The 55,523-nt window shown below is 47.5% G+C and carries 46 protein-coding genes, 2 tRNA genes and 1 rRNA gene; 19 read left to right on the top strand and 30 right to left on the bottom strand.

Annotated features, from left to right (window positions below):
• Positions 1-588: 588 nt before the first annotated feature.
• Positions 589-1,884: a tyrosine--tRNA ligase gene (gene tyrS, locus BM099_RS19070; RefSeq protein ID WP_090730680.1), complete on the bottom strand. Its 1,296-nt coding sequence runs from the start codon at positions 1,882-1,884 to the stop codon at positions 589-591.
• A 196-nt stretch (positions 1,885-2,080) separates the two neighbouring features.
• Between tyrS and BM099_RS19065 the strand changes: the two genes are divergently transcribed.
• Both BM099_RS19065 and BM099_RS19060 read left to right on the top strand, forming a co-directional pair.
• A complete protein-coding gene (locus tag BM099_RS19065) occupies positions 2,081-3,481 on the top strand; it encodes an OapA family protein (protein ID WP_090730678.1) in 1,401 nt (466 codons plus the stop codon).
• Positions 3,482-3,487: 6 nt separating this feature from the next.
• On the top strand, positions 3,488-4,594 hold the full coding sequence (locus BM099_RS19060; RefSeq protein ID WP_090730675.1) for an anhydro-N-acetylmuramic acid kinase: 1,107 nt from the start codon (positions 3,488-3,490) through the stop codon (positions 4,592-4,594).
• 60 nt (positions 4,595-4,654) lie between these two features.
• On the opposite strand, the gene erpA is transcribed toward BM099_RS19060, so the two are convergent.
• Positions 4,655-5,005: an iron-sulfur cluster insertion protein ErpA gene (gene erpA, locus BM099_RS19055; RefSeq protein WP_090730673.1), complete on the bottom strand. Its 351-nt coding sequence runs from the start codon at positions 5,003-5,005 to the stop codon at positions 4,655-4,657.
• 65 nt (positions 5,006-5,070) lie between these two features.
• Positions 5,071-6,102, bottom strand: coding sequence for an N-acetyl-gamma-glutamyl-phosphate reductase (gene argC / locus BM099_RS19050; protein WP_090730671.1), 1,032 nt, complete (start codon positions 6,100-6,102; stop codon positions 5,071-5,073).
• Positions 6,103-6,191: 89 nt separating this feature from the next.
• Between argC and BM099_RS19045 the strand changes: the two genes are divergently transcribed.
• From BM099_RS19045 to BM099_RS19030, 4 genes are read left to right on the top strand one after another with little or no spacing between them, the layout of a single operon-like run.
• A complete protein-coding gene (locus BM099_RS19045) occupies positions 6,192-7,913 on the top strand; it encodes a chloride channel protein (protein ID WP_090730670.1) in 1,722 nt (573 codons plus the stop codon).
• Positions 7,910-8,542 (top strand): thiamine phosphate synthase, encoded by a 633-nt coding sequence (gene thiE, locus BM099_RS19040; protein ID WP_090730668.1) that lies wholly within the window; start codon positions 7,910-7,912, stop codon positions 8,540-8,542. The genes BM099_RS19045 and thiE overlap by 4 nt, the downstream gene beginning before the upstream one ends.
• A gap of 15 nt (positions 8,543-8,557) precedes the next feature.
• Entirely contained in the window at positions 8,558-9,853 is a 1,296-nt protein-coding gene (gene hemL / locus BM099_RS19035) for a glutamate-1-semialdehyde 2,1-aminomutase (RefSeq protein ID WP_090730665.1), read from the top strand.
• 3 nt (positions 9,854-9,856) lie between these two features.
• Positions 9,857-10,480: a hypothetical protein gene (locus BM099_RS19030; RefSeq protein ID WP_090730663.1), complete on the top strand. Its 624-nt coding sequence runs from the start codon at positions 9,857-9,859 to the stop codon at positions 10,478-10,480.
• Positions 10,481-10,597: 117 nt separating this feature from the next.
• Here BM099_RS19030 and BM099_RS19025 read toward each other — a convergent pair whose 3' ends face one another.
• Together BM099_RS19025 and mrcB are read right to left on the bottom strand one after the other, a co-directional pair.
• Positions 10,598-11,197, bottom strand: coding sequence for a tetratricopeptide repeat protein (locus BM099_RS19025; protein WP_090730661.1), 600 nt, complete (start codon positions 11,195-11,197; stop codon positions 10,598-10,600).
• A 2-nt stretch (positions 11,198-11,199) separates the two neighbouring features.
• Positions 11,200-13,557 carry a penicillin-binding protein 1B gene (mrcB, locus tag BM099_RS19020; protein ID WP_090730659.1) on the bottom strand — a complete coding sequence of 786 codons (2,358 nt, stop codon included), beginning with the start codon at positions 13,555-13,557 and terminating at the stop codon, positions 11,200-11,202.
• 46 nt (positions 13,558-13,603) lie between these two features.
• On the opposite strand from mrcB, the gene BM099_RS19015 reads away from it, so the two are divergent.
• Positions 13,604-15,163: a bifunctional aminoglycoside phosphotransferase/ATP-binding protein gene (locus tag BM099_RS19015; RefSeq protein WP_090730657.1), complete on the top strand. Its 1,560-nt coding sequence runs from the start codon at positions 13,604-13,606 to the stop codon at positions 15,161-15,163.
• Between the two features lie 47 nt (positions 15,164-15,210).
• Here BM099_RS19015 and BM099_RS19010 read toward each other — a convergent pair whose 3' ends face one another.
• Genes BM099_RS19010 through BM099_RS20505 form a run of 3 tightly spaced genes read right to left on the bottom strand, consistent with a single transcriptional unit; the run spans position 15,211 to position 17,683 of the window.
• Positions 15,211-15,972, bottom strand: a complete 762-nt coding sequence (locus BM099_RS19010) for a heme ABC transporter ATP-binding protein (protein ID WP_090730655.1) — start codon at positions 15,970-15,972, stop codon at positions 15,211-15,213.
• On the bottom strand, positions 15,966-16,976 hold the full coding sequence (locus tag BM099_RS19005; protein WP_090730653.1) for a FecCD family ABC transporter permease: 1,011 nt from the start codon (positions 16,974-16,976) through the stop codon (positions 15,966-15,968). The genes BM099_RS19010 and BM099_RS19005 overlap by 7 nt, the downstream gene beginning before the upstream one ends.
• Positions 16,976-17,683, bottom strand: coding sequence for an energy transducer TonB (locus BM099_RS20505; RefSeq protein ID WP_177201235.1), 708 nt, complete (start codon positions 17,681-17,683; stop codon positions 16,976-16,978). Before BM099_RS20505 ends, BM099_RS19005 begins: the two co-directional genes overlap by 1 nt.
• Before the next feature lie 129 nt (positions 17,684-17,812).
• Between BM099_RS20505 and BM099_RS18995 the strand changes: the two genes are divergently transcribed.
• Positions 17,813-18,133 (top strand): Rieske (2Fe-2S) protein, encoded by a 321-nt coding sequence (locus BM099_RS18995; RefSeq protein WP_090730649.1) that lies wholly within the window; start codon positions 17,813-17,815, stop codon positions 18,131-18,133.
• 40 nt (positions 18,134-18,173) lie between these two features.
• Here BM099_RS18995 and BM099_RS18990 read toward each other — a convergent pair whose 3' ends face one another.
• The gene (locus BM099_RS18990) at positions 18,174-19,337 is read right to left on the bottom strand and encodes a pyridoxal phosphate-dependent aminotransferase (RefSeq protein WP_090730647.1); all 1,164 of its coding nucleotides are present in this window, start codon (positions 19,335-19,337) and stop codon (positions 18,174-18,176) included.
• A gap of 265 nt (positions 19,338-19,602) precedes the next feature.
• Here BM099_RS18990 and dksA point away from each other — a divergent pair, with 265 nt between their 5' ends.
• From dksA to BM099_RS18945, 8 genes are all read left to right on the top strand, one after another.
• Complete coding sequence (dksA, locus tag BM099_RS18985; protein WP_090730645.1) at positions 19,603-20,034, top strand: RNA polymerase-binding protein DksA; 432 nt, start codon at positions 19,603-19,605, stop codon at positions 20,032-20,034.
• A gap of 405 nt (positions 20,035-20,439) precedes the next feature.
• Positions 20,440-23,388, top strand: coding sequence for an ATP-binding protein (locus tag BM099_RS18975; protein ID WP_090730640.1), 2,949 nt, complete (start codon positions 20,440-20,442; stop codon positions 23,386-23,388).
• Between the two features lie 10 nt (positions 23,389-23,398).
• Positions 23,399-24,790, top strand: coding sequence for a sigma-54-dependent transcriptional regulator (locus BM099_RS18970; RefSeq protein WP_090730638.1), 1,392 nt, complete (start codon positions 23,399-23,401; stop codon positions 24,788-24,790).
• 465 nt (positions 24,791-25,255) lie between these two features.
• Entirely contained in the window at positions 25,256-26,689 is a 1,434-nt protein-coding gene (gene pcnB / locus BM099_RS18965; protein ID WP_090730636.1) for a polynucleotide adenylyltransferase PcnB, read from the top strand.
• Positions 26,670-27,167 carry a 2-amino-4-hydroxy-6-hydroxymethyldihydropteridine diphosphokinase gene (gene folK / locus BM099_RS18960; protein WP_090730634.1) on the top strand — a complete coding sequence of 166 codons (498 nt, stop codon included), beginning with the start codon at positions 26,670-26,672 and terminating at the stop codon, positions 27,165-27,167. Before pcnB ends, folK begins: the two co-directional genes overlap by 20 nt.
• 45 nt (positions 27,168-27,212) lie before the next feature.
• On the top strand, positions 27,213-28,007 hold the full coding sequence (gene panB, locus BM099_RS18955; protein WP_090730632.1) for a 3-methyl-2-oxobutanoate hydroxymethyltransferase: 795 nt from the start codon (positions 27,213-27,215) through the stop codon (positions 28,005-28,007).
• 3 nt (positions 28,008-28,010) lie between these two features.
• Positions 28,011-28,859: a pantoate--beta-alanine ligase gene (panC, locus tag BM099_RS18950; protein WP_090730631.1), complete on the top strand. Its 849-nt coding sequence runs from the start codon at positions 28,011-28,013 to the stop codon at positions 28,857-28,859.
• A 283-nt stretch (positions 28,860-29,142) separates the two neighbouring features.
• Entirely contained in the window at positions 29,143-30,324 is a 1,182-nt protein-coding gene (locus BM099_RS18945; RefSeq protein WP_090730628.1) for an acetyl-CoA C-acetyltransferase, read from the top strand.
• A gap of 86 nt (positions 30,325-30,410) precedes the next feature.
• On the opposite strand, the gene BM099_RS18940 is transcribed toward BM099_RS18945, so the two are convergent.
• A complete protein-coding gene (locus BM099_RS18940) occupies positions 30,411-31,247 on the bottom strand; it encodes a 6-carboxytetrahydropterin synthase (RefSeq protein WP_090730626.1) in 837 nt (278 codons plus the stop codon).
• Between the two features lie 166 nt (positions 31,248-31,413).
• Here BM099_RS18940 and rsuA point away from each other — a divergent pair, with 166 nt between their 5' ends.
• Together rsuA and BM099_RS18930 are read left to right on the top strand one after the other, a co-directional pair.
• On the top strand, positions 31,414-32,109 hold the full coding sequence (gene rsuA / locus BM099_RS18935; RefSeq protein ID WP_090730625.1) for a 16S rRNA pseudouridine(516) synthase RsuA: 696 nt from the start codon (positions 31,414-31,416) through the stop codon (positions 32,107-32,109).
• Positions 32,106-33,155, top strand: a complete 1,050-nt coding sequence (locus BM099_RS18930) for a class I SAM-dependent methyltransferase (RefSeq protein ID WP_090730622.1) — start codon at positions 32,106-32,108, stop codon at positions 33,153-33,155. The genes rsuA and BM099_RS18930 overlap by 4 nt, the downstream gene beginning before the upstream one ends.
• Before the next feature lie 26 nt (positions 33,156-33,181).
• Here the strand turns inward: BM099_RS18930 and BM099_RS18925 are convergent, their stop codons facing one another.
• The 16 genes from BM099_RS18925 to rlmE form a co-directional block, all read right to left on the bottom strand.
• Positions 33,182-34,399, bottom strand: coding sequence for an NnrS family protein (locus BM099_RS18925; protein ID WP_090730620.1), 1,218 nt, complete (start codon positions 34,397-34,399; stop codon positions 33,182-33,184).
• A 142-nt stretch (positions 34,400-34,541) separates the two neighbouring features.
• Complete coding sequence (gene pnp, locus BM099_RS18920) at positions 34,542-36,647, bottom strand: polyribonucleotide nucleotidyltransferase (RefSeq protein ID WP_090730618.1); 2,106 nt, start codon at positions 36,645-36,647, stop codon at positions 34,542-34,544.
• A gap of 205 nt (positions 36,648-36,852) precedes the next feature.
• Positions 36,853-37,119 carry a 30S ribosomal protein S15 gene (rpsO, locus tag BM099_RS18915; protein ID WP_090730616.1) on the bottom strand — a complete coding sequence of 89 codons (267 nt, stop codon included), beginning with the start codon at positions 37,117-37,119 and terminating at the stop codon, positions 36,853-36,855.
• Between the two features lie 121 nt (positions 37,120-37,240).
• Positions 37,241-38,200, bottom strand: a complete 960-nt coding sequence (gene truB, locus BM099_RS18910) for a tRNA pseudouridine(55) synthase TruB (protein WP_090730614.1) — start codon at positions 38,198-38,200, stop codon at positions 37,241-37,243.
• 3 nt (positions 38,201-38,203) lie between these two features.
• The gene (rbfA, locus tag BM099_RS18905; RefSeq protein WP_090730612.1) at positions 38,204-38,599 is read right to left on the bottom strand and encodes a 30S ribosome-binding factor RbfA; all 396 of its coding nucleotides are present in this window, start codon (positions 38,597-38,599) and stop codon (positions 38,204-38,206) included.
• A gap of 9 nt (positions 38,600-38,608) precedes the next feature.
• Positions 38,609-41,134 (bottom strand): translation initiation factor IF-2, encoded by a 2,526-nt coding sequence (infB, locus tag BM099_RS18900; protein WP_090730610.1) that lies wholly within the window; start codon positions 41,132-41,134, stop codon positions 38,609-38,611.
• A gap of 23 nt (positions 41,135-41,157) precedes the next feature.
• On the bottom strand, positions 41,158-42,648 hold the full coding sequence (nusA, locus tag BM099_RS18895) for a transcription termination factor NusA (protein WP_090730607.1): 1,491 nt from the start codon (positions 42,646-42,648) through the stop codon (positions 41,158-41,160).
• 31 nt (positions 42,649-42,679) lie between these two features.
• Complete coding sequence (gene rimP / locus BM099_RS18890; RefSeq protein WP_090730605.1) at positions 42,680-43,135, bottom strand: ribosome maturation factor RimP; 456 nt, start codon at positions 43,133-43,135, stop codon at positions 42,680-42,682.
• A gap of 121 nt (positions 43,136-43,256) precedes the next feature.
• Positions 43,257-43,333, bottom strand: a tRNA-Met gene (locus tag BM099_RS18885).
• Between the two features lie 50 nt (positions 43,334-43,383).
• Positions 43,384-43,469 (bottom strand) — tRNA-Leu (locus BM099_RS18880).
• Positions 43,470-43,484: 15 nt separating this feature from the next.
• Positions 43,485-43,844 (bottom strand): preprotein translocase subunit SecG, encoded by a 360-nt coding sequence (gene secG, locus BM099_RS18875; RefSeq protein ID WP_090730603.1) that lies wholly within the window; start codon positions 43,842-43,844, stop codon positions 43,485-43,487.
• A 12-nt stretch (positions 43,845-43,856) separates the two neighbouring features.
• Complete coding sequence (gene tpiA, locus BM099_RS18870; protein WP_090730601.1) at positions 43,857-44,612, bottom strand: triose-phosphate isomerase; 756 nt, start codon at positions 44,610-44,612, stop codon at positions 43,857-43,859.
• Positions 44,613-44,650: 38 nt separating this feature from the next.
• A complete protein-coding gene (glmM, locus tag BM099_RS18865; RefSeq protein ID WP_090730599.1) occupies positions 44,651-46,006 on the bottom strand; it encodes a phosphoglucosamine mutase in 1,356 nt (451 codons plus the stop codon).
• Positions 45,999-46,862: a dihydropteroate synthase gene (gene folP / locus BM099_RS18860; protein WP_090730597.1), complete on the bottom strand. Its 864-nt coding sequence runs from the start codon at positions 46,860-46,862 to the stop codon at positions 45,999-46,001. The genes glmM and folP overlap by 8 nt, the downstream gene beginning before the upstream one ends.
• Before the next feature lie 65 nt (positions 46,863-46,927).
• Positions 46,928-48,871: an ATP-dependent zinc metalloprotease FtsH gene (gene ftsH, locus BM099_RS18855; RefSeq protein ID WP_177201236.1), complete on the bottom strand. Its 1,944-nt coding sequence runs from the start codon at positions 48,869-48,871 to the stop codon at positions 46,928-46,930.
• A gap of 84 nt (positions 48,872-48,955) precedes the next feature.
• On the bottom strand, positions 48,956-49,573 hold the full coding sequence (gene rlmE, locus BM099_RS18850) for a 23S rRNA (uridine(2552)-2'-O)-methyltransferase RlmE (RefSeq protein ID WP_090730591.1): 618 nt from the start codon (positions 49,571-49,573) through the stop codon (positions 48,956-48,958).
• Between the two features lie 96 nt (positions 49,574-49,669).
• Here rlmE and BM099_RS18845 point away from each other — a divergent pair, with 96 nt between their 5' ends.
• On the top strand, positions 49,670-49,972 hold the full coding sequence (locus tag BM099_RS18845) for a YhbY family RNA-binding protein (RefSeq protein WP_090730589.1): 303 nt from the start codon (positions 49,670-49,672) through the stop codon (positions 49,970-49,972).
• 29 nt (positions 49,973-50,001) lie between these two features.
• Here BM099_RS18845 and greA read toward each other — a convergent pair whose 3' ends face one another.
• From greA to rrf, 4 genes are all read right to left on the bottom strand, one after another.
• Positions 50,002-50,478, bottom strand: a complete 477-nt coding sequence (greA, locus tag BM099_RS18840) for a transcription elongation factor GreA (RefSeq protein ID WP_090730587.1) — start codon at positions 50,476-50,478, stop codon at positions 50,002-50,004.
• A gap of 10 nt (positions 50,479-50,488) precedes the next feature.
• On the bottom strand, positions 50,489-53,695 hold the full coding sequence (gene carB / locus BM099_RS18835; protein WP_090730585.1) for a carbamoyl-phosphate synthase large subunit: 3,207 nt from the start codon (positions 53,693-53,695) through the stop codon (positions 50,489-50,491).
• A gap of 47 nt (positions 53,696-53,742) precedes the next feature.
• Positions 53,743-54,879: a glutamine-hydrolyzing carbamoyl-phosphate synthase small subunit gene (gene carA / locus BM099_RS18830; protein ID WP_177201234.1), complete on the bottom strand. Its 1,137-nt coding sequence runs from the start codon at positions 54,877-54,879 to the stop codon at positions 53,743-53,745.
• 328 nt (positions 54,880-55,207) lie between these two features.
• A 5S ribosomal RNA gene (gene rrf, locus BM099_RS18825) occupies positions 55,208-55,323 on the bottom strand.
• Between the last annotated feature and the right edge of the window lie 200 nt (positions 55,324-55,523).

Raw genomic sequence — 55,523 nt, 5'->3', positions numbered from 1 at the left:
TCTGAGCCATGATCAAACTCTTCAGTTTAAAATCATTGGTTATGTATCAGTACCTAAGTACCAACCACAACCTAAATCCAGCTCAGGTTTTGCTAACTATTAACTTCATAAAACGTATGTTTCAATGAATTCACTAGGTTGCTTATCCTGATAAAGCTTTTGTAGCTTCGTCCTGACAAGCGCCCACACGAATTATCTGACCAATCTGTTAAAGAGCGCTTGAACGTGTCGTTCAAGTGAGGCGCATATTCTACCGAACGCCGCGTTGAAGTCAATCTTTATTTTGCAACTTTTTCGAAATCTTCCGGCTGCAAAACTTGACTCCAACCACCAATCACAAAACCTTGAAAAAATGTTAAATATCAAGATCTTACTGACCAGCATCTTCTCATCTCAGCTACCTGTTTGGCAGCCTCCTTGGGAAGAGGTGCGCATTCTACAGACTCCCCAAAAGGAGTCAACAGCCCTGCCTTAAAAAAGTGATAATTATCGCAAAAACACACTAAAAACAACAAAGGCGCCACGCGGGCGCCTTTGATTAATAACACGAACTGCCTAACCTGAAATATCAGCCGATAAGCTTCCTACTTACAAATAGAACAGATGATGCTTTTTCTTACCCAACTTAACCAGGAAGTACTTCTGATGAATACTGGCAGACGGACTAAAAACTTCTACTCCCTTGTTATTATGCTCTAAACCTATTGCAACACCATTAACGGTAACAGCGCTACGCTGCAAAGCATCTTTTACCTGCTTGCCATTTCCCATATCGGCTTCGGACAACAGCGACGTCAGCAAACCACCTTCCAACATCTCAGGTTTAAGTGCTGTTGATGGTAAACCATCCTGTTTCAACTGCTCAAAATCGCTTTCACTCAGGTCGTTCAAATTACCACTGAATAACGCCTCAGTAATACGCTGCGCGGCAACAAGGCCTTCTTCTCCATGAACCAGCCTGGTCACTTCGCGCGCCAATATAGCTTGCGCTTCAGGACGACCTTGACGATCTTTATCATCTGCTTCAATTTGGTCGATATCAGCTACGCTCAAAAATGTGAAGTATTTAAGAAACCGGTACGCATCAGCATCGGCCACTTGCAACCAGAACTGATAGAAGGCATAAGGCGATGTTCTGCCAGCAGACAGCCAAATGGTCCCCGTTTCTGTTTTGCCAAACTTAGTTCCGTCGGATTTTGTCACCAATGGCAGCGTAAGCCCATAGGCACGATTACCGTTCATGCGGCGCGTTAGTTCAGTACCGCCGGTAATGTTACCCCATTGATCGGATCCACCGATTTGCAATGTACAGTCATGGCTTTTATTCAATTGCTGAAAATCAAATGACTGCAGGATCATATAGGTAAATTCGGTAAACGAAATCCCATCACCGTCTCGGTCAATGCGCTGCTTTACCGATTCTTTGGCGATCATCTGATTTACTGAGAAGTGCTTGCCTACGTCCCGCAAGAACGTCAGCACATCCAGATCGCGGGTCCAGTCAAGATTGTTCACTACGGCAGCACTATTTTTGCCACAGTCAAAATCAACAAACGCACTGACCTGAGCTTTTATCTTTTCTACCCAATCAGCGACTGTGTCGTCATCATTCAGCTTACGCTCCTGAGCTTTAAAACTAGGATCACCAATCAATCCCGTTGAGCCACCCACCAATGCCAGCGGTTTATGCCCATATAGCTGAAAGCGCTTTAGGGTTAGCAGAGGCACTAAGCTGCCAATATGAAGACTATCGGCGGTCGGATCAAAACCACAATAAAGCGTTACACTGTTTTCATTAAGGTGATTTTCAAGCTCCTCTTCGCTGGTCATCTGAGCCACTAAGCCCCGTGCTTTCAAATCCTGTAACAGTGTTAACTCGCTCATCTCGGATCATTACCTGTAAAAAAATATTTCGAATAAATTAGTGAATGCGATATTCTACCCATAGCGTGAGTTTTGAACAAATTTCAATTTCAGCTGTCAATATTTAAACTTTTTCGCCGATACTTCTTCAATGAAGTGTCGTACATGATTGTTTTATCTTTATTATTTATCATTACGATGATTGCAGGTACCGGGCATGCCAACTTTTTTATCCAAAATTAAACACCGTTTCCCAACCGTTCACCTGGTTGCAGTAAGTATTACCGGTGTCATTTTAAGTACTACCTTACTTTTTTTGCCCTCTGAAGAAGTCTCCGCCACTAAAGCAAGTATCTCTATCGCTGACTCTGCAAAAAGCGTGAAGAATCTGGCTAATGCAGACCAAAGCGCCGAAAGAATCCGCAATGAGTTGCCACTAAACCTGCCGCAAGCGGATATAGCACCTGCCCCATCATCCAGACACAATGAAACAACACCAACACCAACCCAAGATCCTGATGAGAATTGGGTGTCCTACTCTGTTCAAAAAAATGACAACCTGACTTCACTCTTCAAACGTGCCGGCCTGGATGCCCGTGATGTTTACAACATCAGCCAAGCAACGATTGAAGGCAAAGAACTGAATCGGCTCTATCCTGGAGAATCACTCTCCTTCCTTATTGAGGGAGACGCCCTTAAAAAGCTCAAATATGCAGTTAGCCCATTAAAAACAATTGTTATCGCGTCGATTAATAATGAGTACGTCGTTAAAACCATTGAACGTACACCGGAAACACGCGAGCGTTATGTTGAAGGCGTTATCGAAGACTCCTTATTCGCTGATGCAGAACGGGCTGGTTTATCGAACAACATGATTATGCGGTTTGCTTCTATGTTTGGCTGGGATGTTGATTTCTCACAAGACATCCGCAAAGGTGATCGCTTCAAGGTTATCTATAACGAGCAGTTTCTGGACGGCAAAAAGATCAAGGATGGCCATATTGTCGCGGCCCAGTTTATCAATAGCGGGGAAAGCTTTACGGCCATTCGCTATACCGACTCAGATGGAAACAGCAGTTACTATACGCCCGATGGTCACAGTATGCGCAAAGCCTTCTTACGCATGCCTGTTGATTTTGCGCGAATCAGCTCCAGCTTTAATTTGAAACGCAAGCACCCTGTGCTTAACAGAATACGCGCCCACAAAGGCGTAGATTATGCCGCATCAACAGGAACACCGATTAAGGCATCGGGCGATGGAAAGGTGATATGGAAAGGCACTAAAGGCGGCTATGGTCGTGCCATTATCATTCAACATGGCAGCAATATCACGACACTGTACGCACATATGTCCAAATACAACAATAAACTAGAACAAGGTAGCCGCGTCAAACAAGGACAGGTTATTGGCTACGTTGGCCAATCAGGACTCGCGTCTGGCCCGCATCTGCACTACGAATTCCGCGTTAATGGCACACACAAAAATCCGATGACAGTAAAATTCCCTCAGGCGTCGCCTGTGCCAAAAAAAGAACTTGCTGCTTTCCAACAAGTAGCGCTTCAGATGCAGACGCAGCTTAAAACGTATGCAACGACACAATATGCCCAAGCGAATTAAGCAAATATGACGCCTGACATCTATATTGGCGTAATGTCAGGCACCAGTCTGGATGGCATTGATGTCGCAGCTATCCGAATAAATGATCAGTTTTCTTTTCTGGCAGCCGACTGCGTCAAGTTACCTGATGATCTGCGCCAACAGATACTAATGCTGACACAACCGGGCAATAATGAAATTGAACTAATGGGCCGCTTAGATAATGTTCTCGGGAAGCTCTTCGCTGATGCAGTTAAGCAGCTGATTAGCAGCAGCAACATCGACATAAAGAAAATTGCGGCTGTTGGTTGTCATGGACAAACTATTCGACATCGCCCTGAAGCTGGATTCACCCTACAAATCGGTGACCCGAACACGATAGCCGAGCAGACAGGCCTGACAACTATTGCCGATTTCAGAAGGCGCGATCTAGCCAATGGAGGCCAGGGAGCACCACTGGTTCCGGCCTTTCATAACAAGCTCTTTCGCTCTGCTGAAACCAATCGTGTGATTCTCAATATTGGCGGGATGGCCAATATCACAGTGCTGCCAGCAAACCCTTCATCGTTGGTAACCGGCTTTGACACCGGTCCAGGTAATATTTTATCAGACGCCTGGATTCACGAGCATTCAGGCGCCTCATTCGATGAGGACGGAAACTGGGCACGCGCAGGAGCAGTAAACCAGGAACTGTTGCAGCACCTATTAAACCTGCCCTTCTTTTCCGAAGCTGCGCCCAAAAGCACAGGCCGGGAACAGTTTCACATTGACTGGATAAAGCAGGTTATTCAAGAAAATAAATTGCAGATAATAGCAGTTGATGTCCAGGCGACACTCCTGGAACTGACCGCCTGCACAATTGCCGATGCCTTTAATGCGCAGCACTTAGCAGACCCAGAGCTTTATATTTGCGGTGGTGGAGTCCATAACAGCGCCTTGCTACAACGCCTGCAAGAACTAACCAATACTGTCCACATAGCCACAACAGAAGAACTAGGTCTGCACCCAGATTGGGTAGAAGCCTCTGCTTTTGCCTGGCTCGCACACCAGACGTTAAACAAGCTCACTGGCAATTTGCCGAGCGTAACGGGTGCAGCACACGAAAGAATATTGGGTGGGATTTATCAGGCGTAAACAGCGAGTAAATAATTAAGCACAGCGGGCTGCTGTGCTTAATACTCTGGCAAACAAAAATCAGATAGAAAAAGAAGAGCCACAACCACAGGTGGTCGTTGCATTGGGATTCTCAATCTTAAACTGGGAACCTTGCAGCCCCTCTTGATAATCAACAATGGAGCCTTCCAGGTACTGCAGGCTCATCGGATCTACCACCATGACAACACCCTGATTTTCAATTTGGGTATCGTCATCGGCCGTTTCCTCATCAAAAGTAAAGCCATACGAAAAACCAGAACATCCACCGCCTGTAATAAATACACGCAATTTAAGATTATCGTTCTGATCTTCTTCAATAAGACTTTTCACTTTTGCAGCAGCTGCATCTGTAAAGACCATTGCCGCACTTGATGCCACTGATTCTGTCATATCACTCTCTGTATCATTAAACCTAATGTGCCTATTCTCAATTAACCAAGTGTTTTAGTCAAGTATCAAGGCATCAGACCGACAAATGATAAGCCTGAGGTTTCTTTCAAACCAAACATAATATTCATGTTCTGAATCGCCTGGCCTGCTGCGCCCTTCACCAAATTATCGATAACAGATAAAACCACCACAGTGTCATCGTTCTGAGGGCGGAACACACTTATCCGGCAGGTATTTGCGCCTTTAACGCTACGTGTTTCAGGATGACTACCGGCAGGCATAACATCAACAAATGGCTCATCTTTGTAGCGTTCTTCAAACAGCGCCTGCAAACCGTCCTTTGGATCTTTCAAGGTCGCATATAGCGTTGAATGGATACCACGAATCATCGGCGTAAGGTGTGGCACAAAAGTTAACCCGACAGGTCGTTGCGCAGCATTAGATAGCCCCTGACGAATTTCTGGTAAATGCCGATGTCCGGCAACACCATAAGCTTTCATGCTCTCACTGGTTTCACACATGAGTGCGCCAACGCTAGCGCCACGGCCAGCACCGCTGACACCTGATTTACAGTCCGCAATCAGACGACGATGATCAATCAGTTTATTTTCCAACAGCGGCAAAAAGCCCAACTGAGTAGCGGTAGGGTAGCAACCCGGGCATGCGATCAGTTGCGCACCTTTGATCTGTTCGCGGTTCACTTCTGGCAAACCGTACACCGCCATTTCGACTAGATCAGGGCAGGTATGTTCAAGCTTGTACCATTGCGTCCAAAGCTCCACATCTTTGATCCGGAAGTCAGCACCCAAATCAATAATCCGCACGCCCCGTTCTACCAACTCGGGTGCCATACTCATAGCCACACCATGAGGCGTAGCAAAAAACACCACATCGCAATCCGATAGCGTATCTACATCCGGCACGCTAAAGCGTAAATCATAATGCCCACGCAGGTTTGGGAACATGTCAGCCACATGTATACCTTCTTCCGAACGTGAAGTGATCACTTTAACGTCCACATCAGGATGATTGGCCAGAAGCCTCAAAAGCTCTACACCGGTATACCCTGTTCCACCTACGATACCTACATTAATCACTTTAACCTCTCATCGGGCTGTAAAAACTGGTAACTTATAATACCGATCAGGAACCGTAAAAACTATCAGCTGTTGGTTAAAAAAACTGAATGCAAAAATACCACCTATCACTGCAATACTTCCGCGAACGACTGGCACACTATGATGCACTGCCTCAGCTCGTTATTCTGGGGCTGCTATCAGGGATAATGACCGGACTACTAATGGTTCTGTTTCGCCTCGCGGTTGAGCTGCCACTGACTTATTGGTTAGGACAACCTGATGACTTTGAAGGTCTATCCTCGTTAGAACACTTCATGTGGCCGGTTATAGGCAGCGGCGTGCTGATAGTGATTTTTTATCTGTGGCCAGCGGCGGCTAAACAGGTCGGTATGGTCAACCTCTTTGAGCGCCTGTCCTATTATCAAGGCAGTATTCCTGGAAAAAGTCTGGTCTTGCAGTTTGCATCAGGCACTGTCGCGTTAGTCAGTGGTCATTCGGTTGGCCGTGAAGGCCCTTCCATTTTCCTCGGTGCCGCTTGTAGCAGTCTGCTGGGTCAGCAACTTCGTTTACCGAATAACTCTTTACGCTTGCTCATCGGCTGTGGCGCTGCAGCAGCTATTTCTGCCGCCTTTAATACACCGCTGGCAGGCGTGATTTTCGCCATGGAAGTAATACTGCTGGAATATACCCTGATCGGTTTTACACCGGTTATTGTCGCTGCCGTATCAGCCGATCTGGTGATGCGCAGCATTATCGGGCACGAAAACGTTTTCGATGTCCCGTTATTTAAGATTGGCACCCTGGCAGAGATCCCGTGGGTGATGTTGCTTGGTGTGGTGGTTGGGTTATGCGCCGCCGCTTTCAATCACACCATGCTACAGGCCTACAAACTCGCTAAATGGCCGGTTGGTGTGCGCTTTCTGCTGGCGGGCGTATTAACCGGCGCTGCCGCCATCGTCTACCCACAAATAATGGGTGTAGGCTACGATACTATTTCAGAAGCGCTCTGGGGACGGTTAGAGCTTCAACTATTACTCGGGCTGTTATTGGCTAAACTGCTAATCACCCCATTCATTCTGGGTTTAGGTATTCCCGCGGGTCTTATCGGCCCTACCCTATTTATAGGTGCCATTATAGGAAGCATATTTGGTATCGTTGGCGGTTGGTTCAGTGATATGACCGTTTCACATATTGGCCTGTATGCCATGTTAGGCATGGGCGCAATGATGGGCGCGGTGCTGAATGCCCCACTCGCTGCATTGGTGGCGCTCCTAGAGCTTACCGGCAACCCGAATATCATTTTCCCAGGAATGATTGCTGTTGTTATCAGCAACCTGACGGTCCGCTATTTTTTCAACTTACCCTCTATTTTCCTTTCGTCTTTACAGGCTCAGGGCCTTGATTATCGACAGGAACCAATCGCTCAAGCATTATCTCGCGCGGCAGTAGCGAGCCTGATGGATCGCAGCTTCATTACAACAGATCATCTGATTAATTTTGCTTCTGCTGAAGCACTGTTAGTAGGAAAACCTCACTGGATTCTCTTACAAGAACCAGATCAACCTGCCAAATCTCTGATGCTACCCAATGATCTGCAGAGCTATCTTGCTCGCGATGAACAACTTGAACCGATTAACCTTTTGGAAATACCGGCCGAGCGATTCGACATTATTACACTTAGCTTCAGAGCTACATTATACGAAGCCTTGCAAAAAATGAATGACCAGCATATCAACAACCTCTGCATCACCAGCAACCAAGGCGAGATCATGGGCATACTGACGCGAGCACAGATTGAATATTACTACACACACAAGCAGACTCTATGAATCGACTACACGGCCTGTATGCCATCACAGATAACATTCTAATGCCTGATGATCAGACATTACTTTCACAGGTACACGCCGCCATCCTCGGCGGCGCCCGGGTGATTCAATACCGGGATAAAACCTCAGATACCGAAAAGCGCTATCGGCAGGCATGTTTACTAAACGAACTCTGCCGCAAGCATCAGCGTACCTTTCTGATCAATGACGATGTGCAACTGGCTCAGCAATGTGACGCGCATGGCGTACATATAGGACAAAAAGATTCGCCTTTAGAAGAAGCACGACAAGCATTGGGAAGTAGCGCTATCATTGGCGTTACCTGCCACGATCAGCTATCACTGGCAACCAAGGCAGCCTTGGCCTGCGCAGACTACGTCGCTTTTGGTGCTTTTTACCCGTCTAAAACCAAACCTGATGCAAAACCAGCTCCGCTGTCGCTGTTAACCGAAGCCAAATCAATACTCTCTTGCCCAATAGTAGCGATCGGGGGGATTACTGTGGATAATGCCCCCCAAACAATTACTGCAGGGGCCGACATGATTGCCGTAGTGCACTCACTTTTTGCCGCAGAATCAATCACACAGCAAGCCGAGGCGTTTGCCCTGGCTTTCAACTGGAATGAATAAAGAAGGTTCATCAGCATGTCACGTTCAGAAGATCTTTTTAAAGCAGCCCAAACTCATATTCCTGGCGGTGTAAATTCACCGGTTCGCGCCTTTAAAGGTGTGGGTGGTACGCCTGTATTTTTCAAAAAAGGGCAAGGCGCTTATCTTTTTGATGAAGATGATAATCAATATATCGATTATGTCGGCTCATGGGGCCCGATGATTCTGGGTCATGCCTTCCCTGATGTTATCAATGCTGTTCGCAGTGTATTAGATAACGGCTTAGGTTTTGGCGCGCCAACAGAAATCGAAACGCAGATGGCCGATAAAGTCTGTGAAATGATGCCTTCTATCGAGATGATCCGCATGGTCAGCTCGGGCACAGAAGCCACCATGAGCGCCATTCGCCTGGCTCGTGGTTATACGGGCCGCGACAAAATCGTTAAGTTCGAAGGCTGCTATCACGGCCATTCTGACTCACTGCTGGTAAAAGCAGGTTCGGGTGCGTTAACACTGGGCGAACCAAACTCGCCGGGGGTACCTGCCTCAATTGCAGAACACACCATCACTCTGACATTCAACGACATCGATAATGTACGTCAGGCGTTTGCAGAAGTAGGTAACGAGATTGCCTGCATCATCGTTGAACCGGTTGCCGGCAACATGAACTGCATCCCACCCAAAGAAGGCTTCCTCGAAGGCTTACGTGAAGTCTGTGACGAATACGGCAGCGTACTGATCTTTGATGAAGTGATGACCGGCTTTCGAGTCGCACTGGGCGGCGCACAAGCCCATTACGGCATCAAACCCGACCTGACCACACTCGGCAAAGTCATTGGCGGCGGGCTACCCGTTGGCGCCTTTGGTGGTAAGCGGGAGATCATGGAACATATCGCACCTTTAGGGCCGGTTTATCAGGCGGGTACTCTTTCTGGTAACCCTTTGTCGATGAATGCCGGTTTAGCCATGCTGAATGCACTAACATCCACACCGGGTATTCATGAAGGCCTTGCAGCCAAAACAGAATACCTGACAGAAGGCCTAAAAGCCGTCGCCACAGCCAAAGGTATTCCATTCACCACCACCGCCGTCGGTGGCATGTTTGGTATCTTCTTTACCGATCAGCCTGAAATCAGCAGCTTTGCACAAACAACCGCCTGCGACACCGAGCGCTTTGGGCAGTTCTTCCAAGGCATGCTGAAAGAAGGCGTTTACCTTGCGCCATCGGCATACGAAACCGGCTTTATGTCAGCAGCTATTTCTGAAGAAGATCTGGATCGCACCATCGAAGCAGCCGGACGTGTGTTTGATACGTTTGCTAAAAAAGCATAAGTGATGGATGTTATCGCTAATCTGGCACTCATACTGGGCTGCGTTTTTTACGCAGCTCAGTTGTTTCGCCAACCAAAAACGCTGACCGACAATAACAAAACAGTGGTTCTGCTACTGTTGTTATCCGTCGTCTTTATTATAGCGGCCGCCGCTGGACAGCTGCTCATCAACGCACAAAACCCAGACTCGCAAACCCTGCAACGCCTCCTCAGCAATATGAAAGACTATTTGGCTCTGCCGCTGATTAGCTCGCTGTTACTGGCCACCAGCTTTAACAAGTTTTGGTCACGCGTTGGCTGGGGGCGCTGGGTACTGGTACTGATTGCGCTGTTTGAATTAGCACGCAGAGCCGAAGTCGGCGAACAATACGCAATAATCCTCGCCGGGTTCTCATCCGCAGCATTGCTGCTCGCCTTTATCCGCTACGCCCAGGCAAACATACGCCTACCAGGGCTAGTTGGTGCACTGTTAGCCAGCTTATCGATTGCTGTATACGGGACACTGTCTCTTCTGCCCGCGTATCAGAATGCAGTGCTCAGCAATGGCATGCTGGCAATCAGCTTTGTGCCGTTAGCCTTAGCGACGAGGGAAGTGATTTCTCTGCATCAAAAGCCGGGAATGGTTTAGCCAAGCTGAAAGGCTTTCGTGCGGCAAACATTACACAACAAAAAAGGCCATTGAATTCACATTCAATGGCCTTTCTCAAATAGCCAGATTACAAAACATAGCCATTTTCACATCTTATTAATAACGCCTTGCAACACCAGAAGCTTTGTCTGCACCTTCAAGATCACCGGCATCGGTGCGAATAGAAGCGATTAGCTGCCATAAGCGGCGCAACTTGCTGTTCTGTCCTTGCGCAATCGCTACGCCTTTTAAGGCGACCTGCTCTGCCTGCAGAAACTCACCTAAGCGACGGTGGGTATCGGCCAGCGAGTAATACACTTCCGGATCTTTAGGAGAGATACGCTGGGCACGTTGCAAACTGGTTTGAGCGGAGCGTAATTCACCACTGTTGGTTTGCTGACGTGCGGTTTCCAGTAAAGCAACCACGGCAGAGTTGGGCTGTGACTGTAAAACCACTTTAGGTGCAACGGGCACCGAGGTCGAGGGCCCTAATGCCGTATCCCCTCGCTGTGTACGAAACACAGGCGTCGGAGCCACAGGCGTCACTGTCACGCCTGTGGTGATATCCACAGGTGTAGCGATACCGTTGCTTTCCTGCTGAGAACGCGTCGTTGAGCGATCCTCAATCGGTGTGTTATATATGCCTTGAGTCGAACAGCCCGACAATGTAACCAAGGCGCTCAAAGCGATCCATTTAATCTGTGTTGTAAAATTCATTACTACTCCTGTCTGAACCAACCCCGAAACCAGTTAAGTGGATTTGGTTCGTTATTTTGAACAGGTTCAACCCCACAATCAACTCGATACTGGGGTTTACTGCCATTTAAGAAAGGTACGGGGATCGCGCCCTGACAACGTTCATCGGATAAATAACCGGTTTCCTTATCCACCCAGAGGTATTCCACTCCTTCTGGAACAGGCGCTTGAAAAGGTTCTGATTTCTCGGCTTTCATAAATTCCGTCCATACTCTTAAGGCTCCACCTGAGCCAGTGAACGGCAACGGGCTATTATCATCACGCCCCAACCAGACAACGGCTAAACGGCTACCGGTAAAGCCGGCAAACCAGCTGTCGCGCTGATCATTCGAGGTACCTGTTTTACCCGCAATGTTGAGGTTAGACGGCAGTTGCGAATAGACATAACGGGCCGTACCTTCGCGCGCAACTTCCTGCATCGCGTATTGTAATAAGTGAATACTTTCTCCAGAGACCGCTTGCTTCACCTGAAACGGATAACGGGATAGTTCCGCGCCTTGGTTATCTGTCACCATACGAATAGCCCGTAGCGGCATCTGGAAACCATTGGCTGCAATCGTCTGGTACATAGTGGCCACTTCTACTGCTGGTAGCCCTTGAGCACCCAACAGCAGAGACGGATAGGCATCCATTTCACGACTGACACCTAATTTTTGCAATGTTTTTATGACGCTCTTAACCCCTAAGGCCATGCCGAGATTAGCTGTGGATAAGTTATAGGAGTTGGCTAATGCCTGATGTAAAGGCACTGTGCCATGAGCCGTTTTACCAAAATTTTGTGGCGTCCAGGTTTGGCCATTCGGCATTTTTACCGATATGGGCTCATCCTGTATCGGTGATACCAGCGTATAGCCATTTTCAAGCGCGGTCAGATAAACGGCGGGCTTAACCAGTGAGCCGATCGGCCTTACTGAATCCAGCGCGCGGTTAAAACCCTCATAGCGCGTACTTTTTCCGCCAATAATACTCAGCACTTCACCGGTCTGCGGATCGGTAACTACCATGCTGCCTTCCAGATCAGTGGCACGCTTTCCATAACGTTTTTCAAGGCCGTTAATCGTTGAAACCAGAGCTGTTTCAGCGTTAGCCTGTACGATAGGGTTTAAACTGGTATAAACGCGTAAGCCTTCGCTGCGAAGATCTTCTTCATGGTAGCTTTCACGTAATTGTCGTTTAACCAGATCCAGATAGGCTGGATAAGCCCCCTTCAGTAAACTCTTCTGCTTAACCACGCCCAACGGCTTTTTAATGGTTTCCTGATAAATATCTTCAGAAATATCGCCCTGATCACGCATCACTCGTAAGACCAGATCACGACGCTGCTTTGCGCGCTCGGGATTGCGACGCGGATCATAGAAAGAGGGTCCTTTCACCAGACCTGCCAGCAGCGCAACCTGATGAAGCTGCAATTCTTGCAGCGGCTGGGAGAAGTAATACTGTGCCGCCAGACCAACACCATGAATGGCGCGGGAGCCTTCCTGCCCTAAGTACACTTCGTTGAGATAGGCTTCTAAAATCTCATCCTTGCTGTAATGCAGGTTCAGCAACACAGCCATTGGGATCTCCATCAACTTACGCGCCAACGTCCGCTCTGATGTCAGATAAAAGTTTTTTATCAACTGCTGAGTCAGCGTGCTGCCGCCCTGAACAAAGCGACCCACACGGATATTGACCCACATCGCCCGCGCAATCCCTTTGGGTGAGACACCAAAGTGCTCGTAATAGCTCTGATCTTCAATGGCAATCAACGCCTCCTTCAGACCAATAGGCGCATCTTCCAGCCGGATTAGATCGCGATCTTCATTATTCTGTGGATAAATACCGCCAATCAACACCGGTTCGAGGCGCGCCAGGTTAACACTCTGCCCTTTATCATTCCTGATACGCGACACACCACTGGCATTAAACTCTAACAGCAGGTTTTGCGACGCTTCCGTTCCATCCGGGAAATCAAACCCTCGTGTGATCACACGGACACTTCGACTGGCTATCTCAGCCTGCCCGGGTTGTGTGGCGCGCGATACCAGCTGATAACCCAACCCCGACAGCTCGACTTTTAAATCTTGCGGGGTAATGGGCACACCGGAATACAGTTCTAACGGGCGCGCAAACACTTTTGCAGGCAACGCCCAGCGCTTCCCTTCAAATTGCTGGCGAATTTGGGCGTCCATATATATCAGGCCGATACCGCCAATTACGATCCCTAACAGCGTCAGCTTTAGCAGAAATGAGCGGATCGAGCGCCATATACTTTTCTTCGGCTGTGCCTTAGATTTACTTTTTCTTGGCGTTTTTTTTGCTGGTGTTCTCTTTTTGTTCATCAAGCCAGTATAATTCCTTAACTTTTTAGACGATGCCGAAGGTTACATGCAACCAGAATTGATTACAGCGCTTACCTCTCCAACATTTTATCCACATCCGGTAGAAGCGCCGATACGTGTTATCGAAACACATATCTCCTGGCTTTTATTAACGGGCGATTATGCCTATAAAATAAAAAAGCCTGTCGATTTTGGCTTCCTGAATTTTACAACACTCAAACAACGCCGTTATTATTGCGAAGAAGAGTTACGTTTAAACCAGCGTCTGGCACCGGATATCTATGATACGCTAATCGCTATCGTTGGTTCTCCTGAAAATCCACAATTAATTGAAGCATCACAGCTCACAGACGCAAAATCCGACATCAAGCCTTTCGAATATGCGGTGCGAATGCATCAGTTTGATCCTGAACTACGGCTGGATCTTATCCTTGATCGACAAAGATTTGAACCAGCTTGGATCGATATGCTGGCCGAGCAGATCGCTCATTTTCATACACGGACTCCACGTGTTGCTCAGAATAGCCCTTGGGGCGAGACCGATACTATCTGGGATGCAGTCTCAGATAACTACCAGCATGTCAGCGAACACGAACTGAATGCCAGCGACTGGCAACAGCTGCAGTTTCTATCACAGCGAACGGCGCAAGAGTTTCGCAAACTCACCTCTACGATTAAGCGCCGTAAAATGGAAGGCTACACGCGTGAATGTCACGGTGATCTGCACCTGGGAAACATCGCGCTCTATCATGGCCAGCTTCGCCTGTTTGATTGCATTGAGTTTAATCTGCAGTTTCGCTGGATAGACACTATTTGTGACCTGGCGTTCCTTCTCATGGATCTTGAAGTGAAAGGCCAATATCGTTGGGCCAACCGTTGCCTGAATCGTTATCTTGAGCTGACTGGCGATTACGAAGGCCTGACGCTGCTTAATTTTTACAAGTCATACCGTTCAATGGTGCGCGCCAAAGTAGCCATGCTCGGTGAGCATCCGGATAAAGCGACGTTCCGCCGCTACCTGCAACTCACCCGGACATACGCTCGCAAAGAGAAACCCTCGCTGTTCTTGATGCATGGCGTTTCCGGCAGTGGAAAAAGCTATTTGTGCAATCAATTAGTGGAACGGCTCGATTGCATCAAAATACGTTCCGATGTTGAACGTAAACGCCTTTATCGTGAGCTATGCCGACGCGGTGAACGCTTGAGTCTGTATGGACAAGAGATGAACGCTCGCACCTTTCAGCATCTGCTGAATTTATCCAAAGAGCTACTCAAAAGCGGCTATTCCGTTATTGTCGACGCGACCTTTATCAGAAAGCGTACACGCCAAAGCTATATCGATCTGGCCAATTCACTCGACATTCCGTTGCGTATTATCAGCTGTTATTGTGATACAAAACTCATAGAAGCACGCTTAGCACGCCGAAGTCAGGAAGGCGGGGATGCTTCTGATGCTGATGTTTCAGTCATGCAGGAACAGTTAAAGCATCAACAATTGCTCACCGATGCCGAATTAACGCATACCTTACTGGTTGATACGGATAGTGATGATGCTATCAACGTACTGGTAAGCCAGCTAATTGCGCAAGGGCTGGTAGAGCCTTAGGGTTGGCCTATTACACTAAGACCATCTTCTGAAACTATGGCCTGAGACTAGATTGAATGTACAAAAAATAAGGTATGACCCATTGCTTGTGTCGCGTTGATAGGCGTCTGGAAAACAGTGGATAAAATATCGGGTTGCATAACCTGCTCAACTGAACCTGTTTTGATTATCCGGCCTTTATCCATCAGCGTGATGCTATCAGCAAATTGGGCCGCTAGTGTCAGGTCGTGCAACACCAGTAACACCGCTTTCCCCTGATTAGCCATAGCTCTGAACTGCTGCATCAGCGCAACCTGATGCTTCAAATCAATCGCCTTTAAAGGCTCATCTAATAGTACATAACGGGTATCCGCTGTGGTCTGAACCAGCAAGCGTGCCACATGCGTTCGCTGCTTCTCTCCGCCCGATAAAGCGGTATAATTCCGTTCTGCTAAGTGCTCTATTTCCAAGGCAGCCATCGCCTGCTGGACGACACTATCCATCTGCAGCAAGGTGGCATTAACAGGGTAGGCACCCATCGAAACCACATCCCGTACCTTGAAAGGAAAATCCAGAGACTGCTCTTGCAGCAATACCGACATCAATAGTGAGCGCTCACTTATGCTATAGCTCTGTACCTTTTCCCCATGCAGAAGAACCCTGCCTGAGTCGACTCTCGTTAAGCCGGTTAAGGCTTTCAGCAAGCTTGTTTTTCCTGCGCCATTGGGTCCCAGAATGACATGCAAACAGCCGGGCCGTATATCGACACTGGCATTGTCCAGCACCGCTTGCCCATTACGCATGACAGAGATAGATTCAGCCTTCAACATGCACCCCGCCCCCTTTGCTGGTAAGCAATCATAAAGAGAAAAACAGGGCCGCCGATTAATGCGGTAATTAAGCCGATCGGCAACTCCGCCGGGGCAGCAATGATACGCGCCACCAAATCAGCCAGCAGTAACAACAGCGCACCTAAAAGAAACGACATCGGTAATAAAAAGCGGTTATCCGGGCCGTTCATTAACCGCACTAAATGTGGAACAACCAGGCCGACAAATCCAATCAGACCCACCATAGATACCACCGCGCCCACCATTAAAGCCGTAATCAATACTAACCGCCGCTGCGTTTTCTCAACATCAACACCCAGAAGTAAAGCCTGTTGCTCACCCAGAAGCAGTAAATTGAGCCGCACGGCATGTCGAATCAAGACAGGTACGAAAATCACGCTAATCAGCAATAGCATCAATACAGCCCACCAGGAGGCTCCCTGCACATTTCCCATTAACCAAAAAGTCACCTGCCGCAACGTCATGCTATCAGACAGATATTTGAGTCCGGCAATACCTGCCCCAGCAATTGCATTAATGGCGATACCTGTGAGTAAAAGGGTCAGGGCGGAGATGCCAGAGGTGTTGCGGGCAATTCTAATAACAAAAAAGGTCACCAGCATGCCGCCCGCAAAAGCGGCCAGCGGCGTGCCCGCCGATACCCAGATACCGCTACCCAATGCAGCCGAGGCGACCACTTGCCAGGCGACCGCTGCCAGCGCAGCACCGCCCGAAACACCAATTAACCCGGGATCGGCCAGCGGATTGCGAAACAGCGCCTGCACCACCGCACCCGCAATGGCTAACAAGCCACCGGATAACATAACCAATAACACCCTTGGCAAACGCAGCTCATACAAAATTCGCCGCGATAAGTCACTACCCTCCCAGATATCGCTCAGCGACAATACTGCTGAGCCATTCAAGAGCGAAACCAACATCAACATCGGCAATAACACCCATGCAGATATCCACAGACCGATTTTCATTCTCTGATTGGACATTACCCCTCCCCTCTCAGAGAAAAACGTACAGGAATCCGTGCCTGTGACAGCCTCTTTTTTCCGGCGTTGATGAATGGCACAAAACGCCACTGTGTAGCCGCTTTAATGGCAGCCTTGTCCAGCATCGAATAGCCTGAGCTTCGATCAACTAATACGCTGTCAACGGCGCCGATCCGGTTAATCATCAGCATTAATATCACGGTTCCCTCTACGCCTCGTCGTTTTGCTATACGCGGATATTCTGGCGGCACAGGCGGCGCTTGGTATTGCAGGGTTTGATAATCCAGCCGCATAACCGTCTCGTCTTCGCCTTCCGCCTCTTCTTCACTTCTCGACTCTGCTACGCTTTTACTGACGTTAGTCTGATTATTTAACGGCGTATCTGATACCACAGAAGCAATAGTCTGCGGTTGCGGTTGCGGTTGCGGTTGCGGTTGCGGTTGCGGTTGCGGTTGCGGTTGCGGTTGCGGTTGCGGTTTAGCTTTTTTTACGGGTGAAGGCGTGTCAAGAAAACTCCTTCTATCTGCCACAGTATTTAAGCTGATAGTGTGCAACGAGGCAGCAAGAGGCTTGCGCAGTTCCTGTTTATTTAAGCTCTGGCCATTCAGATTCTGCTCAGCTGCGCGCGCCCCTGCCCAAAAAAAAGCAGCATGCACGCCGACCGAAAACAGCACTAGCAGCAAAAAACGTATGGAGTTGTGATTCATTAGCACGCTGTTTTCCGGCTTCATCTGGCAGTATCATATGCACGAATTATAATCACTTATGCTCAGTGATGGTTGAATGCTCTTCATCATGCTACGCATCTGATTCACTTTCCCTGATGGAGCCCCTACATGCAACTGCTTTGCACACTCGACACCTTACCTGAAGACACCTCAAAAGGCTTTCAGCTGGATGACATCTCACTGTTCGCGGTCAATAAGCAGGGGCAGATTCACGTTTATCTGAACCTGTGCCCTCACCGCGGTGTTCCATTAGAGTGGAAACCGCATCAATTTCTCGACCTGGAAAAAAATTTCATTCAGTGTGCCACTCATGGAGCCCTGTTTAGCATAGACAACGGCGAATGTATCGCCGGCCCCTGCCCCGGCGAAATGCTTACAAGCATTTCCAGCACAGTAAAAAATGGACAGGTATGGGTCACCTTGCCTTGAGTAAATAAATGAGCTAACTGACTGATAATAAAAAGCTATCTCAGACTGTCATTTTGGTCGCCAGGCGCTGCAAAGCCAGCTCTATTCGATCCAGCCCGGTAGTATAGGAGAAGCGGATAAACTGATTCGCCCGATAAGTACCGAAGTCCAATCCTGGTGTAACCGCGACATGCTGTTCTTCTAGCAAGCGCCAACAATATTCAAATGTATTATCTGTCAGGTGCGATGCATCGGCATACACGTAAAATGCACCCTCCGGCATCAACGGAATCTTAAAGCCCAGTTGTCTTAAGCCATCCACCAGCAAATTACGACGCAACTCAAACTGATGACGCCGCTCTTCTAAGACCAGCAGCGTTTCAGGTTCGAAAGCCGCCAAAGCCGCATATTGAGATATCGTGGGTGGTGAAATATATAAATTCTGTGACAGCTTCTCTATTTCCGGCACAGCCGCTTGCGGCGCGACAATCCAACCAAGCCGCCATCCGGTCATGCCAAAATACTTTGAAAAGCTATTGATAACGAACGCCTCAGGATCGACTTCAAGCACCGAAGGTGCATCAAATCCATACGTCAGGCCATGATACAGCTCATCAACCACCAGAGCGCCGTTCTTTTCTCTGACCGCTTCTGCAACAGCCGTCAACTCATCTCTATGTAAAACAGAGCCGGTCGGGTTGGCTGGCGATGCCAGCAAAACACCTGCCGTGTTAGCTTTCCATTCTTGACGAATCAACTCTGGGGTCAACTGAAAATTCTGCTCCGCAGAGGTGGGCACCAACTGCCCGCGTGCTTCCAGCATACGCAAAAACTGGCGGTTACAGGGGTATCCCGGATCACTCATCATAAAGGTGGTGTCAGGATCGGCCAGCAAGCCGAAAACCAGCAATAAGGCACCGGAAGCACCCGAGGTAACAATGATGCGGTTAGCGGCGATATCCAGACCATAGCGCTGTTGATAGAATCCAGAGATCGCTTGTCTTAATTCAGGAATACCTGCCGATGGCGTGTATTGTGTTAACCCCATATCAATCGCCCGATGAGCAGCCTCCCTGATCAATGGCGCCGTACTGAAATCAGGCTCTCCCGCTTCCATATGCACAACATCACAGCCTTGCGCATCTAACTCTTTGGCTCGTTTTAATAGATCCATTACTTTGAACGATTCAATTTCACGTGCCCGACCCGACCACCGATAATCCATCTCTGACTCCTCTCAATTAGCCCTCGCATTATACATAAGTTGTATCGAATGTTGCCTCAAACATACTTATTGTCAGTAGGGTAGATAACACTGTACGGCACTAATCTAATAACTCCTTTCACTTTTTATGTATCAGTACTAGCCTAAAAGTGTTTCTTCTGGTAGTTTCTCCAACCTTCTGATCTCAGGAAGTAATGGAATCAACTGTAATTGGGTTGCCGGTTTACTCTTTAAAGCCGGTCATTTCGGAGAAGTGAGGCGCCACATGCCAAACACTAGCAATACACAATTCACACACTTTGTACCTTACGAGTCTGCAAAGGGTGAGGAATACATGAATGATGCTCAAAAAGATCATTTTCGTCATATTCTTCTGGCCTGGAAACAGGAACTAATGGAGGAGGTTGATAGTACAATCCACCACCTGCAGGAAGAAGCATCTAACTTTGCAGACCCTAGCGACAGGGCCAGTCAGGAAGAAGAGTTCAGCCTTGAACTTCGAACACGCGACCGTGAACGCAAGCTGATCAAAAAGATCCGTGAAGCCATGGAACGCATTGAAGAAGACGAATACGGTTATTGCGACACCTGTGGTATCGATATTGGCATCCGTCGTCTGGAAGCCCGCCCTACCGCAACCCAGTGCATTGATTGTAAAACACTGGCCGAAATAAAAGAAAAACAGATCGGATCTTAAGCTGTTAGATTCAGGCAAACGGCTGGCCGCTTTGCCTGAATTTATTACAACAACCCTAAGACCATTAGTCGCTCCCATTCTATTGGTTGCAACTTTACTCGGCCCAGATTTCTATCGATACCAGCTCACTTAATAAACGGCCTTATTGGCGACCTCCGCCTGCCACTGATTTATCTGATGCACCTTGATATCAAACGCCTGATCAATGCCAATCGTATTAATAAATCCAAGTCCTAGTGAAAAATACCTGTCTCGTATTGAGAAAAACAGCATGGTATTGAGAAAAGCATCGCAGCCGGATATGCTGAGCGCAACGCTCAGATCCGAGCATGGTTTAAGCACACGCTTAAATAGAGACCTGAATTGAGTATTATTATGATATGCGTAGTTAAAAATAACTAATTTATGAATTTTTCGGTTACCGAACTTTTCCTGATTGTTACTGCTTACCTGCTCTTTCTGTTTGGTATTGCTTACGCCACCGAGCGTGAACTGATTCCACGCCGCATATCACAACACCCTATCACTCACATGCTATCCTTAGGCACCTATGCGAGCATCTGGACTTTTTATGGCGCTTTCGGGATGCTGGCAGATTCCGGCTTGTTATTTTTATCATCCTATCTGGGGGCTACCGCCGCTTTTATTATGGCCCCCTCATTATTTATTCCTATTTTCAATATAACGAATCGCTACAAACTCAGCTCTCTGGCCGATCTGTTTGCCTTCAGATTTCGTAGCGGACTGGTCGGCACGATTACAACCTTGTTACTACTGCTGGCGACCTTGCCTTTGCTGTCGATACAAATACAAGCGGTTACCGTCACATTGCATATTCTTAACAGTGATGTTGAGGCTTCTGAGATTGCTGCTGCATTCTGCGCTTTAATAGCCCTTTTCGCGATTCTCTTTGGTACCCGCCACCCGTCAATGCGGGCACGCAACCGCGGATTAGTCATGGCGATGGCGATCAGCTCGCTGATTAAGCTGGCCGTACTCATCAGCATTGCCATCTATGTTTTTTTTACAGTGCTCGATGGCCCCTCAAATACTTTACTCTGGCTTAAGCAGAATCCAGAAATTCTACCATCCTTGATGAGCAGCAATCACGATGATAGCTGGCACACGCTACTACTTGCGTTTTTTACTGCCACACTGGTGATGCCGCATATGTTCCATCTGGCGTTTACTGAAAACCGCTCAGCAGACAGCCTCTACAAAGCATCATGGGGAATACCGCTTTACCTGTTACTACTGGCGCTCTGCGTACCTGTCATTGCATTGGCAGGCTATAAGCTTGAGGTGCACCAAGAATCCTCGTTCCTGCTTCCATTCGTAAGCCAGGCATTACATTCTGAATGGCTGATTATCACCGCGTTTATCGGTGGCCTGACGGCCGCCAGCGGAATCCTCATTGTGGCCTCTATCTCACTGGCCTCCATGCTGCAAAACCATCTGATACTACCCCTTATCAAAACCCCCGAAAATGTTAAGTTTTATGCATGGCTTCTCTGGCTACGCCGCATACTCATCTCGTTAGTTATGTTATGCAGCTATCTTTTCTATATGGTTTTCGGCGCACACCAGCAAATCCATCTTATGGGCCTGAGTGCGTTTGTCGCTTTCCTGCAGTTTTTACCTGGGATTATTGCCACTCTCTTCTGGCTGGGCGCTAATCGTATCGGCTTTATTACCGGACTGATTATTGGCATGTCCAGTTGGATCATTACCACCTTTTATCCCGTCATTCTGCAACCAGAAGGACTATTCACCGACACCAGTATTGACAGTCTTAACTGGCAATCTTCAGCCATCATATCTCTGCTGCTGAATATCGGTGCTTTCATCATTGTCTCGCGCCTGACACCCACCTATCCTGAAGAGATCCGCGCGGCTGAGGCATGCCTCATCAATACTATCGACTCCCCTTCGGATATTCAGCGCCCCTCTTTTGAAACAACTGACATTATTCGTCTACTCACCCCCAAACTAGGTGAAGCCGCCGCACGCCGTGAGCTGCAACACGCCATTAACCAGCTAAATCTCGACAAAGAACAGATGGGGCCGTTAGAGCTTTTACGTTTACGCAATGCACTGGAACAAAACCTCTCCGCTCTGATTGGTCCCGTTGAAGCGGCAACACTGCTCGAACCGCTGGCAAATCAGCAAGGCGAAAAAGCCTTCCAGACACGTGATATCTATCTTTTGGAAACCCATCTTGAAACGTACCAGGCCAAACTCAGCGGGTTGGCAGCAGAGCTGGATGAGTTGCGCCGCTACCACAGAAGAACATTAGAAAAACTGCCTATTGGCGCCTGTACCGTCGCACCTTCGCAGCATATTCTGTTCTGGAACAACGAAATTGCCAAACTCACCCAACTGAGCGCTCACGATGTGGCGGACCTGTCTATATCCGAGCTACCACAACCTTGGTGCACACTGCTGGCGGACTTCATGGAGCAAAGCGACAACCACCTGATAGACACCCACATCACACTGGGAGCCAACAGTTATTGGCTGACATTGCATAAAAGCCAGCTATCCGATAACCCAGATAGCTCGACTGTTATTCTGGTTGAGGATGAAACAGAACACCACCAGCTTACCGACAATCTGATGCACAGCGAACGTCTTGCCTCCATCGGGCGCTTTGCCGCCGGTGTAGCCCATGAAATTGGCAATCCGGTTACCGGCATTGCCTGCCTTGCACAAAACCTCTCTCTGGAATCAGATGAACCGGAAGTTTTACAAGCCGGTGATCAGATTCTGGAGCAGACACGCCGGATTAACCGCATTGTGCAATCTCTGGTTCGCTTTGCACATACCGGCCAGACCATCAGCGACATTCAGTTTGAAACATTCAATTTCAACCACTGTATTGAAGAAGCAATACAATTGGTTACGCTAGACATGCACGCCAGACAACAGCACTTTATTTGTGAGCTTGAAGACAACCTCATGGTGGATGGCGACCCGCAACTATTGCTACAAGTATTGGTCAATATTCTTAACAATGCTTGCGATGCATCTTTACCCGAAGGCATCATCCGCATCAACTGCACACAGCTTGATCAACGCATTTTCTTAAGCATTACGGATGAAGGCTGCGGCATTGATAAAGACATTCAAGACAAGCTTTTTGAACCATTTTTCACCACCAAAGAACCGGGCAAAGGTACCGGATTAGGACTCCCTTTGGTTTACAACATACTGACTGAACATTATGGTAGTATTAAAATAATTAGCCCCGCCAATAACAAACAGAAGAAAGGCACGCAGGTGATTATCACCTTACCGGGCTCCAAACCTGAATTGAAAGACGAACTTTCTGAAAGGTCTCGCATTGGAGAGTAGGTAGAGAGCAATGAGCCGTATTCTGATCGTAGAGGATGAGTCAATCATTCGTGCAGCGCTTCGGCGTTTATTGGAAAAAAACAACTATAATATTGATGATGCCGCATCAGTCGATGAGTCAACATCACGTTTCAACCTGATTGAGTATGATCTGATCATCAGTGATCTTCGATTACCCGGCGCGCCCGGAACCGACCTAATCAAGCTGGCCAAAAACGTACCTGTGTTGATCATGACCAGCTATGCCAGCATGAAATCTGCAGTAGACGCAATGAAAATGGGCGCAGTTGACTATATTGCCAAGCCTTTTAATCATGATGAAATGCTATCCACCATCTCATCCATTCTTAACCAGCAACCTGTAGACCACCACAACATCAGCATAGAAGCGCAAGTCCAACACACCGAAATCACTGGTTCTTGTGAGGCGATGCTTTCTCTGTTTTCACGCACATCCAAAGTGGCCCGGACAGATGCCACCGTACTGGTACTGGGTGAGTCAGGCACAGGCAAAGAGCTGATAGCACGTTCCATACATGAACAAAGCGCTCGCGCTCAGTCTCCTATGATCTCGGTAAATTGCGCCGCCATTCCTGAATCGTTAATTGAGTCTGAATTGTTTGGTCATGAAAAAGGCTCTTTCACCGGTGCTGACAGTAGCCGCTGTGGTCTCATAGAGGCCGCAGACAAAGGCACTCTTTTCCTCGACGAAATAGGTGAGTTGCCTTTAGAGGCACAAGCTCGCCTGCTGCGCTTTCTTCAGGAAGGAGAAATTCGCAAAGTGGGCTCCACACAGTCAATCAAGGTCAACGTTCGATTAATTGCCGCCACTCATCGCAACCTGAAAGAACTGGCTCGTACCGGCCTGTTCCGTGAAGACTTATATTACCGTCTTTATGTCATGGAGCTCAAAATGCCACCGCTACGAGAACGCGGACAAGACATTATTGAGCTCGCCCAACGTTTTTTAATCAGCGCCTGTTGCCGAATGAAGTGTCCACAAGCAACCCTCAGCGATAACGCGCAGCAGATAATGCTGCAATATAGCTGGCCGGGAAATGTCCGGGAACTGGAAAACGCCATAGAGAGAGCGGTTATTCTTGCGGACAACCGCCTCATCACGCCTGAATTACTGGGGCTTGATATAGACACCCGTCCGAGCCTGCAACGACTGGAATCTGAATATTCCGAGCAAGCGACATCACACCAGGCGGCCACCAACCCTGCTCCCAAAAAGCAACCACAAGCAGGGCTCTCCATGGACGACTACTTCCAACGCTTTGTCATCGAACATCAGGATGAGATGAGTGAAACCGACCTGGCCAGAAAGCTAGGCGTCAGTCGCAAGTGCTTATGGGAGCGCAGGCAAAAACTGGGGATACCCAAACGCCCTAAAGGGTAACGACGAAGTAACACAGGTAACACTTCAAAGACAAAGTGTTACCTTAAGAAACAAAAAAGTGTTCCCGCAAGTAACCATTCGCATTTAAAAAAACAAAGAAATAAAAAATAACTATTATAATCAATTAGTTAAAAAATATGGCACGCCTAATGCTTTCTATAGGGTGTTCTAACAACAAAAATAAGCTTTGAAACGCCACCATCAATAAATATAAATATAGGCTGAGTGTTGAAAAGTATCTACCTCGAATAATAATAAAAATGAGGTTTAAAAGCTGATCGCCGAGTTATACTTCACGTAACTTTAGCGCTCTAACTATAACAACAAGCCAGGATGTTACCCTTTAAAGCTTGCGGTCAGCTTATCCATCTCCTCTTTTACTGTTTATTCCCCCATTGCTTAATGTGTCACCATAACAATGTTATGATGTGTCGCAAAATACATTACGAGCAAAGTTTAAAACTCATGCCTAACCGTTTAATCCAGAAAGTTACCGGACTGTTCCGTAGCAAACCGACCTCTTCTCCTGTGAAAGAGCCTATCCATATTCAGAATACTGAGGCCCAGGCAGACCAGGACAATACTGCGCGTATCATTGCGGAACAAACACACCAGATCCCTCGCAAGCATTTAGACGATAATGCGGCAAAAGTCGTCTACCGACTTCTGGACGCTGGTTATGAAGGCTATCTGGTTGGCGGCTGCATCAGAGACATCCTGATCAAAAAACGCCCAAAAGACTTTGATATTGCGACCAACGCACACCCTGAAGAAGCGCATGAACTGTTTCAACGCTCACGCTTGATAGGGCGTCGCTTCAAACTTCTGCATGTCCGCTTTGGACGAGAAATCATTGAAGTCGCTACTTTCAGGGCAGGACATGACTCTGAAGAAAATGATGACGACGTCAAAGGTAAACAAGCAGAATCCGGCCTGATCCTGCGCGACAATGTTTACGGCACAATAGAAGAAGATGCCCTACGTCGCGATTTCACGATTAACGCTCTCTATTATTGCGTCAAAGACCACAGTATTTACGACTTCACCAATGGCTATGAGGATATACAGAAGAAAGTGATCCGCCTGATCGGCAACCCAGACAACCGGTATAAAGAAGACCCGGTTCGTATGCTGCGCGCGATTCGTTTTGCCGCCAAACTCGATTTTGAAATTGAGCAAGCAACAGCCGCGCCGATCAGACAACAAGCCCACCTGCTACAGGATATCGCTCCCGCTCGTCTGTTTGATGAAACATTAAAACTATTTCAGTCCGGCCACGCTGCCACGGCATACCAGTTGCTCAAAGAATACCATTTGCTGGAACAATTACTGCCCTCTGCGACAAAGGCCATCAAAAAACAATCTGACGATGGCTTAGCCGAAGCACTGATATTGCAAGGCTTAAAAAACACTGACAGACGTATCAACCAGCGCAAAAGCGTTACACCCGCTTTCTTATTTGCAACTCTGCTCTGGCATCCGCTGCAAACACGCATGCAAGAAATTCTTAAGCAGAATAGCAAGATGCCTCAACTGGTTGCTCTGCATGCCGCCGCAAACGATATCATTGCCCAACAAGTGAAGCGCACCGCTATTCCACGCCGATTTTCTACACCGATCAGAGAGATCTGGGAATTACAACTGCGCTTACCGAAACGTTTTGGCAATCGTGCGGAGCAGCTATTAGAGCATCCGCGTTTTCGTGCGGCATACGACCTGCTTCTATTAAGAGAGCAAAGCGGTGAATCTCTGAATAATTTAGGCCAGTGGTGGACTCAATATCAATCGGCATCAACTCAGGAAAGAGAACAAATGGTTTCTGAGTTAGCCTCTGATGGACAACCTTCGCGTAAGCCTCGCCGTCGTAGAAGAGCTAAAAATGACCCGCGTAACGCCTAACCACTGCTATGTTGGCTTGGGCAGCAATCTGGAAAATCCTCGTCAGCAAGTCACGACCGCATTAAAGGAGCTGCAGCAGATAGCCGACACTTATCTGCTATCCAGCTCGAGCTTATATCGCTCCGACCCTGTTGGTCCTGCCGGGCAGCCTGACTACATTAATGCCGTTGCGTTACTTGAAACAAGTCTTGCACCTGAAGCACTGCTTGATCAACTGCAGTCGCTTGAACAGCAACACCGGCGTGTACGTCACACACACTGGGGGCCCAGAACATTGGATCTGGATATTATTTTATTTGGTAACCAATCCATTCAATCTTCCCGGCTAAGCGTCCCTCACCCTTTCGCTACAGAACGAAATTTTGTACTCTGGCCTTTATTTGAGGTCTCTCCGGATCTGATTTTTCCCGATGGCAGGTCAATAAATGATCTATTAGTAGCATGCCCGCTGGGCACACTGGAAAAGATCTCTGTATAATCACGCTCGAAATCAGCGCATCCCTATTAATCGATCGAGTTGCCTATGAACAAAGTCACATTACATACATTATCCACCTTCAAGCAGGCAGGTGAAAAATTCACTGTCCTGACCGCATACGATGCATGCTTTGCGCATGTTGTCAGCGAAGCTGGGGTAGAAGTGATTCTGGTAGGCGATTCTCTTGGAATGGTTCTACAGGGACAGGATAGCACTTTGCCTGTCACCATGGATGATATGATCTATCACACCGCCAGCGTAGCCAAAGGCAACCAGGGCGCCATGATAATGGCTGATATGCCATTTATGAGTTATGCAACACCCGAACAAACGATGAAAAATGCCGCCTTGCTGATGCAAGCCGGCGCTCACATCATCAAGATCGAAGGCGATGCCTGGTTGTCTGAGAGTGTTTCGTTACTGTCTGAACGAGGCATACCCACCTGTGTGCATATGGGGCTGACACCTCAGGCGGTGAACAAACTCGGCGGCTACAAAGTCCAGGGACGCGACCGTGGCAGCGCAAAACAAATGATTGAAGATGCTGTCAGGCTCGAAGAAGCCGGTGCCAGCATTTTATTACTTGAGTGCGTTCCTTCTCTATTGGCAGAAGAAGTCACGCAAGCGGTTGATATCCCGGTCATCGGCATAGGTGCCGGTGTCTCGACGGATGCCCAGGTATTGGTATTACACGACATGCTCGGTATCACACCAGGCAGAAGTCCTAAGTTTGTTAAAAACTTCATGGAAGACGCTGCTGACATCCCATCGGCAATCCAAAATTATGTAGCCGCAGTGAAGCAAGGTAGCTTCCCGGGCCCAGAGCACAGTTTCGAATAACTTATGAAAACGATTCACACACTCAACGAGCTCCGCCAGCTTCTGGCGGAGGAACGCGCACACGGCAAGAAAATTGGTTTAGTCCCGACAATGGGTAACCTGCACGCGGGGCACATCGCTCTGGTAAAGCAGGCAAAGGAAAATGCCGACATCATTGTCTCCACTATTTTTGTTAACCCGCTGCAGTTTTCCGCTGGCGAGGATCTCGACAAATACCCGCGTACGCTTGAAGCCGATCAGGAAAAGCTAGCAACCGTTGGTTGCCACTATTTATTCGTACCTTCAGAGGAAGAAGTTTATCCTGATGGGCGCGAAAAACAGACCATGGTAGAAGTTCCTGATGTATCTGACCTTTACTGTGGTGCTAGCCGTCCGGGTCACTTCCAGGGGGTTGCTACTATTGTCTGTAAACTGTTCGGCATGGTGCAGCCAGATTTAGCTATTTTTGGCGCTAAAGATTACCAGCAGCTTTTCGTCATCCGCAAAATGACTAAAGACCTGAGCCTACCCATCACTATTCAGGGTTCGCCCATCGTTCGAAATGAACATGGCCTGGCATTGAGTTCCCGAAATGGCTACCTCTCTGAAGAAGAACTCAGCGCAGCCACCGCCCTCAATAAAACTCTTAAGACTACGGCGCAAGCAATCGAGCAAGGCAACACTGATTTCGACGCACTCGTTGAGGCTGCACAGCGACAACTCGAAGCCGCAGGCTTCAAGCGTGACTACTTCGTCATTGCACGCCAGAGTGATCTACTGGCAGCATCAAAAGACGATACGCAGCTGGTGATACTTGCCGCTGCTTATATGGGCGCAGCCCGTCTTCTCGATAATCAGGTGATCAATCTCTGAAGCTGTTAGCCTCTAAGTAGTTAATCTCTAAAGCAGTTAACTTATACATCGGCAAAAAGCGCCCTCTTTCAATACGACTAATTGTCGGCACCTTTTTCAATGTTTATTGCTTAAGGTGCTTGCAATAGCCTTCTCGGTTGCTCACACTGATATTTTTCGAATTACGGAAAAAAAAACCAACTACTAAGCTGACTCCTGCAGGGCTGTTAATAGGCACTTGCATCATTCGGATCTCTTTAATATAAAAGTGACCGGATAGAGTTTACTGATAAGAGGCACAATCATGCGTGAAGTCGTTATTGTTGCTGCTGGCCGTACTGCGGTTGGCACATTTAATGGTTCTTTAGCTAGCGTAAAAGCGACCGATTTAGGTGCTACGGTACTTAAAGGCCTAATAGAACAGACGAAAATTGATCCTGCACAAATTGACGAAGTTATCCTTGGACAGGTTCTGGCAGCGGGCTGTGGTCAAAACCCTGCACGTCAATCACTGATCAATGCCGGTATTCCTCAAGAAGTTCCTGCACTGACTATTAACAAAGTGTGTGGTTCAGGCCTGAAGGCTATTCAAATGGCTGCTCAAGCGATTCGCTGCGGCGACGCTGATGTTATCATTGCCGGCGGACAAGAAAACATGAGCAGCTCTCCTCATGTCTTGCCGAACTCGCGCAATGGTGCACGCATGGGTGACTGGAAAATGGTCGATACCATGATTAATGACGGTCTGTGGGATGCGTTCAACAACTACCACATGGGTATCACCACTGAAAACATCGTTGAAAAATACGGTTTTACGCGTGAAGAACAAGATGCATTTGCCAGCGCATCACAGAACAAAGCCGAAGCGGCTGTCACCTCTGGACGCTTTAAAGGTGAAATTTTTCCTGTTCTGATTCCACAGCGCAAAGGTGACCCGGTTGTCTTTGATACTGATGAGCAACCCCGCTTTGGCTGTACACCTGAAGCATTAGCAAAACTGCGCCCCGCCTTCAAAAAGGATGGGACAGTCACGGCAGGCAACAGCTCTACGATTAACGATGGCGCTGCAGCAGTCATGCTTTGCTCTGCTGAAAAAGCAGCAGAACTGGGCTTGCCTGTTTTAGCACGTATTAAAGCTTACGCATCTGCAGGTGTTGATCCTGCCATCATGGGTACAGGTCCTATCTGCGCTACACAGAAAGCTCTGGAGAAAGCAGGTTGGTCTGTCGCTGATCTTGAACTGGTTGAAGCCAATGAAGCATTTGCCGCACAAGCAATGTCAGTTAACCGCGACCTTGGCTGGGATACTAACATCGTCAACGTTAACGGTGGTGCAATTGCACTAGGACACCCAATCGGTGCTTCAGGTTGCCGTATTTTCGTATCATTGGTTCATGAAATGATCAAACGTGATGCGAAGAAAGGCCTGGCCACTCTGTGTATTGGTGGTGGTATGGGTACTGCACTGGCTATCGAACGCGACTAGTCATTAGCTTATCGCATAAAAAAAACCGCAGCTTCAGGCTGCGGTTTTTTTTATTTTCTTTGTCGAAAGCCAAGCCTCCAGTGCAACTAGACCTGAGAGACAGCGCCTTTACCCACGCCCTCATAAGCTCGCACCAACACTTCATCGAATGGCTTCATCTGCTTAATCCGCGCGGCCAAATGACGTGCTATTTGCTCCACTGTACTTTCTGTATCAATGTCGTAGCAGTATTGCGCAGGTAACGTCAGTGAAAACTCGCCTTGAGGAGCACGATATTCGTAAGTATGCATTCCTTCCGCACTCTCTTTACGGTGAGCTGACGTGCCAATATAAATATCGCTCCAACGCGATGCCCACTCATGCTCTAGTTTTTGATCACGCTCACCATTGAGAAATATTTCAATACGCGAGCGGTGGCCATGAGCTATACGCTGGCAATTCCCGTCATGTTGCTGCAAACCATGACTGTAATGATAAAAGTCACCATCAATCTGTTCGGCAACAAATCGCAGATTGAGACCTTTTACTTCCTGGGGAAATAACTCAATGAGTTGCGCTCTGCACCATTCAGCCATCGACTCTGGCGTTATCTCCTCAACATCGATCAGCGCAATCGCTTTGCTTGGAGATAGGCAATTAAACGCCTGTCCATCCGGATAGACCCACTCAACCCGGGTTTGACCAACCGCTTGCTCCACCTTGAGATTATCCATTCGGGTGGGCACTAATAACGCATGATCAATCGTTTTATCCATCCATTCACGTGTCAGCTTTTTCACAATCCCGAAATCGCAGACCATTCCTTGTTCATTAAGCGCGCCATCCAGCTCAAGCTGCAGCAACCAAGACTCACCCATCAAGCCTCGAGATGAGTGCAAATAGGAAAAATCTACATTTGTCAGATTATTTACAAAAAGCTTCACAGTAATACACCTTCATTTGAAGCCTCATATTCTACCGCAAGGCAGCACCCAGATGCATTTAAATCATCACCGGTCTCTGGTTTTTCAAGCGAAGCTATGAATTTGGTTCTTGGACGCGTCTGAGCACGTTATAATGACTTTTTGTATTCAGGAAAGTTTACCTAACATGCGTCTAGATAAGTATTTGTCCCAAACTACCGGCCTCTCCAGAAAAGACATTAAACGCCTGATACATAAAGATTTGGCCACCGTTAATGGTATCGCCACCCGCGATTCATCACTGCAAGTTTCAGAGGATGATGTTGTCACGTTTCAGGAAATGCGCATTGAGGCACCGCGTCCGCGCTATTTCATGATGAACAAGCCTTTTGGTTACGTCTGTTCCTCCGATGACCCTAACAATGCCACTGTGATGGGCCTGCTTATCGATGAGCCGCGACCCAACGACCTTCATCTGGCGGGCAGACTCGATCTAGATACCACCGGCTTACTCCTGATTACTGACGATGGCCAGTGGTCTCACAAAATCACCTCTCCCAAACATAAGCAAGGCAAACGCTACCTGCTGGAAACAGCTGACCCTATTGCAGAATCAACGGTAGAGCAGTTTGCCCAAGGCGTACAACTCTTGAATGAGAAGCACCTGACCAAACCCGCTGAACTTGAAATTATTGGCGTTGATGAAGCCTTTCTGACGTTAACCGAAGGCCGTTATCATCAGGTAAAGCGCATGTTTGCTGCAGTGGGAAATAAGGTTACCAAGTTACATCGCGATCGTATTGGCCACATTATTCTTGATGAGTCTCTGGCTCCCGGCGAGTATCGTGAGTTAACGGCTGACGAGATCAATTTAAGCAGATGAGTACAGATAAAGCCTTTGACCTGCTTTATTCAGAGTTTAAGCACGTGAGTGCAGCCGCGTTATGGATTGTAGATGAGAATATTTCTACACAAATCGTTCCGCCCGCCATCCCACTGATCAGCGCTATTTCAAACCGCCTGGATATTACTCAGGACTTACAGCGGCAAGGCTGGAACTGCAGTTTTAATGACTACTTGCTCGAAACCTTAGGCGAGCATCATTTCCAGTCCATTTTCTTACGTATTCCTAAAGAAAAAGCGCAAGCCCATTACATTATCAACCAGGCGCAGCGTTTACTCTCTGGCGGAGGTTCGCTGTATATCAGCGGCTCGAAACAAGAAGGCATCAAAGGCTTTATTCAACGTGCAGGTACACTGACAAACATTCCTACCCAAACCTGGAAAGCAGATAAACAAACATGGGCAGGAAAAATCACTTTTGACGGCCCTTCGCGTACGACTCTGGATGACAAGTCCTATCGCAGCCTGAGACAGGCTCCCAGCGACTCGCACTTCAGGTTTTGGAGTAAACCCGGTATTTTCGGCTGGGACAAAATTGATAAGGGAAGTGAACTACTAATACAGCATCTGGAAATGCTGGTTGCAGAGAACAACGATATTGATTCTGCTTTAGATATCGGCTGTGGCTACGGCTACCTTAGTCTTCATAGCGCCAGACTCCTCAACATTAGCATCACCGCAACGGATAACAATGCGGCGGCGGTTGCTGCCTGCCAGGCTAATTTGGATCACTATCAGTTACAGGGAAAAGCACTGGCGGATAATTGCGCCGATAATATTAACTCACGCTACCCGCTGGTTATCTGCAACCCACCCTTTCATTCAGGCTTTGGCGTTGAAAACGATCTGACAGATCGTTTTCTGCAAAGTGCTGCCACACATTTAACGAACAAAGGCATCGCCATTTTTGTAGTGAATCTGCATATCCCGCTGGAACGCAAAGCCAGTCGTTACTTTACGCACTGCGAAACGCCCATCATTACAGGCCACTTTAAATTAGTCCGGCTCTCTCAGCCAAAAATATAGTGCTTATCTGTTTTTTTAAGATAAACCTAGCGAGGATTTTTCCAACTAGGCGCAGGTGATATCAGGATCGGCACATAGCGAATGCAAAACAGAACAAACGCTACTAGCCAAATAACACCGGCACTTAAAATAAAGTGCTCATAAGCGACGCCATCTACCAGTACTGCCGCGACTCTGAGTAGTGCAGTAATACTAATGAGTACAAAAGCAATACTCATCATTTTTCCTGCTACCAATGCACGCTGGGTATGGCCAAGCGCAGCCCGGGAAGCAACACCAAGAATCATTCCTGCCATAGCGCCGACACCAATAGCATGCAGTCCTGCAGAAGCATTAACCAATGAGAATGCAGATAGCCCAAGCAACACAAGCCCCGCACCTAGCCACACAAAGCCAAGATGCAATACCCATAACAGAGGTTCAGCTAAAATCCTTTGCCCCTGCCAGCGACTGATCCGCGCCCATTGAGCGACACCCGCCAGACACAACAAGCCACCCGTTATGACATTGACCGGAACCAGCACCCACGAGATAGCAGCCACAATCAGGGATGCGCTGACAAACATGTCAAAGCGATTAAATAGCATCGGCAGCGGTTTGTCTGAGTCAGGTTCTTTCTGAACCAGATAATTACGTGTAAAGGAGGGGGTAATGCGTCCACCGATCAGTGCAATCATCAGACTAATTTGCATAATGACACCGCGTAGTGCCATCTCGCTATATTCAACGCCATAGCGATGACCGAGATGAAACAGCAGATTAAAAACGCTGAACAAGCCCAGCATCACTACGATTTTAAAGTTACGCTTGTTACCGCCAGCCATAATCTCACGACCAATGATGAAAACCAGCAAAACGCCATAAAGCAGATCCACGGCCGCTACAATACCGTAAGGTAACTGCGCAGAACTAAGCATCGCCAACCGCCCCAGTATCCAACACATCACTAATATGGCAAGCGGCATACCACTCACAGGCAAACGGTTGGTCCATTTAGAAACAGCGGCTAACAAAAAGCCACCGATAGCTGCACCCACAAGGCCGAACAACATCTCATGGCCATGCCACTGCGCCAGTGGCACCGCGATAGAACTCCCGTACCAGAATCCTTTCAGGATCGCTAACCACAACCCCATTAAAATAACACCCGCTGCTCCCACGCAAAGAAACAACAACCTGAAACCATTGCTCAGTAATGTTTCCCAACGCGAAGCCGGATATTTTTCAAACATCATAATAGCCATAATGAGCTCTCAATTCTTTAATATGTAATTATTATACATGTTATTTATCTTTCCATAAATAACTCATTAGAGGTAGATTCAAGTTAGTTACCGGCATAAAAAAACCCTCACAAGGAGGGTTTTTATATTAGGTCAGAATGGCTTAGCCTTCTACAGACTCATCCTGAACCAGATCTTTCATGGAAAGCTTAATACGACCACGCATATCAACTTCCAACACCTTAACTTTAATGATGTCGTCCATTTTTACGTAATCGGTTACTTTCTCAACACGCTTGTTGTCGATTTGAGAAATATGAACCAAGCCATCTTTGCCCGGCAGAATATTTACAAATGCACCGAACTCTTCTAAACGAACAACTTTACCTTCGTAGATTTTACCTACTTCAGCTTCAGCAGTAATTTCGAGTACTTTATCTGTTGCCGCTTTTGCCGCTGCTTTATCAGCTGCGTAAATACGTACAGTACCGTCATCTTCTATATCAATCATCGCGCCAGTTTCTTCGGTCAGAGCACGAATAGTCGCGCCACCTTTACCGATAACATCACGGATTTTCTCAGGATTGATTTTCAGTTGCGTCATCGCCGGAGCATTGTCTGGTAATTCAGGACGAGCATAACCAATTACTTTCGCCATCTCTTTCAAGATATGAGTACGTGCGTGAAGCGCTTGCTCCAGTGCCGTTTCCATAATCTCTTCGGTGATACCGGTGATTTTGATATCCATCTGCAGTGCAGTAATACCTTGCTCAGTACCCGCTACTTTAAAGTCCATATCACCAAGATGATCTTCGTCACCCAGGATGTCAGTCAAGACAGCAAACTTATCGCCTTCTTTAACCAGACCCATTGCAATACCAGCAACCGGCGCTTTCAAAGGAACACCAGCATCCATCATCGCCAGAGATGCGCCACAAACAGACGCCATCGAGCTAGAACCGTTAGATTCAGTAATTTCTGAAACGATACGGATGGTGTATGGGAACTCTTCCTGCGATGGCAGCATAGCCGCAACACCACGACGAGCCAGACGACCGTGACCAATTTCACGACGTCCTGTAGAACCGATACGCCCGGCTTCACCTACTGAATAAGGAGGGAAGTTATAGTGCAGCATGAACGGATCTTTGCGCTCGCCTTCCAGCGCATCAATAAACTGCTGATCGCGAGACGTACCCAGAGTACATGTCACGATAGACTGAGTTTCGCCACGGGTGAACAATGATGAACCGTGCGCACCTTTGAGAATATCAATTTCTACATTGATAGGACGGACCGTTTTAGTGTCACGTCCATCAATACGTGGAGCACCGTCTACAATGCGCTGACGTACAATCGTTTTTTCAACAGCACTGACAACGCCTGATACTTCTTTTTCAGAAGGCTGACCTTCCTCAGAACCGGCCAATTCAGCAACCGCTTTATTACGCAGATCATTGAGTGCGCCCTGGCGCTGCATTTTATCAGCTACCTGATATGCATCAGCAATACCCTGACCAACTAAAGCGTTAACTTGCCCAATCAGCGCTTCGTTTTTCACCGCTGGCTGCCAATCCCAAGCAGGCTTGCCCGCTTCGGCTTTCAGCTCGTTGATCGCGTTGATAACAACCTGCATCTCAGTGTGAGCAAACAACACTGCACCCAGCATCTCATCTTCAGTCAGTTCTTGCGCTTCTGATTCAACCATCAAAACAGCGTCAGACGTACCGGCAACAACCATGTTCAGTTCAGACGTCTCTAACTGCTCATAGCTCGGATTCAGGATATAACCTGTTTCTTCTGTAAAACCAACGCGTGCGCCACCAATCGGACCTACAAAAGGAATTCCAGAGATAGACAGAGCAGCAGACGTACCGATCATTGCAGCAATATCAGGATCGTTTGATTTATCTGCAGACATGACGGTACAGATAACCTGTACTTCATTCATGTAACCTTTAGGGAAAAGCGGACGAATAGGACGGTCAATCAGACGTGATGTTAGTGTTTCTTTCTCAGACGGACGTGCTTCACGTTTGAAAAAACCACCAGGAATCTTACCAACAGCATAAGTTTTTTCGATGTAATGAACAGACAGTGGGAAGAAGTCTTGTCCACCGCGTGCTTCTGTAGCGCCAACAACAGTACACAGAACCTGTATATCACCGATTGTAACCATGACTGCGCCAGTTGCCTGACGAGCAATACGACCCGTTTCTAACGTAACCTGCTGGCCACCAAATTCAAAAGTTTTTGTAATCGCTTGCACTAATATTACCTCTCGTAAAATAAACAAATGCCTGATCGAGAGAAATCGATTCCACACCATCTTAAGTGCCAGTACTCATTTGCACTCTGTCCTACCGATCGAGGGACTGAATACAAATGAGTACAGGCTGGTTGAAAACTTTCTCTATGAAACAGGCTAAATAAAACAAGGGCCATACTGTGTATGACCCTTGGAAAAAACTGACTTAGCGACGCAGACCTAAACGGCCGATCACTGTCAGGTAACGATCCGCATCGCTTTTTTTCAAGTAATCCAACAATTTACGACGCTGGTTTACCATGCGAATCAGACCACGACGTGAATGGTGGTCATGCTTATGAGTCTTGAAATGCCCTTGCAGAGCTTCGATGTTTGCAGTTAGCAAAGCAACCTGTACTTCTGAAGAACCTGTATCACCTTCGCTACGTGCGAAATCTGTTACGATCTGAGCTTTCTGTTCAGCTGTTAACATCTATCTAACTCCAGTCTAATATGCAGACAGCTTTTGCTGTCGGATTATAGGACACGGTGAACCGAGCATATTATCAGTTCATCGCCATTCACTGCTGGCAGTATGCTACCTGCAGCTAATCTTAAGAAGGCTGTTCGTTTGTAGACATTAAACGTCTTGAAACTAACCGGCCTTCTTCAGTTATCTCGCCAATACCAAGAAACTTCCCAGTATCTTTTGCTTGTATTCTTACAAGCGGCTGAGCGGGCATATTGAGGTCAATGACAATGCCATTTAGTACACGTGCACATTGCTCTGCTTCCAGCTCAATGACAGGTGAGTCCTCAATGGCTGACCACGGCGCTAATAATAGCGCATCTAAGCGCTTTTGTATGCTTTGCGGCGGTTCATCAGACCCGATTGGGGCGGCTATTTCCTGCAGTTGCTCCAATGTAATCATATCGGCGGCTTTATAAGGGCCTGAGTCCAGTCGGCGCAGTACTTTTACGTGGGCACCGCAGCCCAGCAACAGGCCTAAATCTTCGACAATCGAGCGGATATAAGTACCTTTAGTACAACGTATATCCAGGTCAACCTCATCACCTCGAAAGTCGAGAATTTCGATATGTAAAATTGTCACTTTTCTCGGCTTAACTTCGACTGTAACGCCTTGCCTGGCCAGCTTGTATAGCGGCTGACCATTATGTTTCAAAGCAGAAAACATCGAAGGCACCTGCTCAATTTCGCCGCTAAAGTGCTCTTCCAGCAACGATTGAATAAGCTCACGTGTTACGTGTGCTCCGACTTCCGCTGTTGCAACAACCGCCCCGTCTGCATCGCTGCTATCCGTTCTGATACCCAGCTTTGCGGTGGTTTGGTAGCGTTTATCGGCATTGAGAAGAAATTGTGAAAACTTAGTGGCTTCGCCAAACGTCAGTGGCAACATGCCTGTTGCTAATGGATCAAGCGCACCTGTATGCCCGGCTTTAGCCGCACCATAGATACGCTTCACCCCTTGCAGTACATAGTTGGAACTCACGCCCTGCGGTTTATCAAGCAGAAAAATGCCGTCCACTGGACGGCCTTTATGTCGCCGACCCACTACTTAATCCTCTTCTGAGTCATTCTTCTCACGAATCTCGCGAGAAGCTTTCTCAATAAGACTATGCAGGTGACGGCCTCGCTCGACACTTTTATCAAAGTGAAAACGCAGCTGAGGCATTGCACGCAACAAAATCTTGCTTGATAGCTCATGCCTTAAGAAACCAGCAGCATTACGCAACACCTCAAGAGAACACTTAACAGCGTCCTCCTGAGTCTGTTCTCCTATAGGGAAAACGGTGATATAAACATCAGCAAAGCCAAGGTCTTTAGCAACCTTAACGTGGCTGATTGTCACCATCCCCATACGAGGATCTTTGATCTCAAATTGAATCAGCTGAGCCAGATCTCGTTGCATCTGGTCAGCGATCCTTTGAGTACGACTAAATTCGCGTGCCATACTACTCCGTTACAATGTGCGTTGAACTTCAACAACCGAGAATACTTCGATCTGGTCGCCGACTTTCACGTCATTATAGTTTTTAACACCGATACCACATTCCATACCCTGGCGTACTTCACTCACCACATCTTTGAAGCGACGCAGCGATTCGAGCTCACCTTCGTAGACAACGACGTTATCACGCAGTACACGAATATTCTTATTACGGAATACAGTACCCTCTGTCACCATACAGCCAGCAACAAGGCCAAGCTTTGGTGAACGGAAGACATCACGAACTTCTGCAATACCTACGATCTCTTCACGGAACTCTGGTGATAACAAGCCTGTCATCGCCAGCTTCACATCATCAATGATGTTATAGATAACGCTGTAGTAACGAAGCTGTATGCCTTCACGAGTAATAATTGCTTTTGCCTGCGCATCAGCACGGACATTAAAGCCGACGACCAATGCCGAGGATGCTAACGCAAGGTTTGCTTCCGTTTCAGAAATACCACCGACACCACTGGAGACGATAACCACTTTAACTTCATCAGTGGAGAGATCTTCCAATGCACTAGTCAGCGCTTCCAAAGAGCCTCTTACATCTGCTTTAAGAACAATATTCAAGTTCTTGACATCACCGGCTTCCATGTCTGCAAACAGATTTTCAAGCTTAGAAGCATGCTGACGAGCCAGCTTGATATCGCGGTACTTGCCCTGACGGAACAAAGCGACTTCTCTTGCTTTTTTCTCGTTAGACACAACCGTGAATTCATCACCCGCTGCAGGTGTACCATCAAGCCCCTGAATTTCGACAGGAATAGCTGGACCCGCTTCTTCAACTGGCTTGCCATTCTCATCCAACATCGCTCGGATACGGCCATAATGCAGACCTGCCAGAACAATATCACCTTTTTTCAAGGTACCATTTTGCACAAGAAGCGTCGCAACCGGACCACGTCCTTTATCCAGACGGGACTCAACAACAACCCCCTGACCCGGTGCATTATTTACCGCTTTAAGTTCCAATACTTCAGCTTGAAGCAAGACCGCTTCTAGCAAGGCATCGATGCCTTCACCTGTTTTCGCAGAAACAGGAATGAACTGCACATCGCCACCCCAGTCTTCTGGAATAACATCACGCTGAGCCAGCTCGTTTTTAACACGATCAGGATCCGCGTCTTCTTTATCCATTTTGTTAACTGCAATAACCAAAGGTACGCCAGCCGCTTTCGCATGCTGCACGGCTTCTTCGGTCTGCGGCATTACGCCATCATCTGCCGCTACAACCAGAATAACAATATCTGTCAACTTGGCGCCACGTGCACGCATGGCTGTAAAAGCAGCGTGTCCAGGCGTATCAAGGAAAGTGATCATGCCATTATCGGTTTCTACATGGTACGCACCAATGTGCTGGGTAATACCACCCGACTCACCAGCAGCCACACGTGTGCGACGAATAGAGTCAAGTAACGATGTTTTACCATGGTCAACGTGGCCCATTACCGTCACGATAGGTGCGCGGCTATGCAATTCGCCTTGAGACTGCTGAATACTCTCCATCAACGCTTCTTCAATGGCATTTTCCGCCATCGGCTTAGCGACATGGCCCATCTCTTCAACAACTAGTACCGCTGTATCCTGGTCAATCATCTGATTAATGGTCGCCATAGCGCCCATTTTAAACATAACCTTGATCACTTCAGCGGCTTTAACTGACATTTTCTTAGCCAGCTCAGCAACGGTAATACTTTCAGGAACTTCAACCTCATGCACTTTGGGTGCCTGCGGCTCTGTAAAGCCATGCGCATTATCAAGCTGATGCGCGGTCTTTGGGCGATTACCTTTCATATTACTGCGTGACAATTTTCCGCCACGACGTGCGCCTTTAGACTCACCCGCTCCGCCACGGGAGTTACGCCCATGTGTTCCCTTACCAGGCTTTTTATCTTCACCACGGAACGACTTTTTCTTATCATCCTGAGCGGCAGGTGCTGCTTTCGGTGCCGGTTTAAAATCAGCTTTGGCTGCTGCCGTTTGCGGTGCAGGCTCAGCTTTTGTTACTGGCGCACTCGCTTTTGCAGCCTCAGCGGCTTTAGCATCAGCTTTCGCTTTTTCTTTCACTTGTGCTGCCTTAGCGACGGCTTCCGCCTGCTCCCGCAGCAGACGCTCTGCATCCAGACGTGCCGCTTCTTCAGCTGCAGCCTTGTCAGCATCCGTCGTATCGCCTTCTACATCCGTACGCTTCACATAAGTACGTGTTTTACGCACTTCGACATTAACCGTTTTTTTCTTACCTGACGCGCCAGCTACTTTTAACTGCGAAGTAGTAGAGCGCTTCAATGTAATCTTTTTAGGTGAAGTAACATTCTCGTCTTCTTCACCATGTGATCGTTTCAGATGGTTCAATAGTGCTTGTCTTTCGGACTCTGATACCAGAGACCCATCTTTTTTACCTGCGATTCCCGCTTCCTGCATTTGCGCTAATAAACGCTCAACGGGAACACCAACCACACCGGCAAGTTGTTTAACAGTGACTTCTGCCATATTGGTATATCTCCTCCGCTGAATTAGACTTCATCCGCAAACCATGGCGCACGCGCGGTCATGATCAACTCTGCAGCCTTTTCTTCGTTCATACCTTCAACATCAAGAAGTTCTTCAACAGATTGCTCTGCTAAATCTTCCATGGTAATCACGCCATTAGCCGCCAGCAGGAAAGCCAAATGGCGATCCATACCTTCCATTTCCAGCAGATCTGCTGCCGGTTCGGATTTCTCGAGCTTTTCTTCACTTGCTAGTGCGATATTCAGCAGTGCATCTTTTGCCCGAGTACGAAGCTCATTCACTAAATCTTCATCAAAGCCGTCAATTTCAAGCATCTCATCGACTGGCACATAAGCCACCTCTTCCAAGGTGGTAAATCCTTCTTCAACCAACACGGATGCAACATCTTCATCGATATCCAGATGCTTCATCAGTACTTCCATGACTGATCCAATTTCAGACTGCTGCTTCTCGGCAGCCGCCTCAACGGTCATGACATTTAATTCCCAGCCAGTCAGCTCCGAAGCCAAGCGAACATTTTGTCCACTACGGCCAATCGCCATTGCCAGTGATTCCTGAGCAACAGCAACATCCATTGAGTGCGTCTCTTCGTCAACAACAATAGAAGCTACTTCAGCAGGAGACATTGCATTGATCACTAGTTGTGCCGGATTATCATCCCAAAGGATAATATCTACACGTTCGCCACCGAGTTCATTAGATACCGCCTGAACACGCGCGCCACGCATACCAACACAAGCACCGACCGGATCGATACGGCCATCGTTGGTTTTCACAGCGATTTTCGCACGTGAACCCAGGTCTCTGGCTGCCGCTCTTATTTCAATGACTTCTTCTGAAATCTCAGGCACTTCAATCCTGAAAAGCTCAATCAGCATTTCAGGACAAGCGCGACTAAGTACCAATTGAGGACCGCGTCCTTCCGCACGGACTTCCGTGAGCACCGCTCTTACACGATCACCCATACGGAAAACTTCGCGTGGTAAAACGTTCTCACGCGGCAGCAGTGCTTCAGCATTATTGCCCAGATCAACAATAATATTATCGCGTGTTACTTTTTTTACACTCGCTGATATCAGCTCGCCTAATCTGTCACGATAAAGATCTACGACTTTAGCGCGCTCAGCTTCACGTACTTTTTGTACAATCACCTGTTTTGCCGTCTGAGCCGCAATACGGCCAAACGCAACAGATTCAATTTGTTCTTTGTAAATATCACCAGGCTGTAGCTTAGGATCAATCTCTTCAGCTTCTTGCATGGTTAATTCAGTGCCTAACAGAGGAACGTCGTCATTACTGACCACTTTCCAGCTACGGAAGGTTTCATAACCGCCGGTCACCCGGTCTATGATAACATTCACGTCCGCTTCTTCATCAAAACGTTTTTTAGTCGCCGTTGCCAATGCCAGCTCAATCGCTTCAAAAATAACGTCTTTTGGGACGTCTTTCTCATTCGATACTGCTTCTGCAACCAGTAGGATCTCTTTATTCATGCTACTGCCTCGCCAATACCCAAAAGTGCCGTTAAAACTGCGGAATAACCTGAGCCCGATCGATCAGATCAATCGGTAACAAAAACTCTTCGTCATCCACAACCAGCAAAATATCTTCACCTTCAATGCCATTTAATATCCCTTTAAAGTTTCGTCTTCCGTCAAAAGGTACACGTAAACGAATCTGAACTTTGCTTCCTGCAAAGGCACTGAACTGCTCCAATGTGAAAAGTGGTCTATCCATTCCAGGTGAAGAAACTTCTAACGTATAAACCCCGCTAATAGGGTCTTCTACATCGAGTATCCCACTGATTTGGTGACTCACTGCCGCGCAATCATCTACCGTCACGCCTTCTTCGCGCTCTATATAGATGCGCAGAGTACTGTGTTTACCCTGTGAGATATGATCTATTCCCCAAAGTTGACAGCCAAGTGACTCAACGATAGGTTTCAACATCTCTTGTAATAATTTCAGCTTCGCTGACACCCACTAAACCTCTAATTTACGTAACGCAGAAATAAAAAATGGGCCTTATAAGACCCATTTCTGCAAAATCAAAATGACCACACTTACGAAAAAGCCCCTAAAAAGGGGCCATTTCAAAAGATGGTAGCGGGGGCTGGATTTGAACCAACGACCTTCGGGTTATGAGCCCGACGAGCTACCATACTGCTCCACCCCGCATCAGAAACAGGCGCATATTATACATATGACAAGCCTATTTTGCAAACATATGGTGCCCAAGGCCGGACTCGAACCGGCACAGCCATAAGCCACTACCCCCTCAAGATAGCGTGTCTACCAATTCCACCACTTGGGCAAAACTCTTTACAATCTAATTAGCTTTTGGAACATCCGTTTCAACCGGAGCAGTAATTTTCGGCTCATCAAGAACCGGCAACTGAGACTGCACCTCTTTAACCGTTTCAACTGTAGGTATACCCACATCAGAAACTGATGCAGCCTGCTCCTTAGCATAGACAGCCAAAACAAAACTCGTAGTAAACAGTGCTGTTGCCAGCACTGCTGTCATACGACTTAAAAAATTCCCAGTACCCTGACTACCAAACACCGTCTGGGATGCGCCACTACCAAAAGCAGCACCCGCCTCAGCACCTTTACCCTGTTGCAATAACACCAGAGCAATAATACCAGCAGCAAGTACAACGTGAGCAGCAAGAACCAGAGTTTCCATATTACCTACCGTTTAAACAGCTTCTGCAGCCGCACTACAGATCGCTAAAAATTCATCAACCTTCAATGAAGCTCCTCCAACAAGACCACCATCAATATCTGGCTGTGAGAAAAGCTCCTTCGCATTAGCGGCATTTACACTGCCACCATACAATATCGAAATACTTTCCGATATTTGTTCACCAACCAATTCCGCTACCAAGCGACGGATAAGCCCGTGCACTTCCTGAGCCTGCAATGGCGATGCTGTTTTACCTGTACCTATTGCCCAGACAGGCTCGTAGGCAACAATAACACGCGCCACCTGCTCCGCTTGCAACAAGCTCAAACCAATTTTTACCTGACGAGCGATCACTTCAAAAAATCGGCCACTCTCTCTATCTTCAAGCGTTTCACCAACACACAAGATAGGCACAAGGTCATTTTCTATAGAAGCGACTACTTTCTTAGCAATCAGATCATCATCTTCAGAAAAAATGGCGCGTCTTTCTGAATGCCCTAGTATCACATATCGACAGTCAATATCAGACAACATAGACGGAGAAATCTCACCCGTATATGCACCTGAACTTTCAAAAAAAATATTTTGAGCGCCAACTTTAACTGTTTTTGCTTGCTGTCTTGCAGCATGCAAATACACAGACGGTGGAAAAACGATAACTTCCACGGACTCAGAAAATTCAACCTTATTCAGGCTAAACAACATATCATCAACAAATTGCTGATTGCCGTTCATTTTCCAGTTTCCAGCGACTATTAAGCCACGCATCGCCACCCTCCTTAAAAGAGGCGCAAATATTAACCGAGTTACTCTTGACTGACAAGCGCTTCCAGTGCTTTTCCTACCTCTTTTGCTAACTCTTCGCAGAGTTTTTGGATAAACGCTTTATCTTCGCCTTCCAACATCACTCTGACCAGAGGCTCGGTACCGGAAGGTCGCAATAAAACCCGACCCGTATCACCTAATTGAGCTTCTACATCTTTAACCGCTTGCTGTATGGCCTGCACGCCGCGAATATCAACTTTTGATGCCATCTTCACGTTGATCATAACCTGAGGCATTTTATGCATGCCCTTTTTCAGATCATGTAAGTTTTTTCCGGATTCTTTAATGGCCCGCAATACCTGCAAGGCTGAAATCGTTCCATCACCCGTCGATGTAAGGTGCCGGCAAACAACATGCCCCGAGCTTTCTCCACCTAACACCCAATCATTCTCTGCCAGTAAAGCCATGACATAGCGGTCACCGACATTTGCGCGCACGAAAGGGATACCCAGCCTGTTAAGGGATTGCTCCAAGCCAAAGTTACTCATCAACGTACCCACTACGCCACCCGACAACACTCCGCGCTCATACATACGTTCGGCAATAATAAATAACGCTTCATCGCCATCGACCACTTCTCCCAAATGATCGACCATCATCAAACGGTCTCCATCGCCATCAAGTGCGATTCCCAAGTCAGCCTTTTCTGCTACAACCACTTTTTGTAGCCGCTGTGGTGCCGTCGCGCCACATGCTTCATTGATATTCAAACCATCCGGAGAAGAAGCAACCTCGATAACTTCAGCTCCAAGCTCCGACAAAACTTCAGGAGTCACGTGATAAGTTGCACCATTGGCACAATCAAGCACGATTTTCATTCCCGCCAAACTAAAGCCAACCGGCACCGAAGATTTACAAAATTCGATATAACGTCCCGGAGCATCTTCAACCCGACGCGCTTTACCCAGACTTGCTGAATCAACCGTTGTCATCACCAGATCCATCTGCGCTTCTATTGCATGCTCTATTTCATCAGGGAGCTTTGTACCATCCGCGGAGAAGAATTTAATCCCATTATCTCCGTAAGCATTATGCGATGCAGAAATCACAATACCGGCGTTAGCTTGAAATGTACGCGTCAAATAGGCAATAGCAGGGGTTGGCATAGGACCGGTGAGTAATACATCAACACCCGCCGCTGACAGGCCAGCCTCTAAAGCAGACTCAAACATATAGCCGGAAATTCGTGTATCTTTGCCTATCAGAATTTTACTTCGACCACCACGGGCGAATACTTTACCTGCCGCCCAACCCAACTTGAGCATAAAATCCGGAGTGATTGGAAACTGCCCTACTCGTCCACGAATGCCGTCCGTACCAAAATACCTTTTACTCATCACTTTCTCCACTTTCACGCATGACTGCTTCAGTCATACGCACAACATCTACCGACTCCGCCACATCATGAACGCGAATAATCTTCGCCCCCTTCATGACCGCGATAGCCACCGTTGCCAGACTGCCTGATAAGCGCTGATCTACTTTGCGTTCCAACACCCCGGCAATCATACTTTTTCGTGAAGTCCCTGTTAAAAGTGGATAGCCCAAACTATCAAGCTGCTCCAACCGATTTAACAAGAACAAATTATGCTCCAGGGTCTTAGCAAATCCAAAACCAGGATCCAGTATTAAACGCTCTGCAGAGATCCCCACCTCAGCGCAGGCTTTTATCCGCGTATTAAAAAACGCAATCACCTCTTCGATGATATTATGATAGACAGGTGCATTCTGCATATCTTGTGGTGTGCCCTTCATATGCATAAGACAAATGGGCAATTGAGACTCAGCAGCCGCCTGCAATGCTCCAGGCAAGCAAAGCGCCCGGACATCATTGATCATACCAGCACCTAAATTGGCCGCCTCAGAGATCAGTTCCGGCTGGCTGGTGTCGACTGATATAACGACATCCAACTCTTTAGCTATCACCTCAACAACCGGCAACACGCGATCAAGCTCCTCCTGCAGAGAAACCTTAGCTGCGCCCGGGCGCGTTGATTCTCCACCAATATCAATAATGGATGCACCTTCTTTCAGCATAACGGCAGCGCGTGCCAATGCACTTTCAACGGATAGCTGATGGTGCCTGAAGTGCTTACCGCCATCAGAGAAGGAATCAGGTGTGGCATTCAATATACCCATGACCTGAACTCTCTGAAGATCCAGCGCTCCAGACCCACACTGTAGAATAGTCATAATTTTCGCCTGCATATAAAAAAACCGGATGTAATGCACATCCGGTTTTTTCAAATCACTGTTACTTAAACTATTTTTCCATCTTCGCCCGGTGCTTCCGGGTCATCCTCGTCAGACGGTTTAGGGGACTCGGATTCCTCAGCTTTTCCATCCGTCAAATCATCCTCTGAGGCCGGAGAATCATTAACATCCACCCAACCTTCCGGCGGCGTAACTTCACAGCGCGCCATCAACTCACCAATCTGGTCACTATTGATAGTTTCGTATTTCATTAGCGCTTGAGTCATGTTTTCCAGAATATCGCGATTCTCCTCAAGAAGAGTCGTTGCTTTCTGATAACACTCATCAATAATTTTACGTACTTCAGCATCAATACGACGTTGCGTATCTTCTGCAAATGGCTTAGCTGCCTGCCCATAACCTCGGCCAAACGGGTCACCCTCTTCCTCGTCATATAACAACGGACCTAACTCTTCAGACAGTCCCCATTTGGTGACCATATTACGTGCCATCCCGGTGGCACGCTGAATATCATTGGAGGCGCCGGTAGTAACTCCGTCCTTCCCCAGAGTCATCTCTTCAGCTATACGACCACCATACAATGAGCAGATGTTCGAAAGAATAGTGGAACGACTATAACTATAACGATCTTCCTCGGGAAGAAACATGGTTACGCCTAATGCGCGGCCACGAGGGATAATAGATACTTTATAAACAGGATCATGCTCAGGCAACAGTCGCCCTACAACAGCGTGTCCTGACTCATGGTAAGCTGTATTTAAACGCTCTTTATAAGACATCACCATAGATTTACGCTCAGCGCCCATCATGATTTTATCTTTAGCTTTTTCAAACTGCTCCATTCCGACCGTACGTCTACTGTCACGTGCGGCAAACAGTGCCGCCTCATTGACCAGGTTGGCAAGGTCAGCACCCGAGAAGCCAGGCGTTCCACGAGCGATTAGCTCTGGCTTAACATCATCACCCGTCGGTACTTTACGCATATGTACTTTAAGAATCTGCTCACGACCACGTATATCTGGCAGGCTGACATGAACCTGGCGGTCAAAACGACCTGGACGCAACAGCGCAGGATCTAACACATCCGGGCGGTTAGTAGCGGCAATAACAATAACGCCTTCAGTGCCTTCAAAACCATCCATCTCAACCAATAGCTGATTCAGGGTTTGCTCACGCTCATCATTTCCGCCGCCCATACCTACACCACGACTACGGCCGACAGCATCGATCTCATCGATAAAAATAATACAAGGCGCATGTTTCTTTGCCTGCTCAAACATGTCACGGACACGTGATGCCCCGACACCAACAAACATTTCTACAAAATCAGAACCCGATATAGAGAAAAATGGCACCTTGGCTTCGCCGGCAATGGCTTTAGCTAACAGTGTTTTACCTGTACCCGGACTACCCGCCATCAAAACGCCACGTGGTATATGCCCACCTAAACGCTGGAACTTTCCGGGATCACGCAGATACTCGACAAGCTCTGCAACTTCCTCTTTGGCTTCTTCGACACCCGCAACATCGTCAAAGGTTGTCTTAATCTGATCCTCACTCATCATCCGTGCTTTGGACTTACCGAAGGACATAGGGCCGCCTTTACCGCCGCCGCCTTGCATCTGTCGCATGAAAAACATAAAAATAGCGATAATGACCAATATCGGGAATGAGGCAACTAATAGCTGTGTCCAGATACTTTGCTGTTCTGGCTGCTTACCCTCAATTACCACTTTATGAGAAAGCAGATCATCAACCAACTTTGGATCTTGCAATGCAGGACGAATGGTTTGGAAACGCTCACCATTGCTGCGCTGGCCATAGATGGTATAACCATCGATCACTACTTTAGCCACCCGGTCAGACTGAACCTCCGTCACAAAATCCGAATAACTTAATCGACCCGGATCAGTTTCAGCATTGAAATTATTGAAGACTGTCAGCAAGACCGCCGCAATAACCAGCCACAGAACCAGATTTTTTGCCATATCGTTCAAAAGACAACCCTCAATTTAATACATCACAAAGCATCGGCTAAACTACATCAATTTAGCTACTTTGACTAATAAAACTCATTTAAAACCCAGTCCGATTATATAAACTTCACGAGACCTGGCACGGGAAGAATCAGGCTTACGTGTAACAACCCTATCAAAGTGTGCACGCACATCCATCAAATACTGGTCGAACCCTTCACCCTGAAATACTTTGGCAACAAAATTACCTTTTGGTTTCAGAACATCTTTTGCCATTTCCAACGCCAATTCAACTAAATACATAGCAGCAGGCTGATCAATAGAGTTCATACCACTCATATTGGGGGCCATATCGGAAATTACAAGGTCAGCAAGCTTACCATCCATCACTGCAAGAATTTCATTCAGAACCGACTCTTCAGTAAAGTCCCCCTGAACAAACTCAACACCGGCCAAGGAATCCATCGGAAGAATATCTGATGCCACTACTCGTCCGGTATCACCCACTAATTCAGCCGCGATTTGTGACCAACCACCAGGAGCCGCGCCAAGATCAACCACCGTCATGCCTTTTTTCATCAAGTGATCTTTCTCTTGTAGCTCCAGCAGTTTGAAACTGGCTCTGGAGCGATAACCACTCTCCTTAGCCTTTTTGACGTAATGATCGTCAAAATGTTCCTTTAACCACGCTTTACTAGTTTTTGATCTTGACACTAATTTTTCTCTGTAGTTTTACGCTGAGCTTGTCTCAGGTAGAATAAGCTTTTTACAATGTGGCGCCGCCACCCCAAATGAGATGTCTATTTTAGTATGAGCCTGACACCCGATCAAAAGAAACACTACCGCACAATTGGACACAGCTTAAATCCAATTGTGACCATCGCTGGCAAAGGGATGACAGAAAACATTCAATTGGAGGTTGACCGAGCACTTGAAGACCACGAACTCATTAAAGTGAAGTTCGTAGTTGGTGACAGAGATGTGAAAAAGCAATTGATTAAAGAGCTTTGCACAATCGTTGAAGCCACCATTATTCAGGAGATTGGCAATATTGCCTTAATCTACCGCCCGGCTCTGCAACCTAATCCCAAGCTTTCCAATTTGCTCCGTTAAAAAAAGCCGCCAAGAAGGCGGCTCTTTTTTTAAAGGTGCAACACCTCTTCGATCTCGTACTCAACGATACCATTCGGCGTCTGTATACCAGCAATATCTCCTTCTGACTTACCTATCAACCCACGGGCGATAGGTGAGTTGACAGATAATTTACCAATTTTTATATCAGCCTCATCATCACCAACGATCTGGTATCGCACACTCTCATCGGTCTCACAGTTAATAATGATTACCGTCGTTCCAAAAATAACTTTCCCGGAATGCGGAATAATAGTCACATCAATTACCTGAGACTGAGACAGCTTGCCTTCAAGTTCCTGAATACGTCCTTCAGTAAACCCCTGCTCTTCACGGGCCGCATGATATTCAGCATTTTCTTTTAGATCACCATGCTCACGCGCCTCAGCAATGGCTTGAATAATACGAGGACGATCAGCAGTTTTAAGACGAACCAGCTCTTCACGAAGTGCTTTCTCGCCAGAAACAGTCATAGGAACACGACTCATTTATTACTCCTCAATGTAAATCCTGTAAACGACGAACCACTTTTTCTTCACCGTATTCGAGCGCCATCGTTATGGCTTCTGCGCCGGCAAGCGTAGTGGTATAAGGAACTTTATGCTGCAGGGCACTACGACGAATTTCTGCCGAATCCGCCGTGGCCTTGCGACCTTCAGTCGTGTTTACAACATAAACAATTTCGTCATTCTTAATCATGTCAATAATGTTTGGCCGCCCCTCGGTCACTTTATTCACAACCGAAACGGTTAATCCATGCTCTTTCAAAAAAGCGGCAGTCCCACCCGTAGCAACCAAAGAAAAACCAAGATCTATCAATGACTTAGCGACAGATACCGAGCCTTCCTTATCAACATTACGAACCGAAATAAAAGCTTTACCTGGTTGCGGCATTTTCTCACCGGCACCAATGGTTGCCTTCATAAAGGCTTCACCAAAGGTTTCACCCGTGCCCATCACTTCGCCCGTAGATTTCATCTCTGGAGAAAGAATAGGATCAACACCCTGGAATTTATTAAACGGAAAGACCGCTTCTTTTACATGAAAATACGCCGGAATTATCTCTTCCGTGAAACCAATCTCAGCCAGCTTCTGACCGATCATGGCTAACGCGGCAACCTTAGCCAATGAAACACCGATACATTTAGAGACGAACGGCACTGTTCTTGAGGCACGTGGATTAACCTCAATCACATAGATCTCACCGTCCTGATAAGCAAGCTGAGTATTCATCAAACCAACGACACCTAATTCAAGCGCCATCTTTTTGACTTGCTCGCGCATCTCATCTTGTACATCAGCGGGCAGGTTGTATGGAGGGAACGAGCATGCAGAATCACCAGAGTGAACACCGGCTTGTTCTATATGCTGCATAATGGCGCCAATCACGACGGTTTCACCATCACTCACTGCATCAATATCAATTTCAATAGCAGCATTCAGGAAGTGGTCCAACAACACCGGTGCTTCATTAGAAACTTGCACCGCTTCCTTCATATAACGACGCAATTCGGTTTCACTATAGACAATTTCCATCGCCCGACCGCCCAACACATAAGAAGGACGAACAACTAAAGGATAACCAATTTTTTCTGCGGCTATAATCGCTTGCTCAAGAGAGCGCACGGTAGCATTCTCTGGCTGCTTCAGGCCAAGACGCTGTAACATTTGTTGAAACTGTTCGCGGTCTTCAGCACGATCAATGGATTCAGGTGATGTCCCGATAATCGGCACACCAGCCTGTTCCAGTGCTACTGCCAGTTTTAATGGTGTTTGACCACCAAACTGGACGATCACGCCTTTCGGCTTCTCGAGATGCACTATTTCTAACACATCTTCGAGTGTAATTGACTCAAAATATAAACGATCAGATGTATCGTAATCTGTTGAGACAGTTTCCGGATTACAGTTCACCATAATGGTTTCAAAACCCGCTTCGCGGGCAGCCAGCGCGGCATGCACACAGCAGTAATCAAACTCGATACCCTGGCCTATCCGATTAGGGCCGCCACCAATAACCATGATTTTTTCACGCTCAGATGGGGCTGCTTCACACTCTTCCTCATAGGTTGAGTACATATATGCAGTGTCTGTAGCAAACTCAGCGGCACAAGTATCAACACGCTTGTAGACAGGGCGGATATTTAAGCTATGCCGATGCTTGCGGAACTGTTTTTCGCTCACACCCAGCAAGGTAGCCAAACGCGCATCAGAGAAGCCCTTGCGCTTCAAACGATATACCTTATCTGCATCTAACTGCGACAAGGTCATATTAGCAACACGCTTCTCATCAAGAATTAAATCTTCGATTTGCGTCAGGAACCAGGGATCTATACCCGAAATTGCATACAGCTCTTCAACGCTCATACCTAGTCGAAAAGCATCGCCCACATACCAGATACGCTCAGCACCGGGCTGCTTCATCTCACGTACAATATCGGAACGCGCATCTTCACTGTTCAAATCAACGATCGGATCAAACCCGGTAGCGCCGACTTCCAAACCACGTAAAGCTTTTTGCAATGACTCTTGCAGCGTCCGCCCAATCGCCATGACCTCACCAACAGACTTCATCTGAGTAGTCAGACGGTCATTCGCTTGCGGGAATTTTTCAAAGGTAAAGCGAGGGATTTTAGTAACAACGTAGTCGATTGATGGCTCAAAAGAAGCAGGTGTAGCACCGCCGGTAATGTCGTTTTGCAGTTCGTCGAGTGTGTAGCCGATCGCCAGCTTCGCGGCCACTTTAGCAATAGGAAACCCAGTAGCTTTAGATGCCAGTGCGGATGAACGAGATACGCGCGGGTTCATCTCAATAACAACCATGCGCCCATCGACAGGGTTTACACCAAACTGCACGTTAGATCCGCCGGTTTCAACACCGATTTCACGTAACACAGCCAACGAGGCATCCCGCATTATTTGGTATTCTTTGTCGGTCAGCGTCTGCGCAGGTGCTACCGTAATAGAATCACCGGTATGCACACCCATGGCATCAAAGTTTTCGATAGCACAAACAATAATACAGTTATCGTTTTTGTCACGAACAACTTCCATCTCATATTCTTTCCAACCAATCAAAGACTCGTCTATCAAGAGCTCATTAGTCGGTGAAAGATCCAGGCCTCGCTCACATATTTCAACAAACTCTTCCGTGTTATAAGCAATACCACCACCGCTTCCACCCATCGTAAACGATGGACGGATAATGCAGGGAAAACCTAACTGGGCCTGAACCTGCTGCGCTTCTTCGAGGCTGTGTGCAATCGCTGCACGCGGGCATTCAAGACCAATTTTCTTCATCGCTTTATCAAAGCGAGAACGGTCCTCAGCCTTATCGATGGTATCGGCGTTAGCACCAATCATCTCTACGCCAAATTCAGCAAGAACACCTTCCCGCTCCAAATCAAGAGCACAGTTCAGTGCGGTTTGACCACCCATGGTTGGCAACAACGCATCTGGCCGTTCCTTTTCAATGATTTTCGCAACGGTTTTCCACGTTACTGGTTCGATGTAGGTGGCGTCAGCCATGGCTGGATCTGTCATGATGGTAGCAGGGTTCGAGTTAACCAGAATAACTCTGTAGCCCTCTTCACGCAGCGCTTTACACGCCTGCGCACCCGAGTAATCAAACTCACACGCCTGACCAATAATGATCGGGCCCGCGCCTAAAATCAGTATGCTTTTAATATCTGTGCGTTTTGGCATTGTATAAACCGGTCAAATCTATTTACTTAACTGATCAGTGTTTTTAATCAGGCGTATTTGCGAATTCTCATCTCTTTAATGAAGCGATCGAACAGAGGCGCTACATCGCGGGGTCCCGGGCTCGCTTCGGGATGCCCCTGGAAGCTGAACGCAGAACGATCCGTACGTTCGATACCTTGTAAAGAGTGATCGAACAAAGACTTATGAGTTGCCCGAATCGTACTTGGCAAACTGCTTTCATCAACAGAAAAACCATGATTTTGGCTGGTAATCATAACCTGCTTAGTATCTAAGTCTTGAACTGGATGGTTGGCACCATGATGACCAAACTTCATTTTTACAGTCTTGGCTCCTGAGGCGAGAGCTAACAGCTGATGCCCCAGGCAAATACCAAAAACAGGTACGGTAGTTTCGCAAATAGCCTTAATGGCGGTAATGGCATAATCACATGGCTCTGGATCACCCGGCCCGTTTGACAGGAAGACTCCATCAGGCGCCATATCTAATACATCAATGGCGGTGGTCTGTGCTGGCACGACTGTTACCCGACAACCTCGCTCCACTAACATCCGCAAAATATTGCGTTTGACACCAAAATCATAAGCGACGACATGGAAAGGCTGCTCACTTGGGTTACGCTCCGAATGACCGACACCTAGCTTCCATGTTGAAGAGTTCCACTCATATGCTTCAGACACACTCACTTCTTTAGCAAGATCCATACCTTTCAGACCAGGGAACGATTTTGCCTGGGCAAGCGCATCTTGTTCGTTAACTTCCCCAGCCATGATGCAGCCATTCAGGCAGCCTTTTTCCCGAAGAATACGCGTCAAGCGACGGGTGTCTATATCCGCAATACCTACAATATTATGATCTTTTAAATATTGGTCTAAAGAACGTTGATTTCTAAAATTGCTTGCCATCAGAGGTAAATCGCGAATAACCAAGCCAGACACCCAAGTGCCGGCTGATTCCTCATCCTCATCGTTTGTTCCAGTATTACCAATATGAGGATAAGTTAATGTTACGATCTGTCTGCAATAGGAGGGATCTGTCAGAATTTCTTGATAACCGGTCATGGATGTGTTGAATACAACTTCACCGCTAGATTGACCGTCCGCGCCAATAGCAATACCCCTGAATATACTACCGTCTTCAAGGGCCAGAATGGCTGGTCTTGTCAATTGAACCTCCCCGCGTGTGCTGCGAATGAACAGATAACTATACGACACCTGAAAAAAAACGAGGAACAACCTCGTTTTAAAACCGGAATTATTAGTGCTACCTTTGAACTACAGGTAAACGGCGGTATTTTAGACGATCCATGCATCTCTGTCCACGCTCCATCCACCTAGAATCGCTGATCACTACAAAACCTATTTGCTCAGACAACACAGACACAGCAACAATGGCTACGGCAGATCCACCTGATTGATTCTCAGTTTTAAATTTTATTCCTTACGGGCATAAAAAAACCCCGATCACAGCGTGATCGGGGTTTTTTTATTAGGTGCTTGGCAATGACCTACTCTCACATGGGGAAACCCCACACTACCATCGGCGCTAAAACGTTTCACTGCTGAGTTCGGGATGGGATCAGGTGGTTCCATTTCGCTATGGTCGCCAAGCGTAAACTGTCACAACGAGGATTTGATGAAGGTTTTCTGTTGGTATCTTTTGTGTTTGTCTGTGTTAACAAGCGCTAGTAACTTTATCTTTTACGGTGATGCCTACTTCATTCAGCGTCACAACATGCTTCCCACACGCCTTTGGCGTTATATGGTCAAGCCTCACGAGCAATTAGTACTGGTTAGCTCAACGCCTCGCA

It is taken from the genome of Neptunomonas qingdaonensis (assembly GCF_900113275.1).
GTDB classification, from domain to species: Bacteria; Pseudomonadota; Gammaproteobacteria; order Pseudomonadales; family Balneatricaceae; genus Neptunomonas; species Neptunomonas qingdaonensis.
The sequence above is the reverse complement of the archived record's forward strand: the minus strand, read 5'-3'. Positions and strand labels throughout refer to the sequence as shown.

What these genes read in the sequence shown, in the direction of transcription:
- dksA (WP_090730645.1), top strand. Translation starts at nt 19,603, where the DNA reads ATGCCAAACACTAGCAATACACAATTCACACACTTTGTACCTTACGAG.
- ftsH (WP_177201236.1), bottom strand. Translation starts at nt 48,871, where the DNA reads ATGGCAAAAAATCTGGTTCTGTGGCTGGTTATTGCGGCGGTCTTGCTG.
- BM099_RS18970 (WP_090730638.1), top strand. Translation starts at nt 23,399, where the DNA reads ATGAGCCGTATTCTGATCGTAGAGGATGAGTCAATCATTCGTGCAGCG.
- panC (WP_090730631.1), top strand. Translation starts at nt 28,011, where the DNA reads ATGAAAACGATTCACACACTCAACGAGCTCCGCCAGCTTCTGGCGGAG.
- folP (WP_090730597.1), bottom strand. Translation starts at nt 46,862, where the DNA reads ATGACTATTCTACAGTGTGGGTCTGGAGCGCTGGATCTTCAGAGAGTT.
- BM099_RS18975 (WP_090730640.1), top strand. Translation starts at nt 20,440, where the DNA reads ATGAATTTTTCGGTTACCGAACTTTTCCTGATTGTTACTGCTTACCTG.
- BM099_RS18995 (WP_090730649.1), top strand. Translation starts at nt 17,813, where the DNA reads ATGCAACTGCTTTGCACACTCGACACCTTACCTGAAGACACCTCAAAA.
- rsuA (WP_090730625.1), top strand. Translation starts at nt 31,414, where the DNA reads ATGCGTCTAGATAAGTATTTGTCCCAAACTACCGGCCTCTCCAGAAAA.
- panB (WP_090730632.1), top strand. Translation starts at nt 27,213, where the DNA reads ATGAACAAAGTCACATTACATACATTATCCACCTTCAAGCAGGCAGGT.
- greA (WP_090730587.1), bottom strand. Translation starts at nt 50,478, where the DNA reads ATGAGTCGTGTTCCTATGACTGTTTCTGGCGAGAAAGCACTTCGTGAA.
- secG (WP_090730603.1), bottom strand. Translation starts at nt 43,844, where the DNA reads ATGGAAACTCTGGTTCTTGCTGCTCACGTTGTACTTGCTGCTGGTATT.
- BM099_RS19065 (WP_090730678.1), top strand. Translation starts at nt 2,081, where the DNA reads ATGCCAACTTTTTTATCCAAAATTAAACACCGTTTCCCAACCGTTCAC.
- BM099_RS20505 (WP_177201235.1), bottom strand. Translation starts at nt 17,683, where the DNA reads ATGAATCACAACTCCATACGTTTTTTGCTGCTAGTGCTGTTTTCGGTC.
- tpiA (WP_090730601.1), bottom strand. Translation starts at nt 44,612, where the DNA reads ATGCGTGGCTTAATAGTCGCTGGAAACTGGAAAATGAACGGCAATCAG.
- folK (WP_090730634.1), top strand. Translation starts at nt 26,670, where the DNA reads ATGACCCGCGTAACGCCTAACCACTGCTATGTTGGCTTGGGCAGCAAT.
- BM099_RS19005 (WP_090730653.1), bottom strand. Translation starts at nt 16,976, where the DNA reads ATGTCCAATCAGAGAATGAAAATCGGTCTGTGGATATCTGCATGGGTG.
- BM099_RS18930 (WP_090730622.1), top strand. Translation starts at nt 32,106, where the DNA reads ATGAGTACAGATAAAGCCTTTGACCTGCTTTATTCAGAGTTTAAGCAC.
- carB (WP_090730585.1), bottom strand. Translation starts at nt 53,695, where the DNA reads ATGCCAAAACGCACAGATATTAAAAGCATACTGATTTTAGGCGCGGGC.
- BM099_RS19010 (WP_090730655.1), bottom strand. Translation starts at nt 15,972, where the DNA reads ATGTTGAAGGCTGAATCTATCTCTGTCATGCGTAATGGGCAAGCGGTG.
- rpsO (WP_090730616.1), bottom strand. Translation starts at nt 37,119, where the DNA reads ATGTTAACAGCTGAACAGAAAGCTCAGATCGTAACAGATTTCGCACGT.
- BM099_RS19015 (WP_090730657.1), top strand. Translation starts at nt 13,604, where the DNA reads ATGCAACCAGAATTGATTACAGCGCTTACCTCTCCAACATTTTATCCA.
- BM099_RS18925 (WP_090730620.1), bottom strand. Translation starts at nt 34,399, where the DNA reads ATGGCTATTATGATGTTTGAAAAATATCCGGCTTCGCGTTGGGAAACA.
- infB (WP_090730610.1), bottom strand. Translation starts at nt 41,134, where the DNA reads ATGGCAGAAGTCACTGTTAAACAACTTGCCGGTGTGGTTGGTGTTCCC.
- BM099_RS19045 (WP_090730670.1), top strand. Translation starts at nt 6,192, where the DNA reads ATGCAAAAATACCACCTATCACTGCAATACTTCCGCGAACGACTGGCA.
- mrcB (WP_090730659.1), bottom strand. Translation starts at nt 13,557, where the DNA reads ATGAACAAAAAGAGAACACCAGCAAAAAAAACGCCAAGAAAAAGTAAA.
- glmM (WP_090730599.1), bottom strand. Translation starts at nt 46,006, where the DNA reads ATGAGTAAAAGGTATTTTGGTACGGACGGCATTCGTGGACGAGTAGGG.
- BM099_RS18990 (WP_090730647.1), bottom strand. Translation starts at nt 19,337, where the DNA reads ATGGATTATCGGTGGTCGGGTCGGGCACGTGAAATTGAATCGTTCAAA.
- BM099_RS18845 (WP_090730589.1), top strand. Translation starts at nt 49,670, where the DNA reads ATGAGCCTGACACCCGATCAAAAGAAACACTACCGCACAATTGGACAC.
- tyrS (WP_090730680.1), bottom strand. Translation starts at nt 1,884, where the DNA reads ATGAGCGAGTTAACACTGTTACAGGATTTGAAAGCACGGGGCTTAGTG.
- thiE (WP_090730668.1), top strand. Translation starts at nt 7,910, where the DNA reads ATGAATCGACTACACGGCCTGTATGCCATCACAGATAACATTCTAATG.
- nusA (WP_090730607.1), bottom strand. Translation starts at nt 42,648, where the DNA reads ATGAATAAAGAGATCCTACTGGTTGCAGAAGCAGTATCGAATGAGAAA.
- BM099_RS19060 (WP_090730675.1), top strand. Translation starts at nt 3,488, where the DNA reads ATGACGCCTGACATCTATATTGGCGTAATGTCAGGCACCAGTCTGGAT.
- hemL (WP_090730665.1), top strand. Translation starts at nt 8,558, where the DNA reads ATGTCACGTTCAGAAGATCTTTTTAAAGCAGCCCAAACTCATATTCCT.
- erpA (WP_090730673.1), bottom strand. Translation starts at nt 5,005, where the DNA reads ATGACAGAATCAGTGGCATCAAGTGCGGCAATGGTCTTTACAGATGCA.
- rbfA (WP_090730612.1), bottom strand. Translation starts at nt 38,599, where the DNA reads ATGGCACGCGAATTTAGTCGTACTCAAAGGATCGCTGACCAGATGCAA.
- BM099_RS19030 (WP_090730663.1), top strand. Translation starts at nt 9,857, where the DNA reads ATGGATGTTATCGCTAATCTGGCACTCATACTGGGCTGCGTTTTTTAC.
- BM099_RS18945 (WP_090730628.1), top strand. Translation starts at nt 29,143, where the DNA reads ATGCGTGAAGTCGTTATTGTTGCTGCTGGCCGTACTGCGGTTGGCACA.
- pcnB (WP_090730636.1), top strand. Translation starts at nt 25,256, where the DNA reads ATGCCTAACCGTTTAATCCAGAAAGTTACCGGACTGTTCCGTAGCAAA.
- BM099_RS19025 (WP_090730661.1), bottom strand. Translation starts at nt 11,197, where the DNA reads ATGAATTTTACAACACAGATTAAATGGATCGCTTTGAGCGCCTTGGTT.